Origin of the sequence: Serratia sp. K-E0102, from assembly GCF_029962625.1 — a bacterium.
Taxonomy (GTDB): Bacteria; Pseudomonadota; Gammaproteobacteria; order Enterobacterales; family Enterobacteriaceae; genus Serratia; species Serratia sarumanii.
Genome location: NZ_CP124754.1, coordinates 3,389,839 through 3,447,509 on the forward strand (window position 1 = coordinate 3,389,839; position 57,671 = coordinate 3,447,509).

Consider the following 57,671-nt stretch of genomic DNA (forward strand, 5'->3'; position numbering starts at 1 on the left):
CGTCAAGGACGCGAACCTGCCGGGCGATCGCTTCCAGCCGACCACCATCGTCAACACCGACGATGCGATACCAGGCTCCGGCTTCTTCGTGCGCGGCAAGATCGAGAAAAACAAGCGGAATTACCCCTGGGCGCAGTTCATCGTCGACAGCGACGGGCTGGGGCGCATGGCCTGGCGGCTGCCGGAGGAGAGCTCCACCATCGTGGTGCTGGACAAGGCCGGGCGCGTGCAGTGGGCGAAGGACGGCGCACTCACCCCGCAGGAAGTTGACCAGGTGATCGCCCTGCTGCGCGCGCTGATCGCGCGGGAGACGCCATGAAGCGCACGCCGCCGGGAGCCGATGACGCATGTCTTTGATTGAACGCTATATCACGGTTGAGATCCGCCGCCTGGTGATGATGATCGCCGGGTTTTTGATCTTCATGTTCGCCAGCTACTCCGCCCAGCGCTACCTGACCGACGCCGCCAACGGCACGCTGGCGCTGCGGGTGGTGGCCGACGTGGTGTTCTATAAATCGCTGATCGCGCTGGAGATGATATTGCCCGTCGCGCTGTACGTCTCGGTGGCGGTGGCGCTGAGCCAGCTGTACAGCGATGCGGAGATCACCGCCATGCTGGCCGCCGGCGCCAGCCCGCTGCGGCTGTACAAGGCGGTGCTGATACTGGCCGTGCCGCTGGCGATAGCGGTCACGCTGCTGTCGCTGTATGGCAGGCCCTGGGCGTACGCCAATATTTATCAGCTGCAGCAAGAGTCGCAGTCGGTGCTGGACGTGAGCCACCTGCAGGCCGACAAATTCAACGTCAGCGGCAACGGCCGCATGATCCTCGCCAATCACGTCGACAAAACGGCCAACCACCTGACGGACGCCCTGATTTATGTGCGCGGCGGCCATCATACCAACCTGTACCGCGCGCAGTCGGTGGAGGTGCTCGACGCCTCCCCCGCCAGCCCCGCCGTGCGGCTGAAAACCGGCACCGCCTATGTGCTGGATCGCCAGGGCACCGACGACAACGGGCAGAACTACGACAACTTTGATATCGCGCTCAAGCCGTTCGTGCCCAGCGCCGAGAGCCGACACAAATCGGCCTCGCCGGCGGAGCTGGCGCGCTCCGCCGATCCGGGCGACGCCGCCGAACTGCAATGGCGCGAAAGCCGCGGGCTGACCACCGTGCTGATGGTGCTGCTGGCGATCCCCTTTAGCCGCATCAAGCCGCGGCAGGGGCGCTACGCCGCGCTGCTGCCCCTGACGGTGCTGTTTACCGTGATTTTCTATGGCGGCAACATTTGCCGCACGCTGGTCGCCAACGGCTCTGTGCCGACGATCCCCGGCGTTTGGCTGGTGCCGCTGGCGATGGCTGCCGGCATAGCCCTGTTGCTGGCGCGCGACTTATCCCTGCTGCGGAAACCCTCCCGATGACTATTTTTAGCCGTTACCTGATCCGCAACGTGTTCATCGGCTTCGCCGCCGCGGCCGCGCTGCTCATTCCGCTGTTCACCACCTTTACGCTGATCAACGAGCTGGAGGACGTGACCCCGGGCGGCTACCGCTGGCAGCAGGCGCTGCTGGTGACCGTGCTGACCCTGCCGCGCAGCCTGGTCGATCTGGGGCCGTTTATCGCGCTGCTCGGCGGCATCGTCGGGCTGGGGCAGCTATCTAAAACCCTGGAACTGACCGCGATCCGCTCCGCCGGGATGTCGATATTCCGCATCGCGCTGGTGATGCTCGCCGCCGGGCTGCTGATGAACCTCTCGCTCGGCGCCCTCGATGAATGGGCGGCCTCGCCACTGCAGCAACGCGCGCTGCAGATGAAGAACAACGCCCTGGCGCAGTCGAACGCTAACGACGTCACCGTGAACCCGCTGTGGGCGCGGCGCGGCAATGAGTTTGTGACGGTCAAAACCGTCGATGAGAACGACCAGCCCCACGGCATTGAGATCTTCCGTTATCAGGCCAACCGCGCGCTGGAATCTTACATTTACGCCGACAGCGCCAGCACCGCCGCCGACGGCAGCTGGCTGCTGCACAACGTGATGCAGAAAAGCTGGCAAGGCAGAAAAGAGACGATTGCGCGGCAAAGCAGCCTGCCGTGGCGCTCGCTGTTCGCCGTGCCGAGCCTGAAAGAGCTGACTCTGCCGGCCGGCAGCTTCTCGCTGCAACAGCTGGAGCGCTATATCGATTACCTGCAGGGCTCGGGGCAGCCCAGCACCGAATACCGCCTGGCGCTGTGGAAAAAACTCGGCCAGCCCCTGCTGGTGCTGGCGATGATTTTGCTGGCCATCCCGTTTACCTTTACCGCCCCGCGCGCCCCCGGCATGGGCAGCCGGTTAGCGCTTGGCGTGATCGTCGGGCTGCTGACCTACATCGCTTATCAGATCGTTCTCAATCTGGGGTTGCTGTTCGCCCTCAACGCGCCCTTCACCGCCCTCGCCCCGCCGCTTTTGATCCTGGCGCTGGCGTTAGTGCTGGTTTATCGGTTTGATCGGCGGGGTTAAAAGCCCGCAGCAGCCTTTGGAAAACAAGAACTTTCCGGTTAACCTTTGGCCGGCTTTACAAATTGGCCTGAGCCGTTATCATCCCTTATCTGGTGTCCTATGCGCCGTTAGCTATCGCTGACTGCCGTTCGATAACATGCCCCTCAGGGGGCCATCGAGTGCAAGGAGTGCGAGCGCCCGCCTGAACAGGCCAAGACGCAGCAAGCAAAGGAAGAGACACACTATGTTTTCCCGTTTGAAACTGCTGTATATCGCCGATGATATTATTTCACCTGATGAATTCCCCCGTATAGTCAGCCCTTCCAGCGCCTGTCACGGCCTTTCATACATGCCGGACAATGACATTCTGTCGCTTTTTTCTGGTTTTCGCGGTGGCGAACGGATCCGCCGTGAAGTCGGCGTTACGCAAAACGGAATAAGCTCTAACCTGCGCGCAAGAGTGCAGAGCGACCTAATGAGAGGCGTTGTCGTAGCGGTCGAAACCCGGCCCGGCGTGTTGGCGACGATGGGGCCATTTTACGCCGACATCGACGGCTACCTGATACCGCAGGGGAGACAAGAGCCCAACTACCCGGTGGACAAGATAGTGAAGCGGTACGAAGAGGCCGTGAAGTCTTACGGTGGCCGCCGGGCGCGCCCGTCCGTCTTCCCCGCACAAGTCACGCGGGCCAAACCGGCCCTTGGCCCGGATATCCCGGCGCAAGGTGCAAGAGCCTCACAGTCGGTCGTGTCTGGCTCCTTGACCAAAGCGCAACGCTGGCAGGAGCGAAAATACCTCATTGGCCGCGGGCAACGGAGTATCTACCCAGACGCCCGAATCGCCTCGGAACGCCTGGCGGCAAACAATGTCGCCGTCGAGAAGGCAAAGCTGGCGGAGAATATCTACAAGACTACGAATCCGCTAAAGGAGACTCCCGGCGTTCCCGAGGGTTGGAAAGATATCAGTAACGATAATGCTGCCCTGAGTAAAATTGGGCTAAACAGAAATATGCTCTTCGACAGAGATGAATCTCCGGATTTTTTGGTAAGGGTATATCAACCTGATAGCCGTGTTTTTGGTAAAGAGATGAACCCAACGGTCGTGTTCAGAGGATCAAGAGCGCCAGAGTTCCCGGAGGGAATCGGCAGCGCCGCCAAAAAGGCCCTTAGGGGCGATTTGTCAGGAATTAAAAATGTGAATGACTGGATAAATAATGGTGCTCAGGGGATGGGGGCGAACTCAGATTATTATAAGCAGGCGGTTAAAATAGGATTACAAGTAAAGAACTCCTCCGGTGTCGATATTTCTGGTCATTCATTGGGCGGGGGAATGGCCTCCGCCGCATCAATGACCAGTGGAAAACCCGCCTGGACGTTTAATGCAGCCGGACTCCATCATGGAACTGTAGGGAAATACGGAGCTGAAATGATTGGTTCAACCAAGAACATACAGGCCTATCGAGTTGAGGGAGAGCTGTTAACCACGTTACAGGAGGTTAATAACGAAAGTGACTATGAGCTTATAAGAAATGCCCTGCCCGATGCTTTACAAAAACCCTGGGGCGTAGCATTGCCTTTCACCTTGAAAGAGTGGTCATCACTGGCGGTGCCTGATGCCGCTGGCATACCGCACACGCTTGCCGGAGGGACAGGAACCCTGCTCGATAAACACGGTATAGACCAGACAATAAAGTTGATTGAAGATCAGAAAGACGAGGATGTCGCCACTATCAGGGGGAGAATATGAGCAAGTGGATAATGGCAATGGCGTTACTGTTTACTGTTCTCATGATGCAAGGATGCAAAAAAAACATGGAATATGAACCACAGGATTTTTTTGAAGGCCGTCAATTGGAAGTCGCACAGCTGATTTATGATGGCGACGAAGTGAAACTGAATGAGAAGCTTCCTTCAATAAGCAAGGAAGAACTGAATCGACCAGTGAAAGCAGACATGACCCTGCTGTTTTGGTCGGTGTTGAACTCAATCTATGATAAAAACACGCCGGAAAGGCTGAAAATAATAACCGACCTGGTAAAAGCTGGCGCAGACCCGTTGCAGCCCAGACCAGAGGGAGGAAGCAGCCCGGCGGAATTCGTCATGAAAGCCGACAAGGGGATTTGGGTCAAAGCCATGCTCGACGGCGGTTTACCGCCAAACGCAAAAGATAAGGTATTCAATGAGCCCATTGTATTCCAAACAATCAAAGCCAAAAACCCTGAAACATTAAAGGTGATGCTGGATTATGGCGCGGATATAAACATCAGAGACTCCTTGCAACAAACCTTATTAATGGATGCTTTTTTTAGCTCAGCCTTTGAGCATATGACCTTACTGCTCAATCGGGGTGCGAATCCTAACCCGGTAAATATAAACAATCTTTCGCTGTTAACAGCAGTGAATCGGCAAATAAAAGACAGCCAAGATGGCTCAGAATACAATGTACAGTGTAAGAAAATACTCGAGCTCATGCTTTTGAAAGGAGCAAAGGAAACACAGTAATTTCATCAACGCAGATCTGACAGCTGCCGATTTTTTATACCTGGGCTGTCAGATTGCATCTGGTTTTCGATAAACGCGCTATAGACCACACAATAAAACTGATTGAAGAGACGAGGATGTCACCATTCTCAGGGGAAAACATGAGCAAATCGATAATGACAATAGCGCTGCTGTTTACTGTCCTCATGGTGCAAGGATGCAACAAAAGCATGGAATATGAGCCACAGGATTTTTTTGAAGGCCTGCAGCTGGACATCGCACAGCTGATTTATGATGGCGATGAAGTGAAACTGAAAGAGAAGCTTCCCTCTATAAGCAAGGAAGAACTGAATCGACCGGTGAAAGCAGACATGACCCTGCTGTTTTGGTCGGTGCTAAACGCAATCTATGATAAAAATACGCCGGAAAGGCTGAAAATAATAACCGACCTGGTTAAAGCTGGCGCAGACCCGTTGCAGCCCAGACCGGAAGGGGGAAGCAGCCCGGCGGAATTTGTCATGAAAGCCGACAAGGGAATTTGGATCAAGGCCATGCTCGACGGAGGTTTACCGCCAAATGCAAAAGATAAGGTATTCAATCAACCCATTATATTCGAAGCTTTAGAAGCGAAAAACCCTGAAACGTTAAAGATGATGCTGAATTATGGCGCGGATATAAATACAATGGATTCATTGGGGAATACCATATTAATAAGCTCTCTTGATTCTCGTTCGTTTGATCATACTATACTTCTGTTGGAGAGAGGTGCAGATAATAAAATCAAGGGTAAGTTTGGTTGGACTATGGGCAATCAGCTCCAACGCTTTATAGATAGAGGGGTAGGCGATGCCGAGGATAAAGAGAAAATTAACAAGATAAAAGAGTTATTAATTAAAAACGGTGGAGACTGGCCTCCTCTACCTATAAAGAATTGAGACTCCCTTAAGGTCAGCGTCGAAAACATGGAATATGCCGCTCAGAGGCAGAATGGTAACCGCCATCCGCCCCTGCTCGCTACCGAGGGTTAACGCAATTCCTTCGCTATCGCACTAAACATCAGCGATGCCTCCAGCGGTTGCGCGCTGAAAGAAGGCTCCGCCTGCGGCCAGGTAGACCACTGGACGATCACCAGATTCTCCGCCTGATTGACCATAATCATCTGGCCGAAGATCCCCAGCGCCCACAGAGAATGCTTGAGGGAGGCCTGCGGAGTAGGCTCAACGTTGGCCGCATTCACCGGCACTTCGTTGTTCCACCACTGGTAGCCGTAAATACCGTCAGGATGCGCCGCCGATACCGAGCCCGCCGCCCGCGTCCAGTTGGAGGACTGGGCTACCCAATCTTCCGGCAAGATCTGTTTGCCGTTCGGCAACGTCCCGTTATGCAGAATAAATTCGCCGAAGCGCCCCCAGTCTTCCAGCGTGGCGTTGAAGCCGTGCGCGCCCACGTCATGCTGGCCTTTGGCGTAGGCATGCCACACGCCGTCGCTCGCCATGCCGTAGGGCTGCCAGATGCTTTGCTGCAGATAGGCCGCCAGCGGCATGCCGGTGGCGCGCTCCAGCACGTCGCCCAGCAGCCACGCGCCACCGGAGGAGTAAGACCAGTTCTGCCCGGCCGGATGTGCACGGTGCAAACCGGCCACCAGCTTGCGCACGCAGGCGTAGGTTCCGGGCCTGGCTTCACACTCGGTCAGCTGCGCGAAGTCCGATTTCGGGTTGGTGTAATCCTCATTCCACGCCACGCCGGAGGTGTGAGTGATCAGCTGCCTGAGGGTCACGCCGTCCCACGCGGTGCCTTTCAGATCGGGTTCGTATTGCGTGATGAGATCGTCGAGCGAGCGGATCTTGCCCTGTTTAATCGCCACGCCCACCAGCGTGGCGACCACGGATTTGCCCACGGAGCGCGACGTCCACAGGGTAGCGTCGGTATTACCCTCCCCCAGATATTTCCAGGCGATTTTGCCGTCTTTCAATACCAGCATGCCGCTGACGTTCTGGCGCTGCAGGTAATCCTGCAGGCTGTAGGTTTTGCCATTCACCCGATAACTGGCGTCCGTTAGCGGTTTAGCGGCAGCCAGCAGCGGCGTGGCATTGCCGTGATGAAACACATCCCCCGCATAGTTGCGGTAGTCGTTACGAAAACCGATCACCCGGTCGCTCTGGCTCCAGGTGAGCATCTTGTGCGTGTCCGGCAATTGCGCATCGAAAGGCGCGGGACAGGCGCTGAGCTCGGTGCCCGCACAGGCGGCCAGCGCGGCGGGCGCCAACAGGCCGCTGCAGAGACTGATGACAACGCCCGCCAGCAGGCTGCGGTTAAACACTTTGCTTTTCATATTTTTTCTCGCTTAGCTCAGGAAGGCGTTCAGCTTAAAAAAACGCGGCCTATAATAAAAAACGCCTGATGGGGGAAAATCCCCCGAAAAATCGACGGGAGAACCGCGTGCCGAGCCTGATTTATTCCTTTGCCCAACTGGAAGCCTTCACAGCCGTGGCCGAGCACGGCAGCCTGGCGAAAGCCGCGCTCAAGCTGGGCAAAGACCGCACGACGCTGCGCGATTTGATTGATTTTCTCGAGGATGGCTTGGGCTATGCGCTGTTCCTGCGCGAGGGGCGCAGCCTGCACCTGACGCCGGAGGGCGAACAGCTGCAACGCCAGGCGCACCTGCTGATGCGCCAGGTGAAAGCGTTTGAGGCGTTTGCCAAAGACGTGCCGAAGAGCGCGGCGCAGGAAATCTCGCTGGTCTACGATCCCTTCACGCCCCGGGCGCTGCTGCAGGCACTGATTGCCGCCATGGCCCAACGCAACACGCGCCTGAGCCTGATTAACGCCTCGCGCGACGAAGCGGAAAGCCTGCTGGCAAGCGGCCAGGCCGATCTGGGCATCTGCCAGGCGCGCCATCGCAGCGTGGGCGACGCCATGGAGTGGCGCGCCTTAGGGGCGATAGAGATGGATTTTTACGCGTCTAAAGTGCTTTTCCCCGGCGCGGAACAGCCGCTTTCGCTGCTGGAGCTCTCCCTCACGCCTCAGGTGATCATGCACCCGGATTCTGACGAACCGGTGGCGCGCCGCCTGCAAATTTCAGGGCACACTATCTTCACCAACGAGCTGGAAATGCTGCGCGCCTTGCTCGAACAGGGCTGCGGCTGGGGATTCCTACCGACACATATGCATGCCGAACGGTGGAAAAACGTCAACACGCTGCGCACCGAAGTGGGCAGCCAAGGGATCAGCCAAACCATGGTGACCATCTGGAAGCCGGGTAATGACCGGCGGGCGCTGATTGATGAGACGTTGGGGTTGTTGCCGGGGTTGTGGCGGGGGTTGGGGGGTTATGAACGGCACAGTGAAAATCAATAAAATATTACTATATGGAGGTATCTTGAGCAAAGTGAGCAGGTGAGAAAATTATTACTCCGAAAATCCGTCCATACATAACATAATTAAAAAGTCAGTTACCACTAGTGGTAACTGACTTTGCCATCATCGATTCAAACTGAGAATAGGCCTAGTTACACATCGTATGACAGGATTAGTTAGCCAGTTTTGTGGTAGAAGATTTTGTTCTTTTAGTGAGGGTTTTGATTCTCCGAAATAGCCCCACGAACTATTCAAATTACTGAGATCACCGATCCTGGATTGGAATAATAATTCCAGAGATTTAATTCTTTTCGGATCTTTGGTCATATAGCCAATAGGCAAACTAACCCCACTATCAGTATTAGGCTGACCATGATATTGAATAACACCGAAAATACCAGGAACTAAAAACAACTCAAGTCGGTCCAGTTCTAAGGGAGTAGACAACCCATATGGAAATATATTTTTCAAATACTGTTTAACATCCCATTTTGTACCTTGATGGATTAGAGACACTTTTGCGTCATTGTCCTTTTGCTCAAGAATTTTTTTTAGCCCTTGAACAAAACGGTCTATGTCCTCAGAATTGGCTCCCCAAAATGGAACGTTACTCGGCATCCATAGTGCTTTCAGCTCCGTAACGTCATCATGTTCGTGTAGTATTTTACGAATCCATTGCAGGATATCACTTCGATTCTCAATTAAATACAAAGGTCCAAAAACACCACGAGTATCTGGCGAACCATAACCAGTCTTACTTTCATCTCTAGCAAGCATCCATCGTGAATAATCTACCCGGTAGCCGTTGGCGAAAGGCTTAAGTATATGGTCGTCAGCTAGCTGACAGTAGGTTTCCGCATCAGTACCTATTTCTTCAATGTAATTTGAACCAAGGAAGTCTGCGATATGAGCTTCTAACTTATTACTAAGAGGACGAGTCTGATTAGGTCCTAACCGTTCAACAGAGCGGATAAACTGCTTTGGCTCCCCCTTAGCTTGCTGATAGGTAAACTCAATATCAACTGCTAACTGAAGCACTTCATTGGCGCTGCAGCCCATCACCTTATAAAGTTGTGTACGTTGACGCTCATGATCATTATTTCGGGTAATTTCTAAATAACTACGAAATTGTCGACCAAACTCTTCAATGATTCTATCCATACTTAATCCTTTTACGGATTCTGGCATGGGGATTTCTGGCAAGCCGAACATCAATCGCCCCAACCTCTGTTCTTTACGAACAGTTAATGCAAAAGCGTCAAGTACCACATGCTCGGTCTGCTCATTATATTTAACCAACATCGGCACACCATCCCCATCACCAACTTGGCTCTTTAATAGTGGGCTTGGGACCAAATAACCTTGGTGATCCAACGCAGCTAGGCGTTTGTCTTCTAATGAATTGAGTAGTTCTTCCTCCTCCCGCTCAGAGAGCCCGAAAAAATCACGTAACTCGAGAGGCAATATTCTCTCAAAGAGTATGAGTAATCGGCAAGCAAATAACTCAATAGCAGGCATAGGTTTCTCTTCGGTCCAAGCTACGTTCATTATGTACTTTTTAGCAGGGATAAGGATGGTGATGCGGTTCCCTATGCGTGCTTTAGTTTCGTTAGAAAGTGGAGTCATATTGGTGCAGCTTCCTTATTTAATTCCAGAGTCGTAATCATCTGATAATGGCTATTGTCTCTCATTGCTTGCTCGGCGATGTATTCATACACAGAACCCAATGCCGAGTCATTTTTATCTTTACGCCACATGTTGCTAGCTCCAAGGATAATTAAGCGATCCTGAGCTCGAGAAATAGCTACGTTGATTCGAGGCGTGTCCCGTAAGAAACCCTGTAACGCGTAGGAATTGTCTCTTACTAAACTAAGGATGATGATCTTGTTTTCCTGACCTTGATAAGAGTCGACGGTATCTATTCGGAGCAAATGACGCAGCGGCCCCATCCACTCAGCTTGATTAAGCTGAGTCTCAATCTCATTCTTCTGCGCCCTATACATGGTAATAATTCCGATAGGGTAAGGCTGTTCATTAGTTACAGTTCGCTGTAGATGTTCAATGGCATCAGCTTCAACGAGAACGCGTAATGATTGTAAGAGCAAATCTATTTCATATTGGTTGGTGTAGCCGGGTGTGGCCTCTTTTTCACCCTGCTCAGAGGAGGTATCGATCCAGCTAACTCCTTTATTCCATGGAGAAGGCAATTCATCGTACCAAGATTTTGCTGGGCCTCTCCCTGTGTACAGCTTGCCTATATCATCGGCATAAAAACATGTTGAAACCAGATCACCAATGGGTTCAATCATCCGATATTGTGTATCCAGAGTTACTCCACCACATGCCTTAAAAGCTCTCTCAAAATCAGACTCTTGAAAGGCTTCTTTGCTTATATCAAGTAGTTTGCTGGCATGCTTTATATGCCCATTCTGGTAGAATGGCGGTAGCTGCTTATGATCGCCTACTAACAAGACGCGTTTCGCACTTTGCAATGCGACCATCAGCTCACTAGCTTGAGCACGGCCAGCTTCATCCACAATAACCCAATCAAATTGAGTTTGATCTAGTTCTAAACTGCGACGCCCAACTCCTACTAGAGTGCCGCAAGCTAATTGTTTTGTTTTGAGCATAAAACGTTCATAGCCAGCTTCTCCGGAACGCAGAACATCAAGCCATTCTTGGCTTAGGGATAACAATCGATGCAGACGGTCTACCTTAACGGGATTGTTCACTCCATGCGTCAGAGCCAAGGCATGAAGTAACTTGTCCAATAAAAGCTCACTATTTGTTGGCAACTCGCCAAACGAGTTGTTGAACTGTTGTCGGACGATAGTTTCAATTGTTTCTAAAGTCAGATTTCGCTGATGCATCAATTCCGCTAGCTTATTTGCATGGCTCTCATTTGCATCACCACCAGTGCGTACAAGCTTTTCACGCAGACGCTCGAACTGTCCTAATTGCACTAACAAAGGAGCTAAGCTACGGTGCAATCGCGTTGCATCCTGGATAAGTTCATGTGGTAGCTGTAGTCTCGTGGAGAGGGCGCTAACTCGTATGTCATATTCCCGGTGAAATTTGTGACGGATCTTCTGTTGTAAAGCTCGGCTATGTGTTGGAAGCATACGATCATCGATTAGTGATTCACTGCCAATCCGAATAGTATCTAGTTCTAGTCCTTTGTCAGCGCAAAGTTCACGAGCTTTTATTGCGACATTATCTACCGCAGAATGCTGCTGCCCTACCAGTAGGATGTTGTTCGCACCTGTATGTTCAAATAGATAATGGATGAATTTACTGACAAAAGTCGTTTTTCCGGTACCTGGAGGCCCTTGGAGCACTCCAACAGGACCTTGTCCAACCAAAATTTGGAATGCCTCAAGTTGTCTATTATTTGTTTCCTGTCCTGGCATATCGTACAACTCACGCAATTTCTGGATTGTCGGACGTTCGGTCATTTCTCTGAGTACGGGTTTTTGTCTGATATCAAAGTAATCCACCAAGTTGGGGATGACCGATTTTTTAGCCATCACTCGATTCAGAGCCTTGAGTCTAAGATCCCTTGACGATTTACTGCGAATTGATTCAAGTTGAAGCGACTTTCCAGGCGTAAACTGTTTAATAGCCCAATGGTTAACAGGCTGTATAGCCACAAAGCTGCTGTTAGTCTCATGGATAACAAGCTCACCAAGCTTTTCATCGGACTTAGGTTGATAGATGTAGTAGGTCTCATCCGCATCGATCTGCAGATCTTGTCCATCAAGGCATGAATAGGGGTACATTGGATATCCACTATCACTTAATTTTTCCTCGACACTAGTTTCAATCTGGAAGGTTTGACGAAGCTGCCCTTCAGACTCAGCCAAAGCATTCCATAATTTTTCTGGAGATAATTCTCGACGCTCTTCGTCCGTTAAAGGCTCATCAGAAACCTCTATGGAAAGATTCAATTGCTCAATAATGGCATCGATAACAACTTCCATGCTTAGAATTGTATCAACCAAAGAGCATTTTTCATCCGCAGGGCCATTTTTCAGAGCAATAGGTTGTGATAATCGTCCAACAGAACGTCGCTGAGCGCTGACAACATCACTTAATGGAATGGAGGCTGTATATCGAACTTTAGTAATTATACGAGCTTCAACATCCACGTTAACTTGTAGATAGGCAGTATTACCTGTAATAAAACAAGCGAGTTCTTTATTGGAACCACTAACTCGGCTATCAATCCATTTGCAGTTGAAATAGTAGCCACCGTCAACGGGCTCCAAAAGTGTGGGAACAGACGGGAGATTACCTCTCCAGATCAACAAAATCGGTTCTTTTTCTTCAACCTCTAGCTGCTCTGGTTTTTTTGGCTGTTCTAGCTCTAGGGCGACATGCAGCGCATTGAGCAGGGGAGCAAGAGCAACTGGAATTTGTGTTTGATTGTCCCGAGCTCTAATGAGTTCTTCTTGAACCTGTGGTGGAAAATCTCTCGCGAAAAGTTCTTCAACAATCTTAAAGACTGCATATCGGTCTCTCCCATATGCATCTGTGATAGCTGGATTTGCTGGCCCATAATCAGTATTAAACACCTCAGTTTCGCTACCGTAATCAAGTACATCTAAAAGCATGATTTGTTCTGCATTGCAGTCTTTTACAAGAATATTATCTGGATGTAAATCTCCATGAGCAACTCGTTTTTCGTGGAAATCCATTACAGTACTTATTAGGTTAATTGCAAGATCTCTCTTATCTCCTTGAGACAATGTTAAATCATGCAAGTAATTTGACCAAGTTTCCCCCACTACATATTCGGTGACTACAAATAATCCATGGGGATTCATTAAGCCAAAATCTATGACCCTTGGAGTAGCCAGGGTTGTTTCTTGGAACTTTTCCAATCGTTTTAAAAACTGCAATACTCGACGATTGGAGCCCGGCTGATTTTGTGATACCTGAACGTTATCCCACAACTTTACAAGAATTTCTCTATTATCTTTATGAGCAAAGAAAGACTTCTTACTGCTTCCACTGGCTAGAGCTTCGATGGCATGTTGTAGCTGATCCGCTGATGGCGGAAATGTCTGAAGAATTAAGTATGGTGTCAGTTCTTGCCGTCGGTGCGGACTATGCAGCAACTGCTCAAAGATCTGTTGCGATTCCTTATCTTCTTCAGGGCATGTTCCGGTAAGGACGTTGAATTCAGCTAGCATGCTGTTGGCACCTTCAAAGCGCTCAGCAGCGTCCCAAGAGAGCGCTTTTTCAAACCAAGCGTTCAAGAGTCCATCGAAAGGATCGTTTACAGGAGGACTCCATTCGGGGACACCATCCACTTGTTCCAGCTTCTGATTAAAACAGATCTGATAAGCGACGGAAGCCAGTAGGAAAACATCTATACGGAAAGCGTCAATGATTTCACCTTCACACATAGCATCTTCAGGCAGTGCGACTGGTGAACTTTGCAGCAACTTTCGATGTTCAGCCACAGTTCCTGTTTCCGGGAAAAACGCAGCTCCAAAACCTGATGCTAGAATACTGTCGTGGTTATTGGCATACCAAAGATTGTGCGGGTCCACATCACGGTGAGCAATATTCAATGCATGTAAGTCACCAAAAGGTGCTAAAAGAGCTCGAATCTTATCAATCCGTTGCTCTCTTGACCATGATGCAGAGCCACTGGCTATAACCTCATCTAAACGCTCAGCATTTCGGGGTAACTCATACAGTTCACAGAAATCCTCTGTGATGTCATCTGCAGAAACATCTTTGACATACCTAAGCAGGTAATCACGCATATTGCTGTTATCGCGAACAAATTTCCCTATCCGGTTCTCACGTAGTGCAATATCGGACCAAGTAGATTGCAAGGCATGCAAGGTCCCCAATTGATTAAAATCCCAGCGGCGAATCAATCCTTTCGCTGATGGCATTGTCTTATCTTTAGCCAAATATTCTTTGTAGATTGAGTTTCTGTGAGAAAACCAAGATTTGTTTGTGTGAGCCTGAAAGTTGCCAACAACGAGCTCTTTTTTCTGAATTTTTGGTCCCTCGATAAATCTGTAGATAATCTGTAGAGACTTTTCAGAGTTTGGTCTCGCTTTTCCCGTCGAGTTAAAGAATCCGGCCAGTCTTTTATTTGCGACAAGATCGTCATACTTTTCTGGAGCTCGAATAGCTAAAAATTCATCAAGTGAGTGTACAAAAGGCCTTTCTATCTGAGGGAGATTTTCTGGAGTAGCGCTTCCACAGAGAACTACATGAGCTTCAACAGTGAGCCAGTAACCAAGGTTGTGTGACAACTCTCTGTCAAGTAATTTTTGTAGTCGCAGGGCATGTTCTCGTTTTATGATAAAAGGACTTTTTCCACGGTTTTGACCATTTTGGATCCACATCCCGTTGTCATATTCAATTACTCCATTCCACTCTTTGAGCTCAACTAAAAGCAGGCGGTCATGGGTAATAATAAGACAGTCAATCTCCATTGGTCCTTGCGCATCCGAAGCAACCAGCCCCGCAAATCCGTGCCAGCTGCTCTGGAAGTGCTGCTCCATTTTACTAATTGCTCTGAGCTCACTTGCGTGAAGTCCAGCTCCACCCACTTTTTTTATGTCCATGGACCTTTATCCTTTACCGAATGATTTACAACCAATTGAATATAAATAATTTTCACTTTTAAAAACAACCATCCGTTACACAAAAAACATCTTACCAAACCTCAAATTGATAACTCAGTTATACAGATGCTTCTTAAAACCCTCGGCCTACTCCAACACTCTTTTGTAGATCCCAACTCCTACATCTTATTCTCACCATAGGTGAAACCATACTTCTCGCACAAATCCGCCAGAATATTTCGAGGTTCTTCTCAATCTATGCCTATACCTATGCTGATAGCCATGTAAAAGCGTACTTTTCTACTTATGACAGATAATCGAAACCATTTACCTAAAGATGAATCCCTGATGAACTTAGTTCCATCATGGGTTGATTTCCATGCAGGAAATGGAGTGTATCCAACATGTTATTGACTGGGACTATCTCATAAAGTCAGCCTGATTTAATTACCCTAATTCCACTCTCCACGAACAGACATGGCGCGATGCCCGCAACATTCGCTTCCGACATACAGTAGTCCTTCACATCTCGGATCTGTCGTTGAACACACCTTACAAAACTATCCCTCAAAAAAATATAGCCACATAAAATGATTCAACTCATAATTAATAAACCAACGACATTATTACCTCTATTTTCATTCCATTATTTTCTCTCCCCCGCTCCAACCCCAACTCCCCCCTAGCACCGCCCCCGCCCTTTCCCTACAATAAGGGATCTGTTGAGGCATAACGCAAGGAAAGACGGTGTCGAAAGCCAATCCCAATGCCACTATCGTGGATATCGCCCGCCGCGCCAGGGTGACCAATATCACCGTTTCCCGCGCCTTCAATAAGCCCGAGCTGGTCAAGCCGGAAACCCGCGAGCGCATTCACGCCATCGCCAAAGAGCTGAACTATGTGCCCAACGCCTTCGCGCAGGGGCTGAAAAGCAGCAGCAGCCAGATTATCGGCATCGTCACCAGCAGCATGTACAACCCGTTCTATTCCGGCCTGATCAAGACCGTGTCGCGCATTGCGCGTCAGCAGGGTTATCAGATCATGCTGTTCGACACCGACGGCAGCGAAGAGGCGGAAATGCGCGCCATTCAGGCGCTGTTCGGCTACAAGGCGCGCGGCATCCTGCTCTCGGCGGTGCGCGACGACAAGCGCTACCGCCCCGCCTATCTCGAGCTGGCCGAGGTGTATGGCGTGCCGCTGATTCTTATCGACCGCGATCTCTACGATCAGCAGCTGAGCGGCGTGTTCCTCGATAACCGCGAGATTGGCGTGCTGGCCGGGCGTTATCTGGCGGAACAGCCGGAGAAGAAGCTGCTGATTATCGGCGGCCCGGCGGATTCGGAAATTACGCTAACGCGCACCGCCGGCATCGTCGCGGCCTTGCAGGGCAGCGGCCGAGAGATTCATATCATCAACGGCGACTACGATTTCACCTCGCAGGAAAGCGAGGTGCGCGCCTATCTGGCGCAGCCGGAGAACCGCCCGGATTACATCATCGGCCTGAATGGCATCATCACGCTGGGCGCCATCGCCATCTGCCACGAGATAGGGCTTTATGAACAGGTGAAGTTCTTCTCGATAGACGAACCGCCGCGCGCCGGCGCTTACGGCCTGCATATTCCGGGGGTGTATCACGATACGCAGAAACTGGGGGAGATCGCCGCGGAGCTGCTGTTCAGCGCCATTCACAGCCCGCGCGGCGAGCTGCCGGTGCGCAGAGAGTTCTTCACCGGCTCGCTGTTGAATCGCTGACGGGCGCTATTGCCCGTAGTAGGCGTGTTTGCCGTGCTTGCGCAGGAAATGTTTGTCCAATAGCTCCGGCTGCATCGGGGCGATGGCCGGCGCCAGCTGGCGCGTCGCCATCGCCATGATCGCCACCTCTTCCAGCACCACCGCGTTGTGCACCGCATCCGCCGCGCTCTTGCCCCAGGCGAACGGGCCGTGGGAATAGACCAGCACTCCCGGCACCTGCTGCGGATCGCGCCCCGCCTGATTGAAGGTCTCGATGATCACCTTGCCGGTTTCCCCCTCGTAATCCCCGGCGATCTCCGCCTCGCTCATCGGCCGGGTACAGGGAATGTCGCCGTAAAAGTAGTCGGCGTGGGTGGTGCCCAGCGCCGGGATCGGCTGCCCGGCCTGCGCCCAGATGGTGGCGTTGCGGCTGTGGGTGTGCACCACGCCGCCGATATCAGAGAAGGCGCGGTACAGCGCCAGGTGGGTGGCGGTGTCGGATGAGGGTTTGCGGTGCCCTTCGCGCACCTTACCCTCCAGATCCACCACCACCAGATCCTCCAGCGTCATCGCCTCGTAGGCGATGCCCGAAGGTTTGATCACCACCAGCCCGCTCTGGCGGTCGATCGCCGAGACGTTGCCCCAGGTAAAGGTCACCAGCCCGTATGCCGGCAGGCTGAGGTTGGCGGCCAGCACCTGCCGCTTGAGTTCGTTCAGCATGCGATGCCTCCCTCATTCATTTGTTGTTCGATCCAGGCCTTGGCCTGGGCGATGCGTTGCTTATCCTGCCCGTCTTCGCGCGCCCACATCTCCAGCAGGTAGGGGCCGCGATAGCCGAGCGCGTTGAGCACGGCAAAGGCGTGGGCGAAATCCACGCAGCCCTCGCCGAACGGCACGTCGCGGAACTGCCCGGCGCTGCCCGGCCCCACCGCCACGGTGTCTTTGAGGTGCACGGCGGTGATGCTGCCGATGCCCAGCGCCAGCTCGGCGGCGACGTCGTTGCCCCAGGCGCTGAGGTTGCCGAGATCGGGATACACCGTGAACCACGGGCTGTTAACGTGGCGGGCGATGTCGCGCCATTTGCTGATGCTGTTGATGAACGGCGTGTCCATCACCTCCACCGACAGCATCACCTGCGCCCTGGCGGCCTGCGCCGCCGCCCACTGCATGCCCTCGATAAAGCGTTCGCGGCTGTGGCGATCGGCGGGTTCGTAATAGACGTCGTAGCCCGCCAGCTGGATGTTGCGGATGCCGAGATCCGTCGCCAGTTCCAGCGCCTTGCTCATCAGCACCCGCGCCCGCTCGCGGGTGGCGGCGTCGGCGCTGCCGAACGGATCGCGCCGGTGCGCCGACAGGCACAGGCTCGGCACCGTCACCCCGCTGTCGAGCCGCGCCTGGATAAACGCCAGCCGCTGGCGGCGATCCCAATCCAGCCGCTGCTGGCGCGCCGGCTGTTCGTCGATCGACATCTCCACAAATTCAAAGCCCAGCTCGGCGGCGGTGGCCAGCCGCTGCGGCCAGCTCAGATCGGCGGGCAGCGCCTTTTCATACAGCCCCAGACAGGCGGCGTTAGTCGTTTGCATCAGTCACCTCACTCAAAGCCTGGGCGACCGCCAGATAGCGCGCCTGCTGGGCGCGCAGGCGCCGGTGGGCGGCGGTCGCGGGATAATAACAGCGCAGCTTGGGCGGCGCGGCGGCGATCGCTTCGGCGAACCCGGCGTACTCCCCGGCGCCGACGGCGGCGCACAGGGCGGCGGCGCGGCAGCCGCTCTGGCGCGTTTCCACCACCTCGAGCGGCAGGTTGCCGGCGTCGGCGTACATCTGCATCCACACCTCGGACTGCGTCGGCCCGCCGGTCATGCGTACCCGCTCGATGCGCGGGTTCAGCTGCACCATGCGCTCCTGATGGATCAGGTGCGAGAACACGATGCCCTGGTAGATCGCCTGCACTACGTCCGCCATCTCGTGGTGGGCGCTCAGGCCGATCAGCCCGCCCGGCGTGTTGCCACCGAGGTTGGAACCGTACAGATAAGGCAGGAACAGCAGCCCACTGGGCTGCTCGCGGCGCTCGGCCACCCAGGCGTTGAACTGGGCGTAGCGCTGCCGGTCGTCGGCGCAAAACTGGCGCAGGAACCAGGCCAAATTGCCGGCCGAGGTCGGGCTGCCTTCGTGCACGAAATAGCGGCCGTCGATGCAGTAGCGCCCCCAGGCGTAGGGGTAATCGGCGGGAATGATGCGCTCGGTCACGCAGGTGGCGATCGACCAGGTGCCCGCCACCGCGCTGAGCGTGCGATCGTCGGCCACGCCGGAGCTGAGCGCCGCGCCCACCACGTCGAACAGGCCGCCGTACACCGCGGTGCCCGCGCGCAGGCCGCATTGCGCCGCCGCCGCGGCCGTCACCCGCCCGGCCAGCTGCGCCGAGCCGATCACCGGCGCGGTTTTCTCCTGCGCCTCTTCGATGCCGAAGGCCGCCATCAGCGCCGGATCGTAAGCGCCGCTGTGCTGGTTAAACAGGTTGCTGCCGGAGATGTTGGTCACCTCGGCCGCCGCCTCGCCGGTGAGGCGAAAGCGCAGGTAGTCGTGCGCCATCAGGATGCGATCGACGGCGGCGTACTGCGCCGGTTGCTCATGCTTCAGCCAGCGCAGCAGCAGCGCCGGGTGGCTGGGCCACAGCGGCTGCAGGCTGCGCGGGTAGGTCTGCGCGCCCACGCCGGTGCGGCGCAGCTCAGCCGCCGTGGCCGCCGCGCGGTTGTCCGAAGAGAGGATGCCGTTGCCGACCGGCTTGCCGTGGCGGTCGATGGCGTACAGCCCTTTGCCGTGCGCCGAGAAGCTGACGCCGCGCACCTGCCCGGCATCCAGCCCCGCCGCGTGCAGCGTCTGGCGGATCGCTGCGCAAACGTCATCCCACAGCGCGTCCATATTGCGTTCGCTGAAGCCCGGCTGGGCGGCAATCGCCGCGCCGTCGCGCTCGGCGATCGCCAGCTCTTCGCCGCTTGCCCGGTACAGCCCGGCCTTGATCACCGTGCCGCCGACGTCTATGCCAAGAAAGACTGCCATCGCGCCTCCTATTTGCGCCGCACGGAGCTGAGGTAGATGGCGGCCAAGATGATGCCGCCCTTCATCACGTTCTGGATATACGGCGATACGTTCATCAGATTGAGACCGTTGTTAAGCACCCCGAGCATCATCGCCCCCACCAGCGTGCCGACTATGGCGCCGCGCCCGCCGGAGATCGCCGCCCCGCCCAGCACCACCGCGGCGATGGCGTCCAGCTCGAAGCCTTCGCCGGCGTTGGGCTGCCCGCTCATCAGGCGCGAAGTCAGCACCAGCCCGGCCAGCGCGGCGGTCAGGCCGCTGATCACGTACACCAGCATCTTGTAGCGCGGCACGCGGATGCCGCTCAGGCGCGCCGCTTCTTCGTTGCCGCCCATCGCGTAGACATAGCGGCCGAACGGCAGCTGGTTAAGCATCAGCCAGGCCAGCACGTATACGCCGAGCATGATCAGGATCGGCACCTGGATGCCCAGCACCGTGCCGCGGCCGAAGAAGGAGAAGACGTCGGGCAGGCCGGAGATCGGGTAGCCGCCGGTATAGAGCAGCGCCAGGCCGCGGGCGATGCCCATCGACGCCAGGGTGACGATGATCGGCGGCATGCGCAGATAGGCGATGCAGGCGCCGTTGGCCAGGCCGAACAGCGCGCCGACCGCCAGCGCCGCCACCATCGCCAGCGGGATCGGCACCGCCGCCAGCATCAGCCCGGCGGCGACCGAGCCGGCCAGCGCCATCACCGGCCCCACCGAGAGATCGATGCCGCCGGTCAGGATGGCGCAGGTCATGCCCACCGCGATGATGGCGTTGATCGACACCTGGCGCGCCACGTTGGTCAGGTTGTTGACGCTGAGGAAGCTGTCGTTCAGCAGGCTCATCAATACGAACAGGACAGCGAAGCCGATAAACGGCAAGACCGCCGGGTGATGCAGCAGTTTTTCCCAGCGCTTGCCGAGGCTGGGGCCGGCGGCGCGGCGCGCCACGGCGGGTTGTTCAATTCCGATCATAAGGCACTCCCGGTCGCGTGAAGCATGATGTGGTTGGATTCGATGTCGTCGCCGGTCAGCTCGGCGACGATGTGGCCGCCGCGAAACACCAGCACGCGGTCACACACGCCGATGATCTCCGGCAGTTCGGAGGAAATCATGATGATGGAGATGCCCTGCTGGGTCAGTTGCTGCATCAGCTGGTAGATCTCGGCCTTGGCACCCACGTCGATGCCGCGAGTCGGCTCGTCGAAGATCAGGATGTTGCAGTCGTTGTTGAGCCAGCGGGCGATCACCACCTTCTGCTGGTTGCCGCCGCTCAGGGTGCTGACGGCGGTCTCGGCGTCCGGGGTTTTCACCCCCACGGCGCGGATCAGCCGCTGCACCACGTCGCGATCCTGGCGGGCGTTGACGAAGATCTTGCCGCGCCGGTGGTGCCGGTTGAGGGTGATGTTCTGCGCCACCGAGAACGGCAGCACCAGGCCCTCGGTTTTGCGGCTCTCCGGCAGCAGGCCGATGCCCTGCGCCAGCGCCTGCGCCGGGGAGCGCAGCGCCGCCGGTTGGCCGCCGAGGCTGACGCGTTTGCGGTGGCAGCGGCTGGCGCCGATCAGCGCCGAGACGGTCTCGGTGCGCCCGGAGCCCACCAGCCCGGCGAAGCCGAGGATCTCGCCCTTGTGCAGCCGGAAACGGTCGGTCGCGCCGTGCTTCTCGCGCTGGATCTCCGCCTCCAGCAGCACCGTCGCGGTATCGACCGGGTGCTGTTTCACCGGGAAGGCGTTCTCGATTTTGCGCCCGACCATCAGCCGCACCAGCTCTTCCACGTTGGTGTCGCCGGTAGCCAGCGTTTCGATGTAGGCGCCGTCGCGCAGCACGGTGATGCGATCGCAGATGGTGAAGATCTCGTCCAGGTGGTGCGAGATAAACACCATGCCGACGCCCAGCAGCCGCAGATCGTTCATCACGCTGAACAGGTGTTCGGCCTCGCCCGGCGTCAGCGTGGCAGTCGGCTCATCCAGCACCAGCACCCGCGCCTCCAGCGACAGCGCCTTGGCGATCTCAACGAACTGCTGCTGCGCCACGCTCAGTTGCTCTACCGGGCAATCGAGATCGATAGCCACCGTCAACCGTTTGAAAATGGCCTCGGCCTTGCGCCGCATCGCCCGCCGATCCAGCAGGCCCCAGCGGTTCCTGATCTCCCGGTTGAGGAAGATGTTGTCGATGGCGCTCATGTAGGGAATCAACGAGAATTCCTGAAAAATAATGCCGACGCCGGCCTCGATCGCCTGGCGATAGTTGTTAAAGCGGCGCTGCTCGCCGTCGATAAAAATATCGCCCTCATCCGGCTGATAGATGCCGCACATGATTTTCACCAGCGTCGATTTGCCGGCGCCGTTTTCGCCCAGCAGGGCATGCACCTCGCCGCGTTGAATGGCCAGATCGATGCCGTCCAGCGCCTTCACGCCGGGAAAGCTCTTTTTTATTCGTTTCAGTTCCAGTAAAGGTGTCACCGCATAGCCCTCCACGCCGAACGCCCCGCCGCAGCGGGGCGAACCTGGCCGCTGTTACCAGCTAAAGCCGGCCGCATTGCTGCGGTCGATCAGCTTCACTTTGACCGGCACGGTTTTCGGCACCGTGGCGCCCCAGTAGCGGGCCAGCGCAATGCCGAGCGCGATACGCAGCTGGTCGCGCGGGAACTGCGCCGAGGTGGCGATGAACGGCGAGTTCGGCTTGAGGATCTCTTTGATGGCTTCCGGCTGGCCGTCGACGCTCACCAGCTTGACCTTGGCGCCGTTGCTTTCAATCGCCGCCAGGGCGCCGAGCGCGCCGACGTCGTTGACGCTGAAGATGCCCGCCAGATCCGGCGCCGACTGCAGCATGTTTTCGGTCACGGTCAGCGCAGTGTCGCGTTCCTGCTTGCCGTTTTGCTTGGTGACGATCTTGATGTCGGGGTATTTCTTCATCGCCGCTTCAAAACCGCGCACGCGCTCCAGGATCGGCACCACCGGGATGCCGTCGAGGATCGCCACCTTGCCTTTGCCGCCCAGCGCTTTCGCCAGGTACTCGCCCGCCTGGAAGCCGGCGTCGTAGTTTTCCGAGCCGACGAACGAATCGAGCGGCCCTTCCGCCTGGGCGTCGATCGCCACCACCACCGCGCCGGCCTTGTGGGCGGAGATCACCGCCGACTGTACCCCCACCGAATCGGTCGGGTTGATCAGCAGGATATCCACCTTCTTCTGCAGCATGTCTTCCACGTCGCCGATCTGTTTGGCGACGTCATGGCGCGCATCGGCCACGTACACCTTGGCGCCGATATCCGCCGCCGCCTGATCCAGCGCCTGCTTCATGGTGACGAAGTAGTCGTTGTTCATTTCCTGGAACGACATACCGATAGTGATTTGCTTGGCCAGCGCCCCATGGCTGGCCGCCAACATTCCACCGGCGACGATAAAAGGCAGGGTCTTTTTGAATAATGAAAACATAGCCAATTCTCCTGTAGGGAAGCTTCTTGTTGTGGTTATCAGAGCAACAGCATGTCTTTACGTTTGGCCGACCGGCCGGCCCCCCATTGCGAGCGGGCCGGCGATCGTGACTGCAACAACGGTACAGCGGGAGGGTCAGGGAACCAGGATCACCTTGATGGAGTCGGTCGAGTCCGCCAGGGCGAAGGCTTCGTCCCAGTCGTTCAATGAATAGCTGTGGGTAACCACGCCATTGGAGGTCACCAGCCCGCGCTCGAACAGATCGATGGCGATTTCGTAGCTGTAGGGCGCCAGGTGCGCGCCGCGAATGTCCAGCTCTTTGCGATCGCCGATGATCGACCAATCGACGGTGGTTTCCTTGCCGAACACGCTGAACTCCACGAAGCGGCCCAGCTTGCGGATCATCTGCAGCCCCTGGGTGACGCCGATCGGCGCGCCGGTGGCCTCGATGTACACATCGCAGCCGTAGCCGCCGGTCAGCGATTTGACGATCTGGTCGGCGTCTTCCTTCAGCGGGTTGATCACCACGTCGGCGCCGAACTCCTTCGCCAGCGCCAGCCGCTCGTCGATGGCGTCGATCACGATCAGTTTCTTCGGCGTCTTCAGGCGCGCCACCTGCACCATGCACAGCCCGAGCGGCCCGGCGCCGGCCAGCACCACCACGTCGTCCAGCTGGATGTCGCCGCGCGCCACGGTGTGGATGGCGCAGGCCATCGGCTCAATCAATACCGCATCTTCATGGCTCAGGCTTTCCGGGATCTTGTGCACGATGGCGTTTTCGGAAAAGCGCATGTACTCCGCCATGCCGCCCTCCGCCACGTCTTTTTGGAAACCGTAAATGTTATGCGTCTCACACATCCAGTAACTGCCGGATTTGCAGTAGCGGCACTCCCAGCACGGCACGATCTGCTCGGCGATCACCCGCTCGCCGAGCTGGTATTTGCCTTCCGCGCCCTCGCCCAGCGCGGCGATGCGGCCGTAGAACTCGTGCCCCGGCACCACCGGCGGTTTGACCCACGGGTTTTCCCCCCAAAACATCTGCGCGCCGTTCTTGCACTTGCAGTCGCCGGCGCAGATGCCGCAGCCTTCCACCTTGATCACCAGCTCGCGCGCCTTCGGCAACGGCGTGGGCACCTGTTCGAAACGATAGTCCTGCGGGCCGTGGCAAACGACCGCGCGCATTTTTTCCGGCAACTGGCTCATCTCTTCCTCCAATACACTTGTTAAACGCTTGAATTTTATTAATGTTGACGTTGTCATTTTTGTCCAACAAAAAACAAAAAACGTTATAAAGTGATAAATTTCAATTGATTAATCATCAAATACCCAGGAAAACTCAAAATGACAACGTGAACATAGAGCGACATATAACCAAAGCTGCAAAAATAATTATTTGAGCGAAATCACATATCGTTAACATTGCGGCTAAAAATGCTACAAATGCGGATCGCGATCCCATTTACGGGATCGTCGATCCGGGGGGATCCGCTAAATCAGCAGGCGCACGCGATCGTAGATCTGGCGATCTTCCGGCCGCGACGATCGCGCCTGCTGGCGCAGGGTGCGCACCAGCGTGTCGATAAACGCATGGGCGGCGGCGCTCAGAATGCTGTTGCGCCGGGTGACGATATTCAGCTGCACCGGCCGGCAGCTCTCCCGCAGCGCCAGCGGTTGCAGGCGAGAGGCGAACTGCGGCAGCGCGGCAATCGGCTGCGGACAGCAGGTACACATTTCGGCGAACTCCACCAGAGCCTGCAGCATGCCGAACGAATGCGCCTGGATAATGCGCTGGCGCGGCAGGCGCGCGCCGTGGCGGTGAAACACCTCGTCGAGCAGCGCATCGAAACTTTCCGAGGTATAGCTCATCACCCAATCCTGCTCCAGCAGCTGATGCAGCGAGGTACTGTGCGCCAGCGGGTGGCCGCGCCGCACCATGTACGCCGTTTCATACTCCAGCAGCGGCTCGCAGTGGAACTCCTGCGGCGCCGACGACGCCGGCAGCGGCGTGATGGCAAAGTCCATCGTGCCCTCGCGCAGCTGCGACTGGGCATTGGCCATCAGGCTTTCCGACAGTTCCAGCCGCACCGCCGGCACCTTGCTGCGAAACGCCATCACCGCCGGCGGCAGCACCGTCAGCATCAGCCAGGGGGTGATCGCCGCCTTGACCAGATCCGCCGTTCGCCCGCGCAGCGCCGCCATTTCCCCTTGCGCTTGCTCCAGCTGGTTCAGCACCAGCCGGGCGTGCGCCAGCAGGGTTTTGCCGTAGGGGGTAAAGCCCAGCCCGGTTGGGGTGCGGATCAGCAGCGGCAGCGCCTGTTCCTGCTCCAGTTCGCGCAGCGCGCGGGTCACCGCCGCCTGCGACAGCCCCAGATGCCGCGCCGCCGCGCGAATGCTGCCGCTGTCGGCGCTGGCCACCAGCGCCTGCAGTTGGTGTAGTTTCACGTTCACCTCCTGACAATCATCGGTTGTCAGCATAACCGAACGGCGGCTACCCGGCAAAAACGGAGTTTGCTAGTCTCGATGCCTACCCCTCTGCCCCATTCCCCGCCCGTTGGCCGGGACCCTTTGCCGGAGACCGTGATGAGCCCTTCACTCGTACTGCCTGAGATCGCCGCCGTTCATGATGAGATGGTCGCGCTTCGCCGCCACATACACGCCCACCCGGAGCTGGGATTTAAGGAGTTCGCGACGTCAGAGCTGGTGGCGCAGCGTCTGGAGGAGTGGGGTTACCGCGTCACGCGCGGCGTAGGACAAACCGGCGTTGTCGCCACATTGCAGCGCGGGCCGGGAAAATCACTCGGCATCCGCGCCGACATGGACGCCCTGCCGATCGCCGAAACCACCGGCTTGCCGCATGCCAGCACCCATGCCGGGGTGATGCACGCCTGCGGCCACGACGGGCATACCGCCATGCTGCTGGCGGCGGCGCGCTGTCTGGCGCGGCAGCCCAACTTCAGCGGCACGCTGCACCTGATCTTTCAGCCAGCGGAAGAAGGCGGCGGCGGCGCCAGAGTGATGATTGAAGACGGCCTGTTTGAGCGCTTCCCCTGCGACGCGGTGTTCGCCATGCACAACGTGCCCGGCTTCCCCACCGGCCACCTGGGCTTCGCCAGCGGCCCCTTGATGTGCTCGGCCGATACGGTGCACATCACCCTGCACGGCCACGGCGGCCACGGCGCGGTGCCGCAAAGCACCGTCGATCCGGTGGTGGCCTGCGCGGCCATCGTCATGAGCCTGCAAACCATCGTGGCGCGCAATATCGATCCGCAGGAAACGGCGATCGTCACCGTGGGAGCGATGCAGGCCGGCCAGGCCGCCAACGTAATCCCGGCGACCGCCACCCTGACGCTCAGCGTGCGCGCGCTGACGGCGGTGGTGCGCGCGCGGCTGGAACAGCGCATCACCGAGCTGGTCACGGCGCAGGCCGCCAGCTTCGGCGCCCGCGCGGAGATCGACTACCGGCACGGCTATCCGGTGCTGGTGAACCACCCGGCAGAAACCGAACTGGCGCGCGCGGTGGCGCTGGACTGGGCCGGAGAGAGCCAGGTTATCCCCACGCTGCGGCCGTTTACCGCCAGCGAAGATTTCGCCTTTATGCTGGAGAAGTGCCCAGGCAGCTACATCTCGATCGGCAACGGCCCCGCCACGCCGGGCAATTCCCTGCACAACCCCGGCTATGACTTCAATGACGACAACCTGTCGGTAGGCGCCACCTACTGGGTCAAATTGGTCGAGCGCTTTTTGGCTCGCCCCACTGTTTAATCGCCAACGCTGAGGAAATGACATGAAAACCATCAAAGGGCTGTTGTTGCTGCTGCCGCTGGCCGCGAGCTTTCCCGCGCTGAGCGGCGAATTCAGCGGCAAGGTGATCAAGCTGGGCATCGATCCCACCTTTCCGCCGCTGGAATATAAAAACCCGCAGGGCAAGCTGACCGGCTTCGGCGTCGATATCGCCCAGGCGCTGTGCGACCAGATGCAGGCCAAATGCGTGTGGGTGGAAAGCAGCTGGGACGGCATGATCCCCGGCCTGCAGGCGAAGAAATTTGATGCCATCGCCTCGTCGATGACCATCACACCGCAGCGCCAGCAGCAGATCGCCTTCTCCAGCAAAGTCTCCAACGCCCCGGCGCGGCTGGTGGCGCATAAGGGCAGCAACCTGCAGCCTACCGCCGCCTCGCTGAAGGGCAAATCGGTCGGCGTGCAGCAAGGCTCCAGCCAGGAGGCCTATGCCAACGCGCTGTGGCGCCCGGCCGGCGTTAACGTAGTCGCCTACCAAAGCCAGCAGGAGGTGAACGAAGATCTGGCCAACGGCCGGCTGGATGCGTCGCTGCTGGCCAGCGTCAGCGCCAGCGAGTTCTTCAAAACGCCCGGCGGCAAAGATTTCGCCTTTATCGGCGCTGAACTGAGCGACAGCAAATACTTCGGCGTCGGCGACGGCATCGGGGTGCGCAAAGAGGATACCGCGCTGCTGAACGCCTTCAACACCGCGCTACAGGCGATCCGCGCCAACGGCACTTACAAGAAAATCAACGACAAGTATTTCGACTTCGACATGTACGGTGCGGAGCAGTAACAAGCGTTCCCCGGCGGTCACCTGCAGATCCTGCAGGATGGGGAGGCGCCTTCGGCCGCCGGGGAACGCCCCAACGGAAACGGCAGCGTCGGCAAGAACGGAAAATCAGGCGGGATAAGGATGCGGGCCAGGCAGGACGCCCGGCCCGCTAAAGCGGGTTACTTCACTTCGCCCATCGCTTTCAGCTTTTTGGACAGCTCGCGGCGCTCTTTGGACAGATCGGCATTTTTGATGATGTAGTCATCAACGCGATCTTCGTAGTCGCTACGCATGTTGGCGATGATGCCCTGAATGTCTTCGATGCTCATGCCGGGCTTGATGTACTCACTCAGGTTGTCGAGCAACAGCACGCGCTTCTGGTTATCACGAATTTTCTTTTCGTTGTCGACGATCTCGCGTTGCAGTTTGTTTTTGCGGCGGAACATACGCACAAACTCCAGCACGTCCTGGAAACTCGGCTTATTTGCATTATCCATCTTTATACCCTTGCTTTAGTAATACACAGATTCATTTGCTTACGGCCACATGGCACCAAGATACAGGTTTGTGGCGGTCCGGCACAACAGTGATTGCCTTATCTTACCCACTTTGCCCCGGCGGCCAAAACCCAAAGCGCCGCCTTCATGATCTGACCCCTTATTCGCGCCCGGCGGCGGTGCAGACCAGGAGCAGATCCCCCAGCTCTTCCAACTGCTGCGCCAGCTCCATGCTGAGCCAGACATAGCCGTAAATCGGCGCTTCGCCGTGCTGGCCGAGGCTGACCTCCTGCATCAGCGTTTTCAGCTCGCCGGCGATCTCCGCCAACTGCCCCGCCGCCGCCTGCCGCTGTTCCTGCGGCCCTTCGCGCATCAGCACCGCCAGCGATTCCAGCGAGCTCAGCGTCAGCAGCTGGGTGCTGCGCAGCGTGCGGGCGTTCAACATGATGAAGTGCGTTTCACGCGAGGCCCAGTAGGCGTCGGCCATCAGCTCCAGCGTGCACACCAGATTGCGGCTGAGGGTTTGCACCGCCTCGAACACCGCTTTGGGAATGCGGGTTTCCTTACTGGCGGGCACGATCAGGCTGCGCAGCTTCACCACCTGATTCAACAGATCCTTGAGCTGCGGCTCCAGCCGCGGCCGCTCGATAACGTTCGGCGAAAAATACGCGCCATAGAGGCGGGCGGCGGTTTGCAGGCAGTCCGCCATTTGCATGCGCCACAGAATATAGGCGCGCTGTGGGTAGATGCTGGTGAACAGCAGCGCCAGCAGCGAGCCGAAGATCACATCGCCGCTGCGCCACAGCGCGGTGTGCATGTCGCCGGCGCCCGCGCCGCACACCACCGCCAGCGTGATCCCCACCAGCAGCGCCATATACGGCCGCTTGCCGAGCGTCAGGTAACCGCAAACGAACATCACCACGCCGCACCAGGCCAGCATCAGCGGCAGCGAATAGAGTTCCAGATACAGGGCGATCAGGCCGGAAGCGGCGCCGAACACCGTGCCGGCAATGCGTTGCAGCGCCCGCTGCAGCACGTTACCCCAAAATGAGATCGGCCCCATCACCACCACCAGGGTGATCAGCGGCCAGGTGCCTTCAGGCACCGCCAGCAAGCGGATCAGCAGAAAGGTCAGGATAAACGCCAACCCAATGCGCACGCCGTGAACGATGCGATAGTGCCGATAGGTCAGCAATTCAAGGGAAGAGATTTTTCGATCGAGGCGCACGATGCCTCCGATAAAGACCAGCCAGGCCGCTATTTTAGCGGAGGAAACCCGGCAAGGAAAAGGCGAATGAGGCGTCCCCCATTCGCGGTCAGGCTCAGGCGGCGTACTTGTCGACCAGCGCGCGCAGAGCGGCGGCGGTTTCGACATCCATCACGCCGTCATACTTCTGCTGGCGGAAGTGCAGCTGGAACGCGCGCACCAGCTGACGATAGCCTTCTGCGGTATTGGCCGCCGAGGTATCGTAGCCGTATTGGGCGAACAGTTTCAGCAGCTCGGCCTGCGCCGGCAGGCCCTGGCGGCAGTATTCCTGCTGGCGCTGCTGCTTGGTCGCTTCGTCATACCAGGCGCCGACGCCGGCCTGATACAGCTGCTGCCACGGGAACTGCGGGCCCGGATCGCTCTTGCGGCCCGGCGCGATGTCGGAGTGCGCCACCACGTTCACCGGCGAGATGTCCGGATAACGCTGCAGGATGTTCTGCGCCAGCTGGGTGACCGCCTCGATCTGCTGCGGGTTGAACGGCGGGAAGGTGATGTTTCCACCGTCGCCGCTCGCCAGGTTGACGATCTCGATGCCGATCGAGGTGTCGTTGATATTGCTGCGGGTGCCCCACTGGCTGGCGCCGGCATGCCAGGCGCGCTCGTTCTCGTCCACCAGGTTGAAAATGCGCACGCCGCTGAAGCCGGCGGCCTGATAGGTGGCTTCGGTCGGATCCGGCACCAGATAGTGTGCGCTGACCGATTTTCCGGTCAACGACTTCACCGAGTCGGCGAAGTTTTGCGCCGTGTAGTGCAGCACCAGAAAGCGCACGCGGTGGCCGAAGCTGGCGACCGATCGGTAGCTATTGTAATCAATCTTGTACATCGTAAAGTCCCTCTCTCGCTTGATTTCACTGAGCGGCCCCTCATCATGACAGGCCGCCCCGCACAGGTGAACCTTTGGCTCACCCTTTTTGTTTTAGCTAATTGCTAAATTATGCGCAAGCGTTTTTTAGCAAAACCGTTATTTACCTTTTTGCTAAAGAGTGCGATCATGGCACGATGGAAACTAAAGAAATCAGGCGCAACAATCTGCGCGAATTGATGGCCCGCTACGCCCGGCAAGGCGTCAACCAGAATGAATTCGCCACGCTGGTTGAGTCTTCCGCGCCGACGCTGAGCCAAATCATCGGGGAAAAATCCTCCCGCAATCTTGGCGACAATCTGGCCAGGCGGATCGAGGCCCGGCTGAATTTGCCCAAGGGCTGGTTCGACGTGTTTCACGAAAAGCAGCTGGTACGCCCGTTTGACAACGTGGCAGCGGAGTCGGACTTCCAGCCCGCCCGTTTGAAACCGGTGGTATGGGAAGATACCGAACAAGACAAGGAAGAGTTTGTGGAGATCCCGCTGCTGGATATCGATTTTTCCGCCGGCGACGGCTGCTACGAAATCGTCGATCGCGAGGAGTTTTCGCTGATCTTCCGCCGTTACTATCTGCACAAGATGGGGGTGGCGGTCAACGCCGCGCGCATTATCCGCATCTCCGGCTCCAGCATGGAGCCCCGTCTGCAGGACGGCGACGTGGTCGGCATCAACACCGACGATACGCGCATCCGCGAAGGCAAGACCTACGCCATCCGCCACGGCAATTTGCTGCGGGTGAAGGTGCTGATCGAGCAGCCGGACGGCGGCGTCGTCATCCGCTCCCTCAACCGGGAAGAGTACCAGGACGAGCATCTCAGCTATCAGCAGCGCAAGGAGCAACTGGTGGTGCTCGGCCGCGTCTTCTGGTCCTCTTCGTCCTGGTAGCGGAGCAACCTCGGGCGCCCGTTGCGCCCGGCGGTTATTTGAAGTCCACCACCATCTGCTGCTGGATAGACAGCCCGCGGGTCGACTGCACGCAGCCGGCGATATAGTCGGTAAAGCGCGGCGGCTTCGGCATGCCCAGCTTGAGGATCTTTTCGTTGCTGAAACGCACGTTGAGCATGGCGAACGATCCGTACAGGCGCATCGCCTTGAGCATCAGCCGCTCGTTGCACGGGCCGAAAATGTCTTTCAGCTGGCGGCGCATTTTCACCAGCGCGTCATAGGTCACCTGCGCATACTCATCGCCCACCGGCGCCTTTTCCAGCGCCGCCGCCATGGCGCGGTCGATTTCGGCAAAGCTGACGCTGCTCTCCTCACCGGCGGAGATGTGATAAACGTCGTTCTCCAGCGTTTCGCTGTTCATCAGCATCACCAGCGCATCCGCGCAGTAGTCCGCCGGGATCACGTCGATATTGTCCTGCAGCGAGCACATGAATTTGCGCAGCATCAGCGCCATGCCGAACACCCAGAAAATGCTGCTGGAAGGCTGGCAGCCCAGGCGGGTGTGGCCCACCACGATCGACGGACGAGCGATGGTCAGCGGCAGTTGCGGGCAGCGCTGGCGCATCAGCTGTTCGATGGTGGATTTGGAACGGGTGTATTCCACCAGATGCTCGGCGTCTTCCTCAAACTCGCCGCTCTCCGCCACCAGCGAACCCGGCTCCGGCGAACAGGACATGGCGGTACCGACGTGCAGGAAGCGTTTTAATCCCGGCACCTGCGCCATTCTTTCGGCAAAGGCCAGGGTGCCTTCTACGTTTACCTTCCAAATGAGCGGGTTATTACCAAATGAAGCAACGGCCGCGCAGTTAATAACGTGCGTGACATTGTTAATACGTGCGTCAGTTAAAAAGTCGGCCGGCTCGGAAAGGTCGCCCAACAATATATTTTCTATCGTAATTTTAGACAGCAGGTTCGCGTCGATATTAAACTTTTCCATATTCGCGCGAATACGGGCCAGCCCTTGTTGTGCATCGTCGGCGCGCACCAGCAAAAGATAATTAACAGGCTGATTTTCAATCAATAATTTCTCGAGAACCGCACCACCCAAAAAGCCGGTAGCGCCGGTCAACAGTAGCGTTTTCATAATTGTCATCCACATTGGTATTGAATGTGGGAGATTGTATCTGCGGGTATTTAAACAAATATTAAATAGAATTACGGCGCCAGAAATCACTTCTCTTAATATTATCTTAAGGAATCTTTTGATACATCCAATGTGGATTTAGTAACAAAAGAATCTCATCTATTTTATGATTAATCTCTGCCGTTTAAATACCATTGATGTAGCGCCTGATTTAATTTAGCGGTCAATGTTATTTCTCTTATCGTCCGTGGAGGACTTATGACCTATAACCAAAAAATCTGGTTGGGGGTTTTGCTGCTGTGCGCCCTGTTTTGGGGGGCGGTGATAAGCGGCGCCTGTTCGCTGTATAACCGGGCGGATCGCTTCCAGGCTCACCACCCGGAGAGCGAGCTCGCCGCTCGCCACAGCCAGCCCCCTTGCACGCAACCCAGTTCACAGGCATCAAGCGCCCCCCGGAATGGGTAGGGACAAGACCCGCTAACGATCCTATTATGCCCTAAGGTTAACAGGGAGATAACGATGGCTCGAAAGCTGGATAGCTTACCGCAGGCACAACGCGAAAAAATAGAAACCGATTTGCTGGCCATCAGCGTGATCTACAACGAGCGCTACGGCATCGCCTCGACCCAGGCGGAAACGGAACGACAGATCCCCGACCACCTGCTCCCCTACTTTCATCAACGGCTGGATTACTATCGCCGTGCGTAATTGCGCGCATTTCGCTAACCGTCGCTTGGCATCGCTCCCTACGCCGTTACAATAGGAGCATATTGTATCCGCCACTAAAGAGACGCGATTTTGAGCAGCAAGGCAACGGCCACATTTTATATTCACGATTACGAAACCTTCGGCAAAAGCCCGTCGCTGGACCGCCCGGCGCAGTTTGCCGGCGTGCGCACCGATATGGATTTCAACATTATCGAAGAGCCGCTGGTCATCTACTGCGCCCCGGCCGACGACTACCTGCCGGAACCCGAGGCGGTGATGATCACCGGCATCACGCCGCAGGTGGCGCGCGCCAAAGGCGTTAACGAAGCCGAATTCACCCGCCAAATCCACCAGGCCTTCAGCGTGGCCGGCACCTGCATTCTCGGTTACAACAACATCCGTTTCGATGACGAAGTGAGCCGCAATATCTTCTATCGCAACTTCTACGATCCCTATGCCTACAGCTGGCAAAACGGCAACTCGCGCTGGGATCTGCTGGATGTGATGCGCGCCTGCTACGCCCTGCGCCCGGACGGCATCGTCTGGCCGGAAAACGAAGACGGCTTCCCCAGCTTCCGCCTGGAGCATCTCACGCGCGCCAACGGCGTCGAGCACACGCAGGCTCACGACGCAATGTCGGACGTTTACGCCACCATCGCCATGGCCAAGCTGGTCAAGCAGGCGCAGCCGCGGCTGTTCGATTTCCTGTTGCAGCACCGCAACAAGCACAAGCTGAACGCCTTGATCGACGTCGCCGAAATGACGCCACTGGTGCACGTCTCCGGCATGTTCGGCGCGGCGCGCGGCAACACCAGCTGGGTGTCGCCGTTGGCCTGGCACCCGGACAACAAAAACGCGGTGATCATGTGCGATCTCGCCGGCGATATGACGCCGCTGCTGACGCTGAGCGCTGAGCAGCTGCGTGAACGGCTGTACACCCGCCGCGACGACCTGGCGCCGGATCAGGCGCCGGTGCCGATCAAGCTGGTGCACATCAACAAATGCCCGGTGCTGGCGCCGGCCAAAACCCTGCTGCCGGAGAACGCCGAGCGGCTGGGCATCGATCGCCAGGCCTGCCTGCAAAACCTGCAGCTGCTGAAACAGCACCCGGAAGTGCGTGAGAAAGTGGTGGCGCTGTTCGCCGAAGCCGAGCCGTTCAAAGGCTCCGACGACGTCGACGCCCGGCTGTATGACGGCTTCTTCAGCGACGCCGACAAGGCGGCGATGAGGATTATCCAGCAGACCAAGCCGCAGAACCTGCCGGCGCTGGATCTGGCCTTCAGCGACGGCCGCATGAAAGAGCTGCTGTTCCGCTTTCGCGCGCGCAACTACCCGAATACGCTGGACGATGCCGAGCAGCGCCGCTGGCTGCAGCACCGCCAGGAAGCGCTGAGCGCGGAGCGCGTGCAGAGTTACCTGCTGCAGCTCGAATCGCTGTATAACCTGCACGAAGGCGACAAAGAGAAAACCGCCCTGCTGAAAGCGCTGTTCGATTACGGCAAAGAGTTGGTGGGGTAAACCCGCAGCAAGCAGAAAAGGAAAAGGCCGCGAATGCGGCCTTTTTTGTGGCTGAGGAGACGGCTCGCGCTTAGGCGGCGTCTTCGCTCGCTTGCGGCACCGGCAGACGGAAGCTGCGGGTGACGAAGGCCAGGTAGATCAGACCGATGGCCGCCCAGACCAAGCCCAGCGTCATCGAGCTGGCTTCCAGGTTGATCCACAGCGCGCCGACGGTCAATGCGCCCAGCACCGGCAGGATCAGGTAGTTGAACGTGTCTTTCACGGTGCGGTTCATCTTGTCGCGAATATAGAACTGCGAGATCACCGACAGGTTGACGAAGGTGAAGGCCACCAGCGCACCGAAGTTGATCAGCGCGGTCGCGGTCACCAGGTCAAACGACACGGCGGACAGCGCGATGGCGCCAACCAGCAGCACGTTCAGCGCCGGGGTACGCCACTTCGGATGTACATAGCCGAAGAAACGAGTCGGGAACACGCCGTCGCGGCCCATCACGTACATCAGACGCGAAACGCCCGCGTGCGCCGCCATGCCTGACGCCAATACCGTCACGCAGGAGAACACCAGGATCACCGACTGGAAGAATTTGCCCGCCACGTACAACATGATTTCAGGCTGCGACGCGTCAGGATCCTTGAAGCGCGAGATGTCCGGGAAGTACAGCTGCACGAAGTAAGACACCACGATAAAGATGATGCCGCCGATCAGCGCCGTCAGGAAGATGGCTTTCGGGATCACTTTTTCCGCGTCTTTGGTCTCTTCAGACAGCGAGCTGATGCCGTCGAAGCCCAGGAACGAGAAGCACAGGATGGTCGCGCCGGTAATCATCGGCACCACGTGAGCGTTATCGGACCAGAATGGGCGGCTGCTGACCAGCGTACCGGCGCCTTCGCCGTGGTAAACGCCGTTGATCACCAGGCCGAGGAACACGATCATGATCGCCACCTGCACCACCACGATGATGGAGTTCAGGTTAGCCACCAGCTTGATGCCGCGCAGGTTGAAAATCGTCATCAAGCCGACCAGCACCGCCACGAAAATCCAGGACGGAACGCCCGGGAAGATCGCTTCCAGGTAAATCTTGGCCAGCAAAATGTTGATCATCGGCATGAACAGGTAGTCCAGCAGCGATGACCAGCCCACCATAAAGCCGACGTGCGGGCTGATGGCTTTCTGGGCGTAAGTGTAGGCGGAACCGGCGGAAGGGAACTTCTTCACCAGCTTGCCGTAGCTCAGGGCGGTAAACAGGATCGCCAGCAGAGCGAAGGCGTACGCGGTCGCGACGTGACCATCGGTCAGGCCGGATACGATGCCGAAGGTATCGAAGATGGTCATTGGCTGCAGATAAGCCAGGCCCATCATCACTACCGGAACCAAAGTCAGTGTTTTACGCAGCTGAGTGCGCTGAGCCGGAGCGGCGTTGAGGGTGTTATCGGACATTGTTCAGCCCCCCCTTACCTTGAGCCTTGCGGATGGCGGACACGCCAAGACTTAAGGTTGCGGGGAAACTTCGCAACGAGCGACTTAATTCTAAAAGAAGGGGATTGTAAGCTGGATAACGGGTCGAGGTAACCTCGGCTGCTCCATAGTCGCTGCGGCCACAGCGGAAACCGGCGGGCACCGGTGCTAAAGTGAAAAATTGCCCCATCTTTCTAATCCTCATGAGTCACGACCATAAAGTTTTGTTTGATCGTGCACGAAACTATTTATCTATCCGGATCGGTGTCCGGCCTCGCTTGGTGTATGAAACGCTACGTTGGTAAAACTTAATGCAAAAAAAATAACCGACGCGTTAAAACGTCGGCTATCTGCATTTGAGATATTTTGCACCAGAATGCCTCCGGATGACAAGATCCGGAAGCCCTCAAATACAAATTCTTTTTGTCGATCGAGCGGAAAACCGGCCCGGCAGGCGAATTAATCCACTACCGGCAGGCCGGTCGGCCGCACATACCTCTTACTTTATACGCCCATTCAGGCATTTTTCAACATCCAGTCAATCTCGGTTTCCGTCACCCGCCGCTCGAACTGCAGCAGTTCGTCGTTCTTGCAGGCGTGATAAACCTGGGTGAAACGCTCGCCCAGATAGTGGGTCAGCGCGTGCTGATGTTCAAACTCGTACAGCGCGTCGCTCTGGCGGATCGGCAGCGGCAGCCCCTCCTGCTCCAGCCCGTTGCCGGTCACCGGCTCAGGCAGCGGCAGCGCGTTGTCCAGCCCGTACAGCATGCCGGCCAGGATCGCCGCCATCACCAGATATGGATTGGCGTCGGCGCCGGCCACGCGATACTCCACCCGATGGTTCTCCGGTTCGCCGCAGGGAATGCGCAGCGCCACGGTGCGGTTGTTGTGGCCCCAGGCGGCCTGGATCGGCACATACATCCCAGGCTGGAAACGCCGGTAGGCGTTGACGTTCGGCGCCAGCAGCGCCATCGACGCCGGCATCAGGGTGATCATCCCGGCCAGCGCCTGTTTCAGCAGTGGCGAATCCTCACCTTCGTCGTCGGCGAACAGGTTGTTGCCCGCGCCGTCCTGCATGCTGACATGCACGTGCATGCCGCTACCGGCATGATCCTCGTAGGGCTTGGCCATAAAGGTGGCGTGCATGTCGTGGTTCTCGGCCACCAGCCGCACCAGCCGCTTCAGCGCCAGCGCGTGGTCGCAGGCCAGCAAGATATCGTCGGTATGACGCAGGTTGACCTCGAACTGCCCCGGCGACGCCTCCGCCACCGCGCCGTCCGCCGGCAGCCCCTGCAGCTTCGCCAGCGCGTCGATGTCGTTCAGCACCTCGGCGAAATGGTTCAGGTTATCGACGGAGTACACCTGGCTTTGGGTGTTGCGCTCCTGGGTGCCGGGCGCGCACGGCGGCTGCAAATCGCCCTCCGCATCGCGCTGCCGATCGATGAGATAAAACTCCAGCTCTACCGCTGCCACCGGGAACAAGCCGCGCTGTCGCAGCGCCTGCCACACGCGGTTCAACACATTGCGGGGTTCAACGTCAAAGGGAGTGCCATCTTCATCCAGCATGGTCAGCAGCACCTGGCCGATATGCTGCGGATCGGCGGCCGACGGCGTCAGCGAGCCGGGTACCGGCAGGCAAATGCGGTCCGGCTCGCCGAGCTCTTGCCCAAGGCCGGTCTCCTCCACCACGTTGCCGAGGATGTCCATGGCGAACACCGACGCGGGGAAGTAGCTGCCTTTTTCCAGTTTTTTCAACCCTGAGACGGGTATGCGTTTGCCGCGGAAGGAACCATTGAGATCGGTGAGAAGGATATCGACATACTGCGTGGCGGGATGGCGTTCCAAATAATGAGCAACCTCATTTTGGAACGCGCTACTTCGCCTCTCTTCATGATGCTGTGCAAAATGTTCAACTGCTGCGCTATTGGTTTGCATACGTCACCCGCCATTATGCTCTTAAGGCGCGTTGGCGCCCGTCCGCCGTTCGATTCAAAACATGATTGGATTTCTCGCCAGGCTGCGCCGCTGCCGGGCGCTCAAAATAACATCCACACCATGAAACATAGTCTTAACAGAATAGGTTTGCAAATGTTACAATCATGTTTGATTATTCGCCGCCGGCTGCTAAATTGATAAAATATTGACCGAAAAGGCCTTGCCGCCATTTTTACGTCAACTATTTCGTCCAACGCACCGAGAGTGAACATGGGCAATATATTTTCCAAACCTGCCCTAACTACCGATATCATGCAACATCGTTATCGCCCAGACAGGCGCCCGATAGCGATATTCATGTCTGCCTGTCGTCCCTACCAGAAGGAAGTACCGCTATGAGCGAAGCCAGCTTGGCACCGGGCAAACGCCTGTCGCAGATCCGTCAGCAATTGGGTTTGTCGCAGCGCCGGGTCGCCGAACTGTCCGGGTTAACCCACAGTGCGATCAGCACCATCGAACAGGACAAGGTCAGCCCGGCCATCAGCACGCTGCAAAAGCTGCTGAAGGTGTATGGCCTGTCGCTGTCTGAATTCTTTGCCGAACCGGAAGCCGTCGACGAGCCGCGCGTGGTGATCGACGCCGAGGATCTAATTGAGATCGGCAGCCAGGGGGTGTCGATGAAGCTGGTGCACAACGGCAGCCCGACGCGTAACCTGGCGATGATGCTGGAAACCTACCAGCCCGGCACCACCACCGGTGAAAAGATCAAGCACCAGGGCGAAGAGATCGGCACCCTGCTGGAGGGCGAGATCGTGCTGACCATCAACGGCCAGAGCTACTGCCTGACCGCCGGCCAGAGTTACGCCATCAACACCGGCATTCCGCACAGCTTCAGCAATACCTCGGCGCGCATCTGCCGCATCGTCAGCGCACACACCCCCACCACCTTCTGAGCGCTTCTCGCACCGGCGCAGCCTGACGCGGGTTGCGCCCCTACCCGCCAACGCGTTTTCCACCGCCGTTATGCCATTTTGTTGGTTGCCAACGGCGTAATCTGTGTTACAACAGAGCATAACAGCCATCTAAACATCTAAACGGCCTTAATACCCTATGTCAACCGCAACGCCTTCACGCCTCGAGATGCGCAATATCTCGATCGCCTTCGCCGGCTTCAATGCGCTGCAGGACGTGGACTTCACGCTGCAGGGCGGTTCAATCCATGCGCTGGTCGGCGCCAACGGCGCGGGCAAGTCGACGCTGATGGCGATCCTCTCCGGCGCCCACGATCATTATCGCGGCGAGATCCTGATCGACGGCCAGGCGGTGGCGATCCACTCCCCGCTGCAGGCGCGCCGCCACGGCATTCACGTGGTGCAGCAAGAGGTCGACGTCGCGCTGATCCCCACGCTGTCGGTGGCGGAAAACATCATGCTGGACTGGCTGAACGAACCGGGCCATTGGCTGAACTGGGCGGAACTGCACCGCCGCGCCGCGCAGCTGCTGCAGCAATGGGCGTTGCCGCTCAACCCGCGCAGGCGGCTGGCGGACTGCACGCTGGCGGAAAAACAGCAGGTGCTGCTGGCGCGCGCGCTGTCGCACCGCTGCCGTTTTCTGGTGCTCGACGAACCGACCGCCCCGCTCGATCGCGCCGAGAGCGAGCGCCTGTTTAACGTGGTGCGCCGCCTGCAATCCGAAGGCATCGGCATCGTATTTATTTCCCACCGCATCCACGAACTGAGCGACATTTGCGATCGGCTGACGGTGCTGCGCGACGGCCGTCGCGTCAGCGAAGACGCCATGCGCGGGCTGAGCGGCGAACAGATCGTCGAGAAGATGCTCGGCCATCGGCTGGACGATATTTTCCCGCCGCCGCGCCCGCCGCACGCCGAGCGAACGCTGCTGCAGGTGCAAGGCTTGCGCGATCGCCACAAGCTGCGCGACGTTTCGCTGCGGCTGCATGAAGGCGAAATTCTGGGCATCGCCGGGCTGGCGGGAGCCGGCAAAACCGAGCTGTGCAAAGCGCTGTTCGGCGCCAGCGCCGTGCAGCTTGAGCGCGGCGAACTGCGCGGGCAGCCCTGGGCGCCGCGCGCGCCGCACCTCTCGGTCGAACAAGGATTGGCGCTGGTGCCGGAGGAACGCCGCAAAGAAGGCATTTTCATCGATGAGGCGATCCCGATGAACCTGAGCGTCAGCGCCGACGACAGCTTCTCGCGCTGGAGCCTGTTCAGCCGGCGACAAGAGCTGCGCTGGGCGCGCGAGATCATGCAACGCCTGAACATTCGCGCCTCCGGCCCGCAACAGCGGCTGGCGCGCCTGTCCGGCGGCAATCAACAAAAAGTGGCGATCGGCAAATGGCTGCGCGGCGACGCCGAGGTGCTGATCTTCGATGAACCGACCAAGGGCGTGGACATCAAGGCCAAGCAGGAGCTGTTTGGCCTGATCGACGGCCTGGCGCGCGCCGGCAAGGGCGTGATTTACGCCTCCGGCGAGTTCGCCGAACTGGTTGGCCTGTGCGATCGCATCTGCGTGCTGTGGGACGGCCGCATCGTGGCGGAGTTGAACGCCGCCGACATCGACGAAGAAACCTTATTGCTCTATTCCACCGGAGGAACCCCTGCGTGAGTAAAGAATTAGCCCTGCGGCCTGCGCTGCCCTGGCGCCAACAGCTGTTCGATTTCCTCTACAAATGGGGCATGCTGCTGACCGTGGCGGCGCTGATCGCCCTGTTCGGCCTGGCGTCGGACAACTTCCTCGATGCCAACAACATCATCAATATCCTGCGTTCGATCGCCATCGTGACGGTGATCGCCATCGGCGTCTCTATCTCGCTGTCGGTCGGCGGTTTCGATCTGTCGGTCGGCTCGACCGCCTCGCTGGCCAACGCGCTGGTGATTTCGCTGTTCGTCTGGCACGGGTTCGGCACCACCGGCGCCATCGTGGTGACGCTGCTGCTGTGCACGCTGGTCGGCCTGTTCAACGCCCTGCTGATCGTGGTGTTCAGAATTCCCGATATGCTGGCGACGCTGGCCAGCCTGTTCGTGATCCAGGGCGTGGCGATGACCTACAGCTACGGCGGATCCATCACCCAAAACATGGTGCTGCCGAATGGCGACATGGCGGAAGGCCTGATCCCGGAGGTGTTTTCCGCCCTCGGCCAGGTGCCGGTGATCGTGCTGATCATGCTGGCGGTCACCGTGGCGGTGCAGCTGTTCCTGTCGTTGACCAAGCATGGCCGCCGCATGTATGCCATCGGCGGCAACCCCGAGGCGGCGCGCCTTTCGGGCATCCGCACCGTGCGTTACAGGGTTGCCGCTTATGTCATTTCCTCTTGGCTGGCGGCGCTTGGCGGCATCTTGCTAGCGTCACGTATCGGCTCTTCGCAGGTCAACGCCGGCGGCGGCTATCTGATGGACGCGGTGGCGGCGGCCTATATCGGCTTCTCGCTGGCCGGGGCCGGCAAACCTAATGCGCTCGGCACTCTGATCGGCGCGGTGATCCTCGGCGTGCTGCAAAACGGGCTGGTGATGCTGTCGGTGCCCTACTACGCCATGGACATTATCAAAGGCCTGGTGCTGGCGCTGGCGCTGGCCATCACCTACATCCAAAAACGCTGATCCTCCCCGGCGCACGCCCGCTGCGCCGCTTTTCCCTTTAATTCATCCGGTTAACCTTTCCCGCCAGCAAAACCAGCATACAAATGATATGGATTATCATTAGCGTTTACATTCAGAAAAAAATCCTTACAATAGCCTCACGCAACGTTGACGAAGCTAAGCATTTCTCAGCGAAAGACGAACAATTTCATTAGAAATTCAATTGGTTAATTACTTTCACTTCAATCCAGGAAAGGTTTACCTCATGGAAACGCCACGTTACAGCAAGCTCGCCGCTCTGGTGATCGCCTCACTCAGCGCCACCGCCGCGCTGGCCGCGCCGCAGGACGACACCCAGGACACCATGGTCGTCACCGCCTCCGGCTTCCAGCAAAAAATTCAGGACTCCGCCGCTTCCATCTCGGTGATCCCGCGCCAGCAGATCGAAGACAAGGCCTATCGCGACGTGACCGACGCGCTGAAAGACGTGCCGGGCGTGGTGATCACCGGCGGCGCCAGCAGCAGTGACATCAGCATCCGCGGCATGTCCTCCAAGTACACCCTGATCCTGGTGGACGGCAAGCGCGTCGACACCCGCGGCACCCGTCCGAACAGCGACAACGCCGGCATCGAACAGGGCTGGCTGCCGCCGATGGAAGCCATCGAGCGCATCGAAGTGGTGCGCGGGCCGATGTCTTCGCTGTACGGCTCCGACGCCATGGGCGGCGTGATCAACGTCATCACTCGCAAGACCTCCCGCACCGAGTGGAAAGGCTCGCTGCACGGCGACGCCACCATTCAGGAAAACCGCGATTCCGGCGATCTGTTCCAGACCAACGCCTACGCCTCCGGCCCGCTGGTTGAAGGGCTGCTCGGCCTGCGGGTCAACGGCCTGCTGTCGCGCCGCGCGGAAGATAAAATCGTCAACGGTTACAACGAACAGCGCATGCGCAGCGGCACCGCGGTGTTCACCCTGACACCGGACGAGAAAAACGAATTCGACTTCGAAATCGGCCGTTCTCTGCAAGATCGCAACAGCACGCCGGGCAAATCGGTGGTGGCGGAGCGCTGCAGCAGAGGCAAATGCTCGCCGACGTCCCGCAGCGAAAGCCTGTATACGCGCACCAACTACTCGCTGACCCACAACGGCTATTATGACTTCGGCAACTCCACCAGCTACGTGCAGCGCGAAGAAACCGGTAACCCGGGCCGTAACATGAAGGCCTACAACACCATCTTCAACACCCAGAACCAGTTCGAGCTGGGTTCCCACATGCTGAACCTCGGCGGCCAATACCGCTATGAAAAACTGGGCGACGGCGGCAACCAGCTTGAGTCGGCTCAAGGTCTCAGCAAGCTGACGCGCTGGAGCTGGGCATTGTTCGCTGAAGACGAATGGGCGCTGACCAACGACTTCAGCCTGACCAGCGGCATCCGCATGGATCAGGATGAAAACTTCGGCAGCCACTGGACCCCGCGCATGTACGGCGTCTGGCACCTGACCGAACAGTGGACGCTGAAAGGCGGCGTCTCCGCCGGTTACAAATCGCCGGATCTGCGCCAATCCTCCCCTAACTGGGGGCAGGTCACCGGCGGCGGCGTGCGTAAAGGCATCATCGTCGGTAACCCGGATTTGCAGCCAGAGAAGAGCCTGAGCGAAGAAATCGGCCTGATGTGGGATAGCCTGAAAGGCATTAACGCCGGCGTGACGGTCTTCAACACCGACTTTAAAGACAAAATCACCGAAGTGCGCCGCTGCGAAGACACGCCGGATTGCACCATCGGCGGCACGTCCTACGACTTTATCAGCGATCGCGTCAACGTCGACAAAGCCAATATGCGCGGCGTAGAAGCCACCTTCGGCTGGCAGATCAACAAAGACTGGAAGTGGAACACCAACTACACCTACACCGCTTCCGAACAGAAGAGCGGCGAGTTCCAGGGCAAGGCGCTCAACCAGATGCCGAAGCACATGCTGAACACCGTGCTGGACTGGCGCGCCACGCAGGACCTCAGCCTGTGGTCGCGCGTTAACTTCCGCAGCCGCACCTCTGACTACCTGAGCCGCACCTCGATGGCCAAGAGCACACCGTCCTACACCTTCGTCGATGCGGGCCTGAGCTACCAGGCGGCGAAAAACCTGCAGCTGACCGGCGGGGTCTATAACATCCTCGACAAGACCGTGGATTACGACCACTACAACACCACGCTGGACGGCCGCCGTTACACCGTCGGCATGACCTATAACTTCTGATGCCCCCGGGCGCGCGCTGCGCGCCCTTTTCATTCCATCACCGTGAGGAAGCCCCATGAGATTACGCCGCTCCCCCCTGATGATCGCCCTGCTGGCAGCGATGGCGCTGGCGGGTTGCCACAGCAAAACCGCTACGCCGGTAGCCGCAACCCCGGCCACCGTCAACGTCCAGCACCTGAACGGCAGCACCGAGGTGAAAAAGCACCCGCAGCGCATCGTGGTGCTGGATTACGCCTCGTTGGAAACGCTGCAGCTGCTGGGCGTCGATCCGCTGGCGCTGCCCGGCAACCGCAAGAACTTGCCGGATAGCCTGAAGCGCTATCAGGACGACAAATACCTCAATGCCGGCACCCTGTTCGAGCCGGATATGGCCGTGCTGCGCGCCGCCAAGCCGGATCTGATCCTGATCGCCGGCCGGGCGTCCAAAGCCTATGACGAGCTGAACGCGCTGGCGCCGACGCTGAACATGTCCGTCGATCCGCAGGATCAGCTGGGCAGCCTGAAACAGCGCACGCTGCAGCTGGGCGAGCTGTTCGATAAGCAGCAGCAGGCGCAGGCGGCGGTCGATAAGCTGGATGCGCAGATCGCGGCGGTCAAACCACAGGCCGCTCAGGCCGGGCGCGGGCTGGTGGTGCTGTTCTCCGGCGGCAAGATCAGCGCCTACGCCCCCAAGAGCCGTTTCAGCTTCGTCTATGACGCCCTCGGCTTCGCGTCTGCGCTGCAGTCCGACGAAAAAGACGTGCGCGGCAACAAGCTGACGCCTGAGCAGGTGGCCAAACTGAATCCGGACTGGCTGTTCGTCATCGACAGAGACGCCGCGACCGGGCGGCCGAACGCGGTGGCGCCGCAGAAGATCCTCACCGGCACCGCGCTGAAGAAAACCACGGCGGTGAAAAAAGGCCAGGTGGTTTACCTGCCGGCGGCCGAGGTGTATCTGTCCGGCGGCATCGTCACCGCCCAGCACGTCGTCGAACGCGTGAGCGAGGCGCTGAACCACGCAGCACGATAAAGAAAGCCCGGCGATGCCGGGCTTTTTCTTGGATTAAATCGTCGGCTGGTTCACCAGACCGTCTATCAGCACCTGCGGCGTGCCCTGCGAACAGCGCTCGATACGCCCGCGCACGCCGTAGACCCGCGCCAGGCTCTGCGGCGTAATCACCTGATCTGGCGCGCCGTCGGCGATCAGATCGCCATCCTGCAGCATCAGCACGTGGTCGCCGTGGCGCAGCGCGATGTTGATGTCGTGCACCACCACCACCGTCACGATGTTGCGCTTGCGGGTTTCGCGGCGCACCAAATCCATCACGTGGAATTGATAGTTGAGATCGAGCGCGCTCAGCGGTTCATCCAGCAGCAGCAGCGAGGGCTGACGGATCAGCGACTGCGCCAACCCCACCAACTGTTTCTGGCCGCCGGACAGCTGATCGAGATAGCTCAGCGCCAGGTGGGCGATACCCAATTGCTCCAGCAAAGCCATCACTTCCGCTTCGCTGCCGGCGTTGCTGCGGCCGCCCGAGGCGCGCTGCGCCACGATGATCGACTCCAGCACGTGCAGGTGCACCCCGGCGGGCAGCGACTGCGGCAAATACACCACTTTCTCCGCCCGACGGGCGAACGGCATCTGCATCAGATCGCCGTCGTCCAGCCACAGTTTGCCCTGCGCCGGGTTCAACCCGGCCAGCGAGCGCAGCAGCGTCGATTTGCCGCTGCCGTTCGGCCCCAGCAGCACGGTGATTTGCCCGCGCGGCAGCATCGGCACCGAGAGATCGTCGATCACCTGGCGCTTCGGGTAGCCCGCCGAGAAGTGTTCTATTCGCAGGCCCTGGCTCATACGTTCCCCCGGTGGCGCAGAATAATGCTCAGGAAGAACGGCACCCCGACCAGCGACGTGACGATGCCCACCGGAATGATCACGCCAGGCACCAGATTTTTCGACGCCACCGAGGCCATCGACAGCACCAGCGCGCCAATCAGCGCGCTGGCCGGCAGATAGAAACGGTGATCTTCGCCGAAGATCATGCGGGCGATGTGCGGCGCCACCAAGCCGATAAAGCCGATCGGCCCGACGAACGCCACCGCCAGCGCCGAAAGGATGCTGATGCGCAGCAGCGTGGTCAGCCGCAGACGGCGCACGTCGATGCCGAAGCTCACCGCCCGGTCTTCACCCAGGCGCAGCGCGGTCAGTTTCCACGAGCTCATCATCGACAGCGGCAGCAGCACGGCGAATACGCCGAACAGAATGCCCAGCTTGTCCCACGAGGCGCGCGCCAGGCTGCCCATGGTCCAGAACACCAGCCCCTGCAGCGTGTCCTCGCTGGCGATGAACTGCATCATCGACACCAGCGCGTTGAAGGTAAACACCAGCGCGATGCCGAACAGCACCACGCCGGAGGTGGCGACCCGCGTCCAGCGCGTGATGCCGTCGAGCATCAGCGCGGCGAACAGCGCGAAGATAAAGGCGTTGGCGGAGATGAACCACTGATCGGGAATGCCCGGAATGCCGATGCCGAGCACGATCGCCAGCGCGGCGCCAAAGGCCGCGGCGGAAGACACGCCGAGGGTAAAGGGGCTGGCCAGCGGGTTATTCAGGATGGTCTGCATTTCCGCCCCGGCCAGGCCGAGCGCAAACCCCACCACCACCGCCATCAGCGCGTAAGGCAAGCGGATGTCCCAGACGATCACCCGCGTGCCGGCATCGGCCGCCGCGGGGTCAAGCAGCGTTTGCCATAAGGACGACAGCGACAGCCCGGACGGCCCCATGGTGAAATCCAGCAGCAGCGAGCCCAGGATCGCCAGTGCCAATACGCCCATCATCAACAGGCGATGGCGAAGAATATGCTGATAACGCCCCATCACGCCGGCGTTGGGTTGCCCCTTGGCGTCAGTCATGGGATCGGTGGATACGCTCATTCGTTAAGATACCTGTTACAACCATCATGACAGCGGCGCGAAAGCGTCCGCCGTAAACCGGAAAGCGCGCGGCGACAGCCTGCGCGCAGCCGTCAACAATAAAGCAAACGATAATACTTATCAATCATATCAATAGGTGAAAACGGCGTTATCGAAATGTAATAAATTGTTTTTCCACGCCATTCTTCAATCCATCGCCTTTACCCCCGCTGCGGCCAGCAGGTTCATTATTCTGAAAGTTATTCCTGATCCGACCAGACTCTGACAAATAACGAAAAAACCACATAGAATCCAAAATCACAGCACCGAGCGTGCAAAAAACTTCAGGCCGCCGCAAGAGCGGCCTTATTGACGAGGCTGTAATGAGAAGTCCATCTCCGGCGGTAACGCCCAAACGCCCGGCGCTGCTGAACTGGCTGTTGCACAGCCCGCTGCACGCCGATGACGAGCCGTTTAAACGCCAGCTGCGGCTCACGCTGACGCCCTCTCCTCTCACTCCCTGGCTGAATGCCGTGGGGCCGGCGGCGCTGTTGGTGGGGTACGCCTGGCTGAACCAGCGGCTGGTCGGTATCGTTCTGCTGCTGCTGTTACTGCTGCTGACCGCCGGGCGCGCCTGGCTGGCACAGAGGCGCCAACCCGCCTGGCCGGACGCCATGCTGGTGACGGTGTTGCTGTGGATGCTGCTGGTCGGCGCCAGCGCCGCGCTGGCGATGCTGTCGGGCCGCTTTGTGCTGATCCTGTTCGCCGGTCTGACGATCACCGCTCTGGCCTGCTGGCTGATGCAGCGCCATGCCGCCGCGCCGCGTTTCGCGCTGCTTGAGGTGATCGCGCTGACGCTGCCCTACCTGCTGGCGGCGCCGCTATCGCGCGTGCAAAACCTGTTCGTCCTGGCGGATCTCACGCCGCTGTGGCTGGTGCTGGCCCATGGCATGATCGCGCGCTACCACCGCCAGCGGGTACAGCACGTCACGCTGGCGTGGGAGAAGCAGCAGGCGTCCCACCGCGATCGCCTGACCGGCTTCCTCAACCGCGCGGGCGGCGAGGCGGTGATGCGCAACATCTGCCGCCCTGGTACGACACAGCCAATCTCTCACCTGTTCATTCTTGAATTCGGCCCGCTGGCGGCGCTTTACCAAAGCCACGGCGTGCAGATCGGCGACGACGTGCTGCGCACCGTCGGCGAGCGCCTCAAGACGCTGATCCGCCCCAGCGACTACGTCTGCCGCTACACCGGCGGCCTGTTTTTGATACTGGTGCACGATCTGCCCTACGGCGCGGAAAGCGAGTTCCTGGCGCGCATTGTGCCGCCGCTGGAAGCGCCCTACGATTTTGGCGCGTTCGGCGAGGTGAACATGCAACTCAACGCCGGCATTTTGGCACTGACGCAGGATTATGCGACGGTGGAAGATTTGATGAGTTCGGCGCAGCAGGCACTGGCGGAAGCCAAAGGCGGGAAAAAGTAAAACCACACGCGGCGGGAGCTCCCGCCGCGTGTCACTCACCGAAGATTACTTCACGTCCATCTTCGGGAATTCCATTTCGCTGTACTTCACGACGCGGGTGCCGCGCGACAGCTTGTAACCGAACCAAATCAGCAGGAACAGCGGAATGCCGATGTAGGTGGCGGTCACGCCGTACCAGTCAATCTTGTCTTGCAGGAAGGCCTGGTAGTTCTGGCCCAGGGTAATGATCAGGCACAGCACGAAGGCGAAGATCGGCCCCAGCGGGAAGAACCCGGAACGGTATGGCAAGTCGTTCAGATCGCGCCCCTGCAGCATGTAACCGCGACGGAAACGGTAGTGGCTGATGGCGATGCCCAACCAGGCGATGAAACCGGTCATGCCCGAGGTATTCAGCAGCCACAGGTAAACCGACTGGTTGCCGAACATCGAGGTCAGGAAGCACAGCCCGGCCACCACGCAGGTCGCATACAGCGCGTTGCGCGGCACGCCGCCTTTCGACAGCTTGGCGAAGATGCGCGGCGCCTTGCCTTCCGACGCCAGGGTGTACAGCATGCGGGTAGAGGCGTACATGCCCGAGTTACCGGCGGACAGCACCGCCGTCAGGATCACCGCGTTCATCACCGCCGCCGCCGACAGCAGGCCGGCATGCTGGAACACCAGGGTGAACGGGCTGACGCTGATGTCTTTCACGTCATTGCGCAGCAGGCTCGGATCGGTGTATGGAATGATCAGGCTGATGATCAGAATGGCGAAGATATAGAACAGCAGAATACGCCAGAACACCTGACGCACCGCGCGCGGGATGTTTTTACCCGGGTTCTCCGATTCGCCGGCCGCGATGCCGATGAGCTCGGTGCCCTGGAACGAGAAGCCGACGATCATCGCCACGCCAATCATCGCCGAGAAGCCGCCGGCGAACGGCGCGTCCCCTATCGTCCAGTTCTGCCAGCCGGCGTGCTCGCCGCCTTTCAGAATGCCGACGATCATCAGCACGCCGACGGCGATGAAGATAATCACGGTGCTGACCTTGATCAGCGCGAACCAGTATTCCGCCTCGCCGAACCCTTTCACCGAAATGTAGTTCAGCAGGAACATCAGGCCGAGGAACAGCGCGCTCCAGATCCAGCCGGGGGTGTCCGGGAACCAGTAGCTCATCACCAATTGCGAAGCCACCAGGTCAACGGCGATGGTCACCGCCCAGTTGTACCAGTAGTTCCAGCCCAGCGCGAAGCCGAAGCCTTCTTCCACGTATTTGGCGCCGTAGGTGGAGAATGAACCGGAAACCGGCATAAAGGCCGCCAGTTCGCCCAGGCTGGTCATCAGGAAGTACACCATCAAACCGATCAGAGCGTAAGACAACAGCGCCCCGCCGGGGCCTGCCTGAGAAACCGTGGCGCCCGAGGCGACAAACAGGCCGGTGCCGATGGAGCCGCCGATGGCGATCATGGTCAAATGCCGGGCTTTCAGCTCGCGGCGCAATCCGGGTGCTTGCTGCCCCGATGTTTTTATATCCTGCTGAGCCATTCGTACCCTATCTGCTCTTTGAAAAAATGAGGGCGGATTGTAACAAATACCCGCCGGTGAACTAGCAACATTGCACTGATATAAGATAGCTTCATAATTCAGAGGCAATTATTAGCCGCGGCCCTTATGGCCTTACTTACTCTCATTAATGTGAGCGCGCGCAGGTTTTTATGCTTTCTTCGGCCTGCGCGGCAGCAGAGGGCGTGACGCGCTGTCGATTACAGCGCGCAATAGCTGAGAAAACGCTGCAAGGCGTTGGAAATGTGCTTTTGCCGATGGCGGATCAGGTACAGGGTGCGCCGCAGCGGCGGCAGCGGCACCGGCAGTTCCACCAGCGCGCCGCTGGCCAGCTGTTCCGCCACCACCCGCCGCGACAGGCAACTGATGCCGATGCCGTGCCGCACCGCGTGCTTGATCGCCTCCGAGTTGCCGAGCTCCATCACCAGCTGGAAATGCGGCAGGTGCGCCAACAGCAGATGATCCAGCACCTCACGGGTGCCCGAACCGCGCTCGCGCAGGATCCAAGGGGCATTGGCCAGCGCCTCCAGCGTTGGCGGCTGACGGGTCAGCGGGTTGTCCGGCGCGGCGAACACCACCAGCTCGTCCTCCAGCCACGGCTGCGTCACCAGCTCCGGCATATGGCAAGGCCCTTCGATCAACCCCAGATCGACGCGGAAATCCGCCACCGCCACGATCACGTCCTGGCTATTGCCGACGTTCAGCTCCAGCGGCGTGGCCGGAAAATCCCGGCGGTAACGGGCGATCATCTCCGGCAGCATGTAGTTGCCGATGGTGCTGCTGGCGGCGATGCGCAACGCCCCGCCGTCATGGCGAAACAGCTGCTCGATCTCCCCCGCCTGCTCCAGCAGCGCCAGCGCCTTGGGATACAGCAACCGGCCGTGCTCGTTGATCACCAGCCGTTTGCCGACGCGATCGAACAGCTGCACGCCCAGCTGCCCCTCCAGATCCGCCAGCGCCGCGCTGACCGCCGACTGCGACAGCGCCAGCACCACCGAGGCCTGAGTGGTCGAACCGCTTTTCAGCACTTCGGTGAAGACTTCCAGTTGACGCAACGTGATATGCATAGCCGTCCCGGTAATGAAAAAGGGTTCTGCCAGAGAACCGCAAAATGATGTCAACATGCTGTGGGGAGCCCGGCGAGGCCACCCCGTTTACGGCCAATTCGGCGCGCTACTTACCCAAGGCGACCAGCTGCGCCGCCGCAGCCAGCGCCGCCTCGCGCGGCGTGCCGGCTTCGTCCCGCTGTATCAATTGCAGCATCGCCACGAGATGGTCGCGGTCGATCGCCTTGTTTTCTTCAATCAACCGCCGCACCGCGCGGCCCACTTCCCGGTCTATCTGCTCTCTGCGTTGATCGTCGGTATCCATCGCCTGCTCCTGTTCAGTTGGAAAGTTGACGGCGGTTCGCCGCTCCTCCTCACCCTAGCCGCAATGCGGCTGTATGCCAATGCCTGACGCCATACCACTTATTCAGATAGGTTATAAATATATAATCAATTTCTCTTTTATTCAGCCCAAACGTACTCTTGGCAGCAAGAAACAGACTGAAGGACTGACTTTTATGGCGACTGATACCACTCATACTTACCCCGAGCGACGCTTTCCGCTGTTCGGCCTGCCGCGGCTGGTGCCGGGGCTGGCGCTGACCGGCGCGCTCACCGCGCTGGCCGTCTGGGCCGGCGACATTCCCTGGGTGGCGGAGCTGGGCCTGGGGGCGCTGACGCTGGCGATCCTGTTCGGCATTCTGGTGGGCAACACGCTGTATCCCCGCTGGCAAACCGTTTGTCACGGCGGCGTACAGCTGGCCAAACAACGCCTGCTGCGTCTGGGCATTATCCTGTACGGCTTTCGCCTGACCTTTCAGCAAATCGCCGACGTGGGCGCCAGCGGCATCATCATCGATGCGCTGACCCTGACCACCACCTTCCTGCTGGCCTGCTGGCTCGGCAAGAAAGTGTTCGGCATCGACAGCCAGACCGCGATGCTGATCGGCGCCGGCAGCAGCATTTGCGGCGCGGCGGCGGTGATGGCCACCGAGCCGGTGCTGAAGGCCGACTCCAGCAAAGTGGCGGTGGCGGTCTCGACCGTGGTGGTGTTCGGCACCCTGGCGATCTTCGCCTACCCGTGGCTGTATCAATTGAACGAGCACTTCCAGTGGCTGCCGTTCAGCCAGGAAACCTTCGGCATCTACGCCGGCTCCACCATCCACGAAGTGGCTCAGGTGGTCGCCGCCGGGCACGCCATCGGGCCTGACGCCGAAAATGCGGCGGTGATCGCCAAGATGATCCGCGTGATGATGCTGGCGCCGTTCCTGCTGCTGCTGTCGGGCTACATCAGCCGCGGCGGCGTAGGCAAGGCGGAAAAATCCGCGATTACCATTCCGTGGTTTGCCGTGCTGTTTATCGCCGTCGCCGGGCTGAACTCCTTCAACCTGCTGCCGGCCACGCTGGTGCAGCACCTGATCACCGCCGACACCTGGATGCTGGCGATGGCGATGGCGGCGCTGGGATTGACCACCCACATCAGCGCCGTGCGCCAGGCCGGGATGAAACCTATTCTGTTGGCCACGCTGCTGTTCGTCTGGCTGCTGGTCGGCGGCGGCGCGATAAACCAGCTGGTGCAACACTGGCTCTAATCACTCCCTTCTGCCCCTTCTGCGGCTCGCTTCGGCGGGCCGCATTTATTCCGCCCGCCATCAATGCCATAATGTCACCGATAACACAGGAGAATGAAGATGAAGTTTGTCGGTGCACATGTCAGCGCGTCAGGCGGCGTGGATCAGGCGGTTATCCGCGCGCACGAATTGGAGGCGACCGCGTTCGCCCTGTTCACCAAAAATCAGCGTCAATGGAAGGCCGCGCCGCTGGCCGCCGACGTGATCGATAAGTTCAAGAGCGCCTGCGCCCAGTACGGCTTCGGGCCGGGGCAGATCCTGCCGCACGACAGCTACCTGATCAACCTGGGCCACCCGGTGGCCGACGCGTTGGAAAAATCGCGCGAGGCGTTCATCGACGAGCTGCAGCGCTGCGAACAGCTGGGGCTGACGCTGCTGAACTTCCACCCCGGCAGCCACCTGCTGCAAATCGATGAAGACAAGTGCCTGGCGCGCATCGCCGAATCGATCAACATCGCGCTGGATAAAACCGCCGGCGTGACGGCCGTGATCGAAAACACCGCCGGCCAGGGCAGCAACCTGGGCTTCAAATTCGAGCACCTGGCGGCGATCATCGACGGCGTGGAAGACAAAAGCCGCGTCGGCGTTTGCATCGACACCTGCCACGCCTTCGCCGCCGGGTACGATCTGCGTACCGAAGAAGACTGCGAACACACCTTCAAACAGCTCGGCGACATCGTCGGCTTCAACTACCTGCGCGGCATGCACCTGAACGACGCCAAGAGCGAGTTCAACAGCCGCGTCGACCGCCACCATAGCCTGGGGGAAGGCAACATCGGCAAAACGGTGTTCAGCTACATCATGCGCGATCCGCGCTTCGACAATATCCCGCTGATTCTGGAAACGGTAAACCCGGATATCTGGGCGGAAGAGATCGCCTGGCTGAAAGCGCAGCAGTAACGCGGCGCCAAAACGAAAAAACCGGAGCCTGGGCTCCGGTTTTTTTATGGCTGGACGCCGTTACGCCACGCTGGCCGCCGGCACTTCAGCACGTTTCAGCAGGGCGTAAGCCACGCCCGCCAGCAGCGTACCGGCGGCGATCGCCACCAGGTACAGCAACACCGGCGAAATTGCGCCCGGGATCAGCAGCACGAACAGCCCGCCGTGCGGTGCCATCAACTTGGCGCCGAACGCCATCGACAGCGCGCCGGTCAGCGCCCCGCCGGCAATGCAGCACGGCAGCACGCGCATCGGGTCGCGGGCGGCGAACGGAATCGCCCCTTCGGTGATGAAGCACAGCCCCAGCACCAGCGCTGCCTTGCCGCCTTCCTGTTCGGATTTCGGGAACTTGCGGCGCGCCAGCAGCGTCGCCAGCCCCATCGCCAGCGGCGGCACCATGCCCGCCGCCATGATCGCCGCCATCGGCGCATACACCGAGGAGCTGAGCAGCGCCACGCCGAAGGCGTAGGCCGCTTTGTTCACCGGGCCGCCCATGTCGGTACACATCATGCCGCCGAGGATCGCCCCCAGCAGCACGGCGTTGGCGGTGCCCAACGATTGCAGCCAATGAGTCAGGCCTTCCATGATTTTCGCCACCGGCGTGCCGACCACGTAAATCATGATAAGACCGGTGATCAGACTGGCCACCAGCGGAATGATCAAGATGGGCTTCAGCGCTTCCATACTCTGCGGCAGGCGCAGCTTGCTGCTGATCGCCTTGGCGACGTAACCCGCCAGGAAACCGGCGATGATGCCGCCGAGGAACCCGGCGCCGGTGCTCACCGCCAGCATGCCGCCGATCAGGCCCGGCGTCAGGCCAGGGCGATCCGCGATGGAGAAGGCGATGAAACCGGCCAATACCGGCACCATCAGCGCAAAGGCGGAGCCGCCGCCGATCTGCATCAGCGCCGCCGCCAACGTGCCTTTGACTTCAAACGCCTTGATGCCGAACACGAACGACAGCGCGATGCACAGGCCGCCGGCCACCACCATCGGCAGCATGTAGGACACGCCGGTCAGCAGGTGGCGATACGGGCCGTTGCCCTCTTTCTTTTTACCCGCCGGCGCCGCGCTACCGCGCTGCTGCGGCTGGAACACCTCGGCCTCGGCCAGCGCCTTGTCCAGCTCCTGGGCGGTTTTCTTCAGCGCCAGGCCGGTGGAGGTGCGGTACATCGGCTTACCGGCGAATTTATCCAGGTCCACCTCGATATCCGCCGCGACGATCACCAGATCCGCCGCCGCCACCTCTTCCGGGGTGATGGCGTTGCCGGCGCCGACGGAGCCGCGCGTTTCCACCTTCACCCACCAGCCGCGTTTCTTCGCTTCGCTTTCAATGGCTTCGGCCGCCATAAAGGTATGCGCCACGCCGGTTGGGCAAGCGGTGATCGCCACGATGCGTTTTTGCCCACCGGCTTTCACCGGCGCCGCAGCCTGCGGCGCCTGATAGGTTTCAGCTTCGGCCTTGGCGCGCGCCAGAAAAGCGTCCGGTTCACGCACCGCCTGTTCTACATCGCCCACATACACCAATTTGCCGTTCAGCCCGGCGTCAGCCGGGGCCGACTGCCCCGCCACCGCCACCAGTTCGGCGTCCTGCAGCGACTCGACCAGCGTCAGGCCGGTTTTGGCCGCGGCGGCCTCCAGCATGCGTTTCGCCAGGTGGCCACGGGCCTGCCCCAGCGAACTGTCTACCATCAGCAGCGTTTTCATTCTGCCTCCTGCTATTGATTGAAAGGTTTCAGATCGACGCGCGCCATCATCGCGGCCAACTGGGGACGATCGGTCACGCCGACGTTGCTCTGGCTGACCGCCAGCGCCGCTACCGCCGTGGCCAGACGCAAGGTGTGTTCGCTGGATTCGCGCATCAGCAGGCCGTAAATCAGGCCGCCGACCATCGAATCACCGGCGCCCACGGTGCTGACCACCTCACAGGACGGCGGTTTGGCGATCCAGGCGCCGGAGGCGTTAACCCACAGCGCGCCTTCAGCGCCGAGGGAGATCACCACGTGGGCGATGCCCTGCTCGCGCAGCGCATGCGCGGCCTCGACCACGTCCGCCAGCGCCGGCAGCGGGCGGCCGGCCCAGATCTCCAGCTCGCGGCGGTTCGGCTTCACCAGCCACGGCGAGGCCTTCAACCCGGCGACCAGCGCTTCGCGGCTGCTGTCGAAAATGATGCACGGGCATTTGGCGCGCAGCTGGGTCATCCAGTCGGTAAAGGCATCGGGATCGACGCCGGCCGGCAGGCTGCCGCTCACCGCCACCATGTCAAACTGGCCCAGCCAGCTCAGCGAGTCGCTGACGAAGCGATCCCAGTCCTGCGGCGTCACTTCAAAACCGGAGAAATTGAAATCGGTGACTTCGCCGTCTTTTTCCGTCAGCTTGACGTTGATGCGGGTGCGGCCCGGCACCACCTGGAAGCGGTTGGCGATCCCCAGATCGCTGAACAGCAGTTGGAAACCGTCCTGATTGTCTTTGCCCAGGAAGCCGCCGACGGTGACGTCGATGCCCAAATCCTTCAACACCTTGGCGACGTTGATGCCCTTACCGGCGGCGTGCAGGCCGGCGGTTTTTACCCGGTTGACTTCCCCGCGTTCGATCTGCGGGCAAAACCCCACCAGATCGTACGCCGGGTTCAGGGTGATCGTTGCTACTCTTCTGCTCATGCTGCGCCCTCGCCCAGTCCTTCATTAATCGCTTCGCCGATCGCCTTCAGCGCGGCTTCAGCATCTTCTCCATTGGCGGTAAAGCGCAGGTGATGCCCTTTTTTCACGCCCAGCGCCACCACCTTCATCAGGCTGCGCCCGTTGGCCGGCTTGCCGCTGCCGTCCAGGTTGGTGACGGTGATGTCACTGTTGAAACTTTTGATCACGTTGACCAGCGCCGTACCCGGCCGCGCGTGCAGCCCGTGCTCGTTGCGGATCACGAACTCGGCGCTCAGCACGCTGCTCTCCTCGGCCACTTCGCTGGTCAGCAGCGCCAGCACCCCGGCGGCATCCGCCTTCAGCAGGCGTTCAGCTTTGTTGGCCAGCAGCAGGTCGCTGAGGTAGTTGAGCACCGCCAGCGGCTGCGCGTCGGCGACTGACACCGTCAGCAGCAGCGCCACCGGCTCGCCGTCTTCCACGAAAGCCTGCGCCGGGCGGCTGACGGTGGCCGCGCTGGCCAGGTTGCCTTCAACGCTGTCGCTCAGCCAGATGCCCTGCCCCAGGTTCAGCGGCTTGCGGGTAATGGCATCGCTGACGAACTGCGCATTGACCGCGCAGGCCTTTTGCAGCCGGCCGGCGTTCAGCGCCTGCAGCGTCATCAGGCTGTCGGCCGCGACGTCGAGCGCAATCAGCGAAACGTCGAACTGGAATTCGGCGCTCTGCTGCTCGCCCATCAGCAGGCCGCGCAGCTCTTCCGCGGAGGTGGTTTTCGCCAGCCGCTCCGCCACGCCGTCATCGCTCAGCACGTGAGTAAGCTGGCGCAGCAGCGCCAAATGCTCGTCGGAACGGGCGGCGATGCCGATCGCCACATAGGCGGTCTGGCCTTCGCCCCAGGCGATGCCCTGCGGGAACTGGAACACCTGCACGCCGGTTTTCAGCACCAGATCGCGGGTATCGGTGGTGCCGTGCGGAATGGCGATGCCGTTGCCCAGATAGGTGGACGTCTGCAGTTCGCGCTGCAGCATGCCGTCCACGTAACCGGCGCTGACGCAGCCGGCTTCGGTCAGGGCGGCGGCCACCTGGCGGATGGCCTCCTGCTTATCGGCGGCAGCGGCGCCCAGATGAATGTCTTGCGGTGACAACTGGAACATGATTCTCCTCTCCTGCTGAATTGAATCGTTTCAGCTTCATTGAGAAAAAGGAGCGTTACCCGCTCGCCACAAGCGGCCGGATAACGCTGAAACGTTTCAAGGAGTGTGTGAGCAGCGCAAGGCGAAAGCAAGCTTTCTCCCTTTTGCCATTGCAGATTTTTGAGCTTACGCACACTTTCGCCGGCGCATTGGTCAGCGCCGGGGCAAAATGACATACTGTGCTGAAACTTTGCTGACGGAGAAAAGCATGAACGTAGTGACCGGCGTCGGGGTGATCATCGTCAACCCGCAGGGCGAGATTTTGTTGGGCAAGCGCTGCGGTTCCCATGCGCCCTTTTGGTCGATCCCCGGCGGGCATCTGGAGGCCGGTGAAACCTTCGAGCAGTGCGCCCGGCGCGAAATCGCCGAAGAGACCGGGCTGCTCATCGATCCGCCGCGCTTCGTGGGCGTCAGCAACAATCTGCAAACCTGGCGCGCCGAAGGCAAACACACGGTGTCTGTCTGCCTGCAGGTGGATCACCCCGGCGG

Annotated in this window: 48 protein-coding genes (2 of these 48 only partly in view); 23 read left to right on the forward strand and 25 right to left on the reverse strand. The window is 59.0% G+C overall.

The window, feature by feature from the left end; genetic code table 11:
- The 6 genes from SSARUM2_RS16275 to SSARUM2_RS16300 form a co-directional block, all read left to right on the forward strand.
- Positions 1-319, forward strand: partial view of a YtfJ family protein gene (locus SSARUM2_RS16275; protein ID WP_060452536.1) — the 3' portion only. 248 nt of this gene lie to the left of the window's left edge; the window shows 319 of its 567 coding nt (coding positions 249-567); its start codon lies off the left edge, out of view; its stop codon occupies positions 317-319.
- A 28-nt stretch (positions 320-347) separates the two neighbouring features.
- Entirely contained in the window at positions 348-1,418 is a 1,071-nt protein-coding gene (lptF, locus tag SSARUM2_RS16280; protein WP_033647969.1) for an LPS export ABC transporter permease LptF, read from the forward strand.
- Positions 1,415-2,494 (forward strand): LPS export ABC transporter permease LptG, encoded by a 1,080-nt coding sequence (gene lptG, locus SSARUM2_RS16285; protein WP_041035922.1) that lies wholly within the window; start codon positions 1,415-1,417, stop codon positions 2,492-2,494. Before lptF ends, lptG begins: the two co-directional genes overlap by 4 nt.
- 223 nt (positions 2,495-2,717) lie before the next feature.
- A complete protein-coding gene (locus SSARUM2_RS16290) occupies positions 2,718-4,220 on the forward strand; it encodes a hypothetical protein (protein WP_072270118.1) in 1,503 nt (500 codons plus the stop codon).
- Positions 4,217-4,975, forward strand: a complete 759-nt coding sequence (locus SSARUM2_RS16295) for an ankyrin repeat domain-containing protein (RefSeq protein WP_049202126.1) — start codon at positions 4,217-4,219, stop codon at positions 4,973-4,975. Before SSARUM2_RS16290 ends, SSARUM2_RS16295 begins: the two co-directional genes overlap by 4 nt.
- 140 nt (positions 4,976-5,115) lie before the next feature.
- Complete coding sequence (locus tag SSARUM2_RS16300; RefSeq protein ID WP_060452535.1) at positions 5,116-5,889, forward strand: ankyrin repeat domain-containing protein; 774 nt, start codon at positions 5,116-5,118, stop codon at positions 5,887-5,889.
- Between the two features lie 89 nt (positions 5,890-5,978).
- Here the strand turns inward: SSARUM2_RS16300 and SSARUM2_RS16305 are convergent, their stop codons facing one another.
- Positions 5,979-7,286: a serine hydrolase gene (locus SSARUM2_RS16305; RefSeq protein ID WP_060452534.1), complete on the reverse strand. Its 1,308-nt coding sequence runs from the start codon at positions 7,284-7,286 to the stop codon at positions 5,979-5,981.
- A gap of 107 nt (positions 7,287-7,393) precedes the next feature.
- Here SSARUM2_RS16305 and SSARUM2_RS16310 point away from each other — a divergent pair, with 107 nt between their 5' ends.
- Entirely contained in the window at positions 7,394-8,311 is a 918-nt protein-coding gene (locus tag SSARUM2_RS16310) for a LysR family transcriptional regulator (protein WP_060452533.1), read from the forward strand.
- Positions 8,312-8,434: 123 nt separating this feature from the next.
- On the opposite strand, the gene SSARUM2_RS16315 is transcribed toward SSARUM2_RS16310, so the two are convergent.
- Positions 8,435-9,937, reverse strand: coding sequence for a hypothetical protein (locus tag SSARUM2_RS16315; RefSeq protein WP_060452532.1), 1,503 nt, complete (start codon positions 9,935-9,937; stop codon positions 8,435-8,437).
- Positions 9,934-14,907, reverse strand: a complete 4,974-nt coding sequence (locus SSARUM2_RS16320; protein WP_060452531.1) for an AAA domain-containing protein — start codon at positions 14,905-14,907, stop codon at positions 9,934-9,936. Before SSARUM2_RS16320 ends, SSARUM2_RS16315 begins: the two co-directional genes overlap by 4 nt.
- A gap of 747 nt (positions 14,908-15,654) precedes the next feature.
- Here SSARUM2_RS16320 and SSARUM2_RS16325 point away from each other — a divergent pair.
- Entirely contained in the window at positions 15,655-16,659 is a 1,005-nt protein-coding gene (locus SSARUM2_RS16325; protein WP_039565123.1) for a LacI family DNA-binding transcriptional regulator, read from the forward strand.
- Positions 16,660-16,665: 6 nt separating this feature from the next.
- Here the strand turns inward: SSARUM2_RS16325 and araD are convergent, their stop codons facing one another.
- The 8 genes from araD to SSARUM2_RS16365 all read right to left on the reverse strand — a co-directional run bounded on the left by araD (position 16,666) and on the right by SSARUM2_RS16365 (position 25,594).
- Positions 16,666-17,358, reverse strand: a complete 693-nt coding sequence (gene araD / locus SSARUM2_RS16330) for an L-ribulose-5-phosphate 4-epimerase (protein ID WP_060452530.1) — start codon at positions 17,356-17,358, stop codon at positions 16,666-16,668.
- Positions 17,352-18,221, reverse strand: a complete 870-nt coding sequence (locus SSARUM2_RS16335; RefSeq protein WP_060452529.1) for an L-ribulose-5-phosphate 3-epimerase — start codon at positions 18,219-18,221, stop codon at positions 17,352-17,354. Before SSARUM2_RS16335 ends, araD begins: the two co-directional genes overlap by 7 nt.
- A complete protein-coding gene (locus SSARUM2_RS16340; protein ID WP_060452528.1) occupies positions 18,208-19,695 on the reverse strand; it encodes an FGGY-family carbohydrate kinase in 1,488 nt (495 codons plus the stop codon). Before SSARUM2_RS16340 ends, SSARUM2_RS16335 begins: the two co-directional genes overlap by 14 nt.
- Before the next feature lie 8 nt (positions 19,696-19,703).
- The gene (locus SSARUM2_RS16345; RefSeq protein WP_060452527.1) at positions 19,704-20,693 is read right to left on the reverse strand and encodes a sugar ABC transporter permease; all 990 of its coding nucleotides are present in this window, start codon (positions 20,691-20,693) and stop codon (positions 19,704-19,706) included.
- Positions 20,690-22,180 carry a sugar ABC transporter ATP-binding protein gene (locus SSARUM2_RS16350; RefSeq protein ID WP_060452678.1) on the reverse strand — a complete coding sequence of 497 codons (1,491 nt, stop codon included), beginning with the start codon at positions 22,178-22,180 and terminating at the stop codon, positions 20,690-20,692. Before SSARUM2_RS16350 ends, SSARUM2_RS16345 begins: the two co-directional genes overlap by 4 nt.
- A 54-nt stretch (positions 22,181-22,234) precedes the next feature.
- Complete coding sequence (locus SSARUM2_RS16355; RefSeq protein ID WP_015378502.1) at positions 22,235-23,152, reverse strand: ABC transporter substrate-binding protein; 918 nt, start codon at positions 23,150-23,152, stop codon at positions 22,235-22,237.
- Positions 23,153-23,287: 135 nt separating this feature from the next.
- Positions 23,288-24,355: an erythritol/L-threitol dehydrogenase gene (locus SSARUM2_RS16360; RefSeq protein ID WP_019453591.1), complete on the reverse strand. Its 1,068-nt coding sequence runs from the start codon at positions 24,353-24,355 to the stop codon at positions 23,288-23,290.
- Positions 24,356-24,640: 285 nt separating this feature from the next.
- Positions 24,641-25,594: a LysR substrate-binding domain-containing protein gene (locus tag SSARUM2_RS16365; protein WP_049233072.1), complete on the reverse strand. Its 954-nt coding sequence runs from the start codon at positions 25,592-25,594 to the stop codon at positions 24,641-24,643.
- A 138-nt stretch (positions 25,595-25,732) separates the two neighbouring features.
- Here SSARUM2_RS16365 and SSARUM2_RS16370 point away from each other — a divergent pair, with 138 nt between their 5' ends.
- Together SSARUM2_RS16370 and SSARUM2_RS16375 are read left to right on the forward strand one after the other, a co-directional pair.
- Complete coding sequence (locus SSARUM2_RS16370) at positions 25,733-26,914, forward strand: M20 aminoacylase family protein (protein ID WP_049233051.1); 1,182 nt, start codon at positions 25,733-25,735, stop codon at positions 26,912-26,914.
- Between the two features lie 22 nt (positions 26,915-26,936).
- Positions 26,937-27,725 (forward strand): ABC transporter substrate-binding protein, encoded by a 789-nt coding sequence (locus SSARUM2_RS16375; RefSeq protein WP_049233049.1) that lies wholly within the window; start codon positions 26,937-26,939, stop codon positions 27,723-27,725.
- Between the two features lie 158 nt (positions 27,726-27,883).
- Here SSARUM2_RS16375 and tmaR read toward each other — a convergent pair whose 3' ends face one another.
- The 3 genes from tmaR to SSARUM2_RS16390 all read right to left on the reverse strand — a co-directional run bounded on the left by tmaR (position 27,884) and on the right by SSARUM2_RS16390 (position 30,291).
- The gene (tmaR, locus tag SSARUM2_RS16380; RefSeq protein ID WP_004935612.1) at positions 27,884-28,201 is read right to left on the reverse strand and encodes a PTS system regulator TmaR; all 318 of its coding nucleotides are present in this window, start codon (positions 28,199-28,201) and stop codon (positions 27,884-27,886) included.
- A 160-nt stretch (positions 28,202-28,361) separates the two neighbouring features.
- The gene (locus SSARUM2_RS16385; protein WP_033647985.1) at positions 28,362-29,429 is read right to left on the reverse strand and encodes an FUSC family protein; all 1,068 of its coding nucleotides are present in this window, start codon (positions 29,427-29,429) and stop codon (positions 28,362-28,364) included.
- Between the two features lie 94 nt (positions 29,430-29,523).
- Positions 29,524-30,291 (reverse strand): N-acetylmuramoyl-L-alanine amidase, encoded by a 768-nt coding sequence (locus SSARUM2_RS16390; protein ID WP_033647986.1) that lies wholly within the window; start codon positions 30,289-30,291, stop codon positions 29,524-29,526.
- Between the two features lie 176 nt (positions 30,292-30,467).
- Here SSARUM2_RS16390 and SSARUM2_RS16395 point away from each other — a divergent pair, with 176 nt between their 5' ends.
- Positions 30,468-31,214 carry a helix-turn-helix transcriptional regulator gene (locus SSARUM2_RS16395; RefSeq protein ID WP_004935623.1) on the forward strand — a complete coding sequence of 249 codons (747 nt, stop codon included), beginning with the start codon at positions 30,468-30,470 and terminating at the stop codon, positions 31,212-31,214.
- A 34-nt stretch (positions 31,215-31,248) separates the two neighbouring features.
- Here SSARUM2_RS16395 and SSARUM2_RS16400 read toward each other — a convergent pair whose 3' ends face one another.
- The gene (locus tag SSARUM2_RS16400) at positions 31,249-32,358 is read right to left on the reverse strand and encodes an SDR family oxidoreductase (RefSeq protein ID WP_049233046.1); all 1,110 of its coding nucleotides are present in this window, start codon (positions 32,356-32,358) and stop codon (positions 31,249-31,251) included.
- A 519-nt stretch (positions 32,359-32,877) separates the two neighbouring features.
- Between SSARUM2_RS16400 and SSARUM2_RS16405 the strand changes: the two genes are divergently transcribed.
- Positions 32,878-33,066, forward strand: coding sequence for a DNA polymerase III subunit theta (locus SSARUM2_RS16405; RefSeq protein ID WP_033635247.1), 189 nt, complete (start codon positions 32,878-32,880; stop codon positions 33,064-33,066).
- Between the two features lie 90 nt (positions 33,067-33,156).
- Positions 33,157-34,584 (forward strand): exodeoxyribonuclease I, encoded by a 1,428-nt coding sequence (gene sbcB, locus SSARUM2_RS16410; protein ID WP_033635248.1) that lies wholly within the window; start codon positions 33,157-33,159, stop codon positions 34,582-34,584.
- Between the two features lie 70 nt (positions 34,585-34,654).
- Here sbcB and SSARUM2_RS16415 read toward each other — a convergent pair whose 3' ends face one another.
- Together SSARUM2_RS16415 and SSARUM2_RS16420 are read right to left on the reverse strand one after the other, a co-directional pair.
- Entirely contained in the window at positions 34,655-36,022 is a 1,368-nt protein-coding gene (locus tag SSARUM2_RS16415; protein ID WP_033647989.1) for an APC family permease, read from the reverse strand.
- A gap of 534 nt (positions 36,023-36,556) precedes the next feature.
- Positions 36,557-37,975, reverse strand: coding sequence for a glutamine synthetase family protein (locus SSARUM2_RS16420; RefSeq protein WP_060452526.1), 1,419 nt, complete (start codon positions 37,973-37,975; stop codon positions 36,557-36,559).
- Here SSARUM2_RS16420 and SSARUM2_RS16425 point away from each other — a divergent pair.
- The 6 genes from SSARUM2_RS16425 (at position 37,889) to SSARUM2_RS16450 (ending at position 44,831) form a co-directional block, all read left to right on the forward strand.
- Positions 37,889-38,173, forward strand: coding sequence for a hypothetical protein (locus SSARUM2_RS16425; protein WP_164134478.1), 285 nt, complete (start codon positions 37,889-37,891; stop codon positions 38,171-38,173). The genes SSARUM2_RS16420 and SSARUM2_RS16425 overlap by 87 nt on opposite strands.
- A gap of 197 nt (positions 38,174-38,370) precedes the next feature.
- Positions 38,371-38,928, forward strand: a complete 558-nt coding sequence (gene puuR, locus SSARUM2_RS16430) for an HTH-type transcriptional regulator PuuR (RefSeq protein WP_016927000.1) — start codon at positions 38,371-38,373, stop codon at positions 38,926-38,928.
- 157 nt (positions 38,929-39,085) lie between these two features.
- A complete protein-coding gene (locus SSARUM2_RS16435; protein WP_060430642.1) occupies positions 39,086-40,597 on the forward strand; it encodes a sugar ABC transporter ATP-binding protein in 1,512 nt (503 codons plus the stop codon).
- The gene (locus SSARUM2_RS16440) at positions 40,594-41,589 is read left to right on the forward strand and encodes an ABC transporter permease (RefSeq protein WP_033648150.1); all 996 of its coding nucleotides are present in this window, start codon (positions 40,594-40,596) and stop codon (positions 41,587-41,589) included. Before SSARUM2_RS16435 ends, SSARUM2_RS16440 begins: the two co-directional genes overlap by 4 nt.
- Before the next feature lie 244 nt (positions 41,590-41,833).
- The gene (locus SSARUM2_RS16445; protein WP_033647992.1) at positions 41,834-43,822 is read left to right on the forward strand and encodes a ligand-gated channel protein; all 1,989 of its coding nucleotides are present in this window, start codon (positions 41,834-41,836) and stop codon (positions 43,820-43,822) included.
- A 55-nt stretch (positions 43,823-43,877) separates the two neighbouring features.
- Positions 43,878-44,831: a siderophore ABC transporter substrate-binding protein gene (locus tag SSARUM2_RS16450; protein WP_060438468.1), complete on the forward strand. Its 954-nt coding sequence runs from the start codon at positions 43,878-43,880 to the stop codon at positions 44,829-44,831.
- A gap of 33 nt (positions 44,832-44,864) precedes the next feature.
- On the opposite strand, the gene SSARUM2_RS16455 is transcribed toward SSARUM2_RS16450, so the two are convergent.
- Positions 44,865-45,653, reverse strand: coding sequence for an ABC transporter ATP-binding protein (locus tag SSARUM2_RS16455; RefSeq protein WP_033647994.1), 789 nt, complete (start codon positions 45,651-45,653; stop codon positions 44,865-44,867).
- A complete protein-coding gene (locus SSARUM2_RS16460) occupies positions 45,650-46,732 on the reverse strand; it encodes an iron ABC transporter permease (RefSeq protein WP_031300718.1) in 1,083 nt (360 codons plus the stop codon). Before SSARUM2_RS16460 ends, SSARUM2_RS16455 begins: the two co-directional genes overlap by 4 nt.
- A 362-nt stretch (positions 46,733-47,094) precedes the next feature.
- Here SSARUM2_RS16460 and SSARUM2_RS16465 point away from each other — a divergent pair, with 362 nt between their 5' ends.
- Positions 47,095-48,195 (forward strand): diguanylate cyclase, encoded by a 1,101-nt coding sequence (locus tag SSARUM2_RS16465; protein WP_039565091.1) that lies wholly within the window; start codon positions 47,095-47,097, stop codon positions 48,193-48,195.
- A 45-nt stretch (positions 48,196-48,240) separates the two neighbouring features.
- Here the strand turns inward: SSARUM2_RS16465 and SSARUM2_RS16470 are convergent, their stop codons facing one another.
- The 3 genes from SSARUM2_RS16470 to SSARUM2_RS16480 all read right to left on the reverse strand — a co-directional run bounded on the left by SSARUM2_RS16470 (position 48,241) and on the right by SSARUM2_RS16480 (position 51,108).
- Positions 48,241-49,719, reverse strand: a complete 1,479-nt coding sequence (locus SSARUM2_RS16470) for an amino acid permease (protein WP_033635259.1) — start codon at positions 49,717-49,719, stop codon at positions 48,241-48,243.
- A gap of 218 nt (positions 49,720-49,937) precedes the next feature.
- Positions 49,938-50,804 carry a DNA-binding transcriptional regulator YeiE gene (gene yieE, locus SSARUM2_RS16475; RefSeq protein ID WP_016926991.1) on the reverse strand — a complete coding sequence of 289 codons (867 nt, stop codon included), beginning with the start codon at positions 50,802-50,804 and terminating at the stop codon, positions 49,938-49,940.
- 106 nt (positions 50,805-50,910) lie between these two features.
- Positions 50,911-51,108: a hypothetical protein gene (locus SSARUM2_RS16480; protein ID WP_033647996.1), complete on the reverse strand. Its 198-nt coding sequence runs from the start codon at positions 51,106-51,108 to the stop codon at positions 50,911-50,913.
- 193 nt (positions 51,109-51,301) lie between these two features.
- Between SSARUM2_RS16480 and SSARUM2_RS16485 the strand changes: the two genes are divergently transcribed.
- Complete coding sequence (locus tag SSARUM2_RS16485; RefSeq protein ID WP_060438467.1) at positions 51,302-52,375, forward strand: YeiH family protein; 1,074 nt, start codon at positions 51,302-51,304, stop codon at positions 52,373-52,375.
- Positions 52,376-52,474: 99 nt separating this feature from the next.
- Positions 52,475-53,314, forward strand: coding sequence for a deoxyribonuclease IV (gene nfo / locus SSARUM2_RS16490; RefSeq protein WP_033635262.1), 840 nt, complete (start codon positions 52,475-52,477; stop codon positions 53,312-53,314).
- Between the two features lie 60 nt (positions 53,315-53,374).
- Here nfo and fruA read toward each other — a convergent pair whose 3' ends face one another.
- The 3 genes from fruA to fruB are packed head-to-tail and all read right to left on the reverse strand — an operon-like array spanning position 53,375 to position 57,143.
- Positions 53,375-55,060 (reverse strand): PTS fructose transporter subunit IIBC, encoded by a 1,686-nt coding sequence (gene fruA / locus SSARUM2_RS16495; RefSeq protein WP_033635263.1) that lies wholly within the window; start codon positions 55,058-55,060, stop codon positions 53,375-53,377.
- An 11-nt stretch (positions 55,061-55,071) separates the two neighbouring features.
- The gene (gene fruK, locus SSARUM2_RS16500; protein ID WP_004935702.1) at positions 55,072-56,013 is read right to left on the reverse strand and encodes a 1-phosphofructokinase; all 942 of its coding nucleotides are present in this window, start codon (positions 56,011-56,013) and stop codon (positions 55,072-55,074) included.
- Complete coding sequence (fruB, locus tag SSARUM2_RS16505) at positions 56,010-57,143, reverse strand: fused PTS fructose transporter subunit IIA/HPr protein (RefSeq protein WP_033647999.1); 1,134 nt, start codon at positions 57,141-57,143, stop codon at positions 56,010-56,012. Before fruB ends, fruK begins: the two co-directional genes overlap by 4 nt.
- A 247-nt stretch (positions 57,144-57,390) precedes the next feature.
- Here fruB and SSARUM2_RS16510 point away from each other — a divergent pair, with 247 nt between their 5' ends.
- Positions 57,391-57,671 carry the 5' portion of an NUDIX domain-containing protein gene (locus tag SSARUM2_RS16510; RefSeq protein ID WP_033635266.1) on the forward strand. Its footprint extends 142 nt past the window's final position, so 281 of the gene's 423 nt are visible here — the first part of the coding sequence; the start codon lies at positions 57,391-57,393; its stop codon lies beyond the right edge, outside the window.

Excerpts from the sequence above, each read along its gene's own strand:
- lptF (WP_033647969.1), top strand. The coding sequence starts at position 348 with ATGTCTTTGATTGAACGCTATATCACGGTTGAGATCCGCCGCCTGGTG.
- lptG (WP_041035922.1), top strand. The coding sequence starts at position 1,415 with ATGACTATTTTTAGCCGTTACCTGATCCGCAACGTGTTCATCGGCTTC.
- SSARUM2_RS16290 (WP_072270118.1), top strand. The coding sequence starts at position 2,718 with ATGTTTTCCCGTTTGAAACTGCTGTATATCGCCGATGATATTATTTCA.
- SSARUM2_RS16295 (WP_049202126.1), top strand. The coding sequence starts at position 4,217 with ATGAGCAAGTGGATAATGGCAATGGCGTTACTGTTTACTGTTCTCATG.
- SSARUM2_RS16300 (WP_060452535.1), top strand. The coding sequence starts at position 5,116 with ATGAGCAAATCGATAATGACAATAGCGCTGCTGTTTACTGTCCTCATG.
- SSARUM2_RS16305 (WP_060452534.1), bottom strand. The coding sequence starts at position 7,286 with ATGAAAAGCAAAGTGTTTAACCGCAGCCTGCTGGCGGGCGTTGTCATC.
- SSARUM2_RS16315 (WP_060452532.1), bottom strand. The coding sequence starts at position 9,937 with ATGACTCCACTTTCTAACGAAACTAAAGCACGCATAGGGAACCGCATC.
- SSARUM2_RS16320 (WP_060452531.1), bottom strand. The coding sequence starts at position 14,907 with ATGGACATAAAAAAAGTGGGTGGAGCTGGACTTCACGCAAGTGAGCTC.
- araD (WP_060452530.1), bottom strand. The coding sequence starts at position 17,358 with ATGCTGAACGAACTCAAGCGGCAGGTGCTGGCCGCCAACCTCAGCCTG.
- SSARUM2_RS16335 (WP_060452529.1), bottom strand. The coding sequence starts at position 18,221 with ATGCAAACGACTAACGCCGCCTGTCTGGGGCTGTATGAAAAGGCGCTG.
- SSARUM2_RS16340 (WP_060452528.1), bottom strand. The coding sequence starts at position 19,695 with ATGGCAGTCTTTCTTGGCATAGACGTCGGCGGCACGGTGATCAAGGCC.
- SSARUM2_RS16345 (WP_060452527.1), bottom strand. The coding sequence starts at position 20,693 with ATGATCGGAATTGAACAACCCGCCGTGGCGCGCCGCGCCGCCGGCCCC.
- SSARUM2_RS16355 (WP_015378502.1), bottom strand. The coding sequence starts at position 23,152 with ATGTTTTCATTATTCAAAAAGACCCTGCCTTTTATCGTCGCCGGTGGA.
- SSARUM2_RS16360 (WP_019453591.1), bottom strand. The coding sequence starts at position 24,355 with ATGAGCCAGTTGCCGGAAAAAATGCGCGCGGTCGTTTGCCACGGCCCG.
- SSARUM2_RS16370 (WP_049233051.1), top strand. The coding sequence starts at position 25,733 with ATGAGCCCTTCACTCGTACTGCCTGAGATCGCCGCCGTTCATGATGAG.
- SSARUM2_RS16375 (WP_049233049.1), top strand. The coding sequence starts at position 26,937 with ATGAAAACCATCAAAGGGCTGTTGTTGCTGCTGCCGCTGGCCGCGAGC.
- tmaR (WP_004935612.1), bottom strand. The coding sequence starts at position 28,201 with ATGGATAATGCAAATAAGCCGAGTTTCCAGGACGTGCTGGAGTTTGTG.
- SSARUM2_RS16390 (WP_033647986.1), bottom strand. The coding sequence starts at position 30,291 with ATGTACAAGATTGATTACAATAGCTACCGATCGGTCGCCAGCTTCGGC.
- SSARUM2_RS16395 (WP_004935623.1), top strand. The coding sequence starts at position 30,468 with ATGGAAACTAAAGAAATCAGGCGCAACAATCTGCGCGAATTGATGGCC.
- SSARUM2_RS16400 (WP_049233046.1), bottom strand. The coding sequence starts at position 32,358 with ATGAAAACGCTACTGTTGACCGGCGCTACCGGCTTTTTGGGTGGTGCG.
- SSARUM2_RS16405 (WP_033635247.1), top strand. The coding sequence starts at position 32,878 with ATGGCTCGAAAGCTGGATAGCTTACCGCAGGCACAACGCGAAAAAATA.
- SSARUM2_RS16415 (WP_033647989.1), bottom strand. The coding sequence starts at position 36,022 with ATGTCCGATAACACCCTCAACGCCGCTCCGGCTCAGCGCACTCAGCTG.
- SSARUM2_RS16425 (WP_164134478.1), top strand. The coding sequence starts at position 37,889 with ATGAGCAACCTCATTTTGGAACGCGCTACTTCGCCTCTCTTCATGATG.
- SSARUM2_RS16420 (WP_060452526.1), bottom strand. The coding sequence starts at position 37,975 with ATGCAAACCAATAGCGCAGCAGTTGAACATTTTGCACAGCATCATGAA.
- puuR (WP_016927000.1), top strand. The coding sequence starts at position 38,371 with ATGAGCGAAGCCAGCTTGGCACCGGGCAAACGCCTGTCGCAGATCCGT.
- SSARUM2_RS16435 (WP_060430642.1), top strand. The coding sequence starts at position 39,086 with ATGTCAACCGCAACGCCTTCACGCCTCGAGATGCGCAATATCTCGATC.
- SSARUM2_RS16445 (WP_033647992.1), top strand. The coding sequence starts at position 41,834 with ATGGAAACGCCACGTTACAGCAAGCTCGCCGCTCTGGTGATCGCCTCA.
- SSARUM2_RS16450 (WP_060438468.1), top strand. The coding sequence starts at position 43,878 with ATGAGATTACGCCGCTCCCCCCTGATGATCGCCCTGCTGGCAGCGATG.
- SSARUM2_RS16455 (WP_033647994.1), bottom strand. The coding sequence starts at position 45,653 with ATGAGCCAGGGCCTGCGAATAGAACACTTCTCGGCGGGCTACCCGAAG.
- SSARUM2_RS16460 (WP_031300718.1), bottom strand. The coding sequence starts at position 46,732 with ATGAGCGTATCCACCGATCCCATGACTGACGCCAAGGGGCAACCCAAC.
- SSARUM2_RS16465 (WP_039565091.1), top strand. The coding sequence starts at position 47,095 with ATGAGAAGTCCATCTCCGGCGGTAACGCCCAAACGCCCGGCGCTGCTG.
- SSARUM2_RS16470 (WP_033635259.1), bottom strand. The coding sequence starts at position 49,719 with ATGGCTCAGCAGGATATAAAAACATCGGGGCAGCAAGCACCCGGATTG.
- yieE (WP_016926991.1), bottom strand. The coding sequence starts at position 50,804 with ATGCATATCACGTTGCGTCAACTGGAAGTCTTCACCGAAGTGCTGAAA.
- SSARUM2_RS16480 (WP_033647996.1), bottom strand. The coding sequence starts at position 51,108 with ATGGATACCGACGATCAACGCAGAGAGCAGATAGACCGGGAAGTGGGC.
- SSARUM2_RS16485 (WP_060438467.1), top strand. The coding sequence starts at position 51,302 with ATGGCGACTGATACCACTCATACTTACCCCGAGCGACGCTTTCCGCTG.
- nfo (WP_033635262.1), top strand. The coding sequence starts at position 52,475 with ATGAAGTTTGTCGGTGCACATGTCAGCGCGTCAGGCGGCGTGGATCAG.
- fruA (WP_033635263.1), bottom strand. The coding sequence starts at position 55,060 with ATGAAAACGCTGCTGATGGTAGACAGTTCGCTGGGGCAGGCCCGTGGC.
- fruK (WP_004935702.1), bottom strand. The coding sequence starts at position 56,013 with ATGAGCAGAAGAGTAGCAACGATCACCCTGAACCCGGCGTACGATCTG.
- fruB (WP_033647999.1), bottom strand. The coding sequence starts at position 57,143 with ATGTTCCAGTTGTCACCGCAAGACATTCATCTGGGCGCCGCTGCCGCC.